Here is a 51,457-nt window from a genome sequence, read left to right as displayed (position 1 = left end):
GTCAGCGCCTGGCTGGCCGGATCGAAGGGATGCGCGTCAATCCCCTGCCCTTGCAGCGCGGCCAGCACCCGGCCACCACTATTGAGCGAGACTTCACGCTCGCCGGAAGTGCCGCCAAAAAGCACGGCGACCTTGCCAAAATCATGAACCGCTTTCATTGTTTTTCCACCAACTTACCGGGCACCGCGCCGATCGAACCGGCCCCCATGGTCAATACGACATCGCCATCGCGGGCGACATCCAGAATGGTTTGCGGCATGGCCGCAATGTCTTCGACGAATACCGGCTCCACCTTGCCCATCACACGCAAGGCGCGTGCCAGCGAACGCCCATCCGCTGCAACGATGGGGGTTTCGCCGGCGGCATACACCTCGGCCAGACACAGGGCGTCGACGGTAGATAAAACCTTGACGAAATCCTCGAAACAATCGCGGGTGCGGGTGTAGCGATGCGGCTGGAAAGCCAGCAACAGACGCCGGCCAGGGAAAGCGCCGCGCGCCGCCGCCAAGGTTGCCGCCATTTCCACCGGATGATGACCATAATCATCGACCACAGTGATCTGCCCGCCTTGCGGCAAAACAAGCTCGCCGTAACGGTGAAAGCGCCGGCCCACCCCCTTGAATTCCGCCAGCGCCTTGCAGATCGCCGCGTCATCCACGCCCACTTCGCTGGCCACGGCAATCGCCGCCAGGGCGTTCAATACATTGTGTTCGCCCGGCACATTGAGCGTGATCGGCATTTCGCTCGTCGTGCCATTGACCCGCACACAGGTGAAATGCATGCGTCCGTGATCGGCGCGCACATCCTTGGCATACACGTTGCAATCCGGCGTCAAACCGTAGGTGATGATCTGGCGCGTCACGCGCGGCATGATCTCGCGCACATGCGCGTTGTCGGCGCACAGCACCGCCACGCCGTAAAAAGGCAGGCGGTTGAGAAAATCGACGAAGGCCTGCTTCAGCCGCTCGAAATCATGGCCATAGGTTTCCATGTGATCGGCGTCGATGTTGGTCACGACCGAAATCACCGGCGACAAAAAGAGGAAGGAGGCATCCGATTCATCGGCCTCGGCCACCAGAAAATCGCCCGCGCCCAATTTAGCATTGGCCCCGGCAGCGTTCAAACGCCCGCCGATGACGAAGGTCGGATCGATTCCCGCCTCGGCCAGCACGCTGGTGACCAGGCTGGTGGTGGTGGTTTTGCCGTGCGTGCCGGCGATGGCGATGCCCTGTTTCAGACGCATCAACTCGGCCAGCATCAAGGCGCGCGGCACGATGGGAATGCGTTTTTCGCGGGCGGCGATGACTTCCGGGTTGTCCTCTTTGACGGCGGTCGAAGTGACCACGGCATCGGCCCCGGCAATGTTTTCGGCGGCGTGGCCGATGGTGACGCGCACGCCCTCCCCTTCCAGGCGGCGCGTGGTGGCGCTCGCCTGCAAATCGGAGCCGCTCACCGTGTAATCGAGGTGGGCCAGCACTTCGGCGATGCCGCTCATGCCGGAACCGCCGACACCGACGAAATGGATGTGTTTGACTTTATGTTTCATCGTGCAAGATCACTGCAAAGTTGCGCCACCTCCCGGGTGGCCTCCGGTTTCGCCAAACTGCGCGCCTGCTCGGCCATGGCCAGCAACTGGCTGCGCGAGTAGTTGCGCAACAAGGCGATGCTTTCCGGGCTAAGTTCGTTTTGCGGCAAAAGAAAGGCACCACCAGCACTGACCAGAAAACGCGCATTGCCCGTCTGATGGTCGTCCACCGCGTGCGGAAAGGGCACCAAAATGCTCGCCACGCCCGCCGCCGCAAGCTCGGCCACAGTCAGCGCACCGGCGCGGCAAATCACCAAATCAGCCCAGGCATAGGCCCCGGCCATGTCGTCGATAAAGGGCACGCAATGCGCGCTGACGCCGGATGCCGCGTATGCCGCTTCCAAGGCTTCAATATGTTTTTCACCGGCCTGATGCACAATCTGCGGCAGCTGTTGCGCCGTCAGCTGCGCCATACCCAACGGCACCCGCTCGTTCAAGGCTTGCGCCCCCAGGCTGCCGCCGATCACCAACAGCCGCAACGGCGTCTCGCCGCGTTCGGCAAAACGTTCTGCGGGTGCGGGCAGCGCGGCAATCTCCGGGCGCACCGGATTACCCAGCCAGAGGCCTTGCGGCAAGACATCGGGAAAGCCTGTCGCAATTCGCGTGGCGATTTTTGCCAACACACGATTCGCCAGACCGGCAACCGAATTTTGCTCGTGCAACACCAACGGAATTCCGCTCAGGCGGGCCATGACGCCGCCCGGAAAGGTGATGTAACCGCCCATGCCGAGCACCACATCCGGGCGCACCTGGCGCAGCGCCCGACGCGCTTCGCGGCAGGCACGCAGCAAATTGACCGGCAACATCAGCTTGCGCAACACGCCCTTGCCACGCAGCGCAGCAAAGCGCACCCAGACCATTTCCAGGCCATGCTGCGGCACCAGGCGCGCCTCCATCCCGTCCGGATTACCCAGCCAGACCACGCGCCAGCCCTGCTGCTGCATTTCCTTGGCCACTGCCAGCGCCGGGAAAATATGCCCGCCAGTGCCACCCGCCATAATGAGTAGGGTTTTGCTCACGACCGCCCCCCCCGCATCAAGCCTTGATTTTGCCTACGGCCGCGCTGCGCGCTTAACACCGGCTGCGCCGGGTTAGCCTGCGGCGAAATCGCCAGTCGATGCGAATCAACGATGCACAACATCACGACCGCCCTCCGCGCATCAACTGGCGATTTTCCCAATCCACCCGTAGCAGGATGCCGAGGGCGATGCAATTCACGACGATGCCGGAGCCGCCGAAGCTCATCAGCGGCAAGGTCAGCCCCTTGGTTGGCAGCAGCCCCACATTGACGCCCATATTGATGAAAGACTGCACGCCGAACCAGATGCCGATGCCCATGCTGACCAGGGCCGGGTACAGGCGCTCCAGGCGCACGGCTTGACGACCGATGGCGAAAGCACGCTGCACGAGGAGCGCAAACAGGCAAATCACCGTCAGCACGCCGACAAAACCCAGCTCTTCGGCAATCACCGCGAGCAGAAAATCGGTATGCGCCTCGGGCAGATAAAAGAGTTTTTCCACGCTTGCCCCCAGCCCGACGCCAAACAACTCCCCGCGCCCAAAGGCAATCAAGGAATGCGAGAGCTGATAGCCGCGCCCGAAAGCATCCGCCCAGGGGTCCATGAAGCCGAACACGCGATCGCGCCGATACGGCGAAACGATGATCATGACGGCAAAAGCCGCCAGCAAACCAACGATGAGCACGGCAAACATGCGCGCCTTCAGCCCGCCGAGAAAGAGAATGCCCATGGCAATCGAAACGATCACCACGAGCGCCCCAAAATCTGGCTCTTTGAGTAAAAGAAAACCCACCAACACCATGGCCCCGAACAGGGGCAAAAACGCCTGCTTCAAGTCGTGCATGACGTTGATTTTGCGATAGGTGAAATCTGCGGCATACAGCGCCACGAAGAGCTTCATCAATTCCGACGGCTGCAAATTGGCAAAGCCCAGGGACAGCCAGCGCCGTGCGCCGTTGACATCGCGCCCGATACCCGGGATCAACACGATGACGAGCAATACCGCACCCAGCAGAAATAATTTCGGCGCATGTTTTTGCCAGGTTTCCATGCGGATCTGGAACGCCAGCGCCGCCCCGATCAGGCCAATGGCGAGAAAAACCCCTTGTCGGAACAGATAGTAGGCCGGCTGATGATTGGTGAAACGCCCAGCCTCGGCAATGGCGATGGAGGCTGAATAAACCATCACCAATCCGCCTAGAAGCAGCACCATGGCCGACCAGACCAAGGCCGGATCGATTTCGGCCAAAGGGCGACGCGGGGCATCGAGTGCGGACATCAACATGCCGGCAACTCCTTGACCGCGGTGATGAACGCTTCTGCCCGATGCGCATAATTGCGGTACATGTCGAGACTGGCACAGGCGGGCGACATCAGCACGGCATCGCCGGCTTGCGCCTGTTCGCTTAACCAGCGCACGGCTTCCGCCATGTCGGCGCAGCGCTTCTGCGGCAGGGCACACTCGGCCAGCGCGGCGGCGATTTTGTCCGCATCACGCCCGATCAGGGCCACGGCCCGACCGTGCCGACCCAAAGCCCCTGCCAGCGGCGTGAAATCCTGCCCTTTGCCATCACCGCCCAGGATGATCGCCACCTTCTTGCCCAAGCCTTCAATCGCCGCCAAGGTCGCGCCAACATTCGTACCCTTGGAGTCGTCGATGTACACCACCCCGGCCCGCTCGGCCACCCACTCCACGCGATGCGCCAGGGGGCGAAAACTACGCAGCCCCGGCAGCATTTGCGCAAGGTCCACCCCCAATGCCTCACCCAAGGCCAACGCCGCCATGGCATTGGCCGCGTTATGCGCCCCGCGCAAGCTCATGGCGGAGAGCGCCAGCAGGCGCTCCTCACCACGCCACAACTGCCCGTCGTGTAAACCATAATCGACGGCGCGCGGCGCTTTACCCAGGCCGAAGGTGATCATCTTGCGCCCGCAGCGCCCATTGGCCATCGACCAGTCATCATCGCGATTCAGCACCCGCACGCCCTTGCCCTGGAAGATGCGCGCCTTCGCCGCGGCGTAATTGGCCAGGCTGCCTTCGTAACGATCGAGATGGTCTTCCGTCACATTGAGCACGGTAGCCGCCGCCGCATTCAAATGGGTGGTCGTTTCCAACTGGTAGCTGGACAACTCCAGCACCCATACTGCCGGATAAACGCCGGCTTCTTCCGCGGCCATCAGGGCATCCAGGGCAGAGGGCGAAATATTGCCGCAGGCCACCGCCGGCACCCCGGCTGTATTGAGCAGATGCGCCGTGAGCGCCGTTGTCGTCGTTTTGCCATTACTCCCAGTAATGGCAAGCAGCTTGCTTTGCGGCGCAAGTAAGCGCACACCGGCAACGAACAATTCAATTTCCGACACCAGTTTTTCTGCCACGGCCGCCAGTTGCGGCATCGCCTTGGGCATACCTGGCGACAGGGCAATGATGTCTGCCCAGGCGCAGCTTGCTGCACGCAAAGGCCCGGTTTCCAAGGTCGCCGTCGGCGCGCTCTGGCGCAAAATGTCTTGATTGGGCGGCGCACTGCGCGTATCGGCGACGCGCAGCTCGGCCCCCTGGCGCTGCAGCCACTTGGCCATGGCCAGCCCGGACTCGCCGAGCCCGATCACCAATACGCGTTTGCCTTTTAATTCCATTTCAGCGCAGCTTCAAGGTAGACAAACCGATCAGCACCAACATGATGGTGATGATCCAGAAACGCACGACGACCTGGGTTTCCTTCCAGCCGCCCTGCTCGAAATGGTGATGCAAGGGTGCCATGCGCAAGATGCGCCGACCCTCGCCAAATTTCTTCTTGGTGTATTTGAACCAGGACACCTGCAACATCACCGACAGGGTTTCCACGACGAAAACGCCGCCCATGATGAAGAGCACGATTTCCTGACGCACGATCACGGCCACCGTACCCAGCGCCGCACCCAGTGCCAGCGCCCCCACGTCGCCCATGAAGACTTCCGCCGGATAGGCGTTGAACCACAAAAAACCCAGCCCGGCCCCGGCCATGGCCCCCAGCAAAATGCACAATTCGCCTGCCCCGGCGACATAGGGAATATGCAGGTATTTCGCATAAACCACGTTGCCCGTGGCGTAGGCAAAAATGGCGAAGGCCGCAGCAATCATCACCGTCGGCATAATGGCCAAGCCGTCCAGCCCATCGGTCAGATTCACCGCATTACTGGTGCCGACGATGACGAAGTAGGTCAGCACGATGAAACCGGCGATGCCCAGCGGATAGGCCACGCTCTTGAAAAAAGGCACGATCAGCTCGGTTTGCGCTGGCGAGCTGGCCGAATAGGCAATGAACAGCGCCGCCCCTGCCCCCAGCACGGACTGCCAGAAAAATTTCCAGCGGCTGGCCAGCCCGTTCGGATCGCGATACACCACTTTTTTCCAATCGTCGTACCAGCCGACAATGCCAAAGCCCAAGGTCACCACCAGCACCGTCCACACATATTTGTTGCTCAGATCCCCCCACAGCAAAGTGGTGATGCCAATGGCGATGAGAATGAGCACACCGCCCATGGTCGGCGTACCAGATTTGACCAGATGGGTCTGCGGGCCGTCCCTGCGCACCGCCTGACCGATTTTCTTGGCGGCCAGCCAGCGGATCACCCGTGGGCCAGCGGCAAAAGAAATGAGCAGCGCCGTCATCGCCGCCAGCACGGTGCGCAAGGTGATGTAATTGAATACATTGAAAAAGCGCACGTCTTGCGCCAGCCATTGCGTGAGCATCAAGAGCATGTGCTCTCCCCTTTTTCTGCGCCCGCCGCGATGCTTTCCACCGACAAGGCATCCGCCACCCGCTCCATGCGCATGAAGCGCGAGCCTTTGACCAGCACGGTCGCATCCGGCGTCAAGATTTTTTTCGCCGCCGTGACCAGTGCATCCACGGAATCAAAATGTGCCGCGCCCTCACCGAAATTGCGCACGGCCTGCGCACTCGCTTCGCCCAGAGCCAAGAGGCAATCGACGCCCTGACTTTTTGCGTAACCCCCGATTTCATCGTGACACTGCCGGCTACCCGCGCCGATTTCGCCCATGTCACCCAGAATCAGGATTTTTTTCCCTATGGTGCTGGCCAACACGTCGATGCCGGCACGCACGGAATCTGGATTGGCGTTATAGGTATCATCCAGAATCTGCGCCCCTTGCCCGCCAGCGCGCCGCTGCAGGCGGCCTTTGACGCCGCGAAAAGCTTGCAAACCGGCGACGATAGGGGCCACGGGCAGCCCCGCTGCCAGACAGGCGGCTGCCGCCGCCAAGGCATTGCCGGCATTATGTTTGCCGGGCACGGCCAAGGTAATCTGCGCTTCTTCACCTGCGGCCCGGATACTGAGCTGAAAATCCAAACCGCGCTGCACCAGCGCGCCGCTCACCTCGGCCGGCCGTTGGAAAGCAAAGCGCATCACCCGCTGCCCGGTTTTTGCCCCTTGCCCTTGCCAGATCTTCGCTTGCGGGTCATCGGCGTTAAACAGCGCCACCCCACCCTTTGTCAGGCCGGCAAAAATTGCGCCTTTTTCACGCGCAACTTCCGCCAAATCACCCATACCCTCCAAATGCGCGCGCTGGGCATTATTGACGAGCGCCACGGTGGGCCGCGCCAGCTGCGTCAGATAGGCAATTTCACCCGGATGATTCATGCCCATTTCGACCACTGCCGCCCGATGCCCGGCATGCAGTTGCAGCAGGGTCAGCGGCAGGCCAATGTCGTTATTGAAGTTGCCGCGCGTCGCCAGAATCGCGCCTGGGTAGGCCGCTTCGAGCACGCTGGCGATCATTTCCTTGGTCGTCGTCTTGCCGTTCGAGCCGGTGACGGCGATCAAAGGCATGCTGAACTGCGCCCGCCAAGCGGCAGCAAGTTTGCCCAGTGCGCGCCGCGTATCTGCCACCAGCACGGCCGGCGCACCGGCAGGAACAGCCGCCGCCTTGCTGACGAGCAAAGCCCCTGCGCCCGCCGCCACCACTTGCGGCAGAAAGTCGTGCGCATCGAAACGCTCCCCACTGAGCGCAATGAACAACTCGCCGGGCGCTACGGCGCGGCTGTCGGTCGCCACGCCGCGCAAGCTCTGCGCGCCGGCGCGAGCACCGCCCAGCACCTGACCTTGGGTCGCCGCAGCAATTTCGGCGAGCGTCCATTGCATCATGAGCCTTTCTCCTGCAGCGCCGCCCTGCGCATCCCCCGTTCTGCCAAGGCCTGTTCGGCCTGGGCGCGGTCGGAGAACGGCAAACGTTCGCCGGCGATTTCCTGATAGGTTTCGTGGCCCTTGCCGGCCAGCAAAATGACATCTTCCGGGGCGGCCTCGGCAACCGCGCGGGCAATGGCCTGCGCCCGGTCCGTTTCGCAAATCAGCTGCGAACGCGCGCTTTCCGGCACGCCGCGCACGATGGCCGCAATAATCTCTTCGGCCACTTCGCCGCGCGGATTGTCGCTGGTCACCCGCAAGGCATCCGCACCAGCGGCGGCGATCGCCCCCATCTGCGGGCGTTTGCCAGGGTCGCGATTGCCGCCGCAACCAAACACCACGCTGAGCTTGCCGCCGCGCGCGCGGCTCAAAGGACGCAGCGCACGCAAGGCGTTTTCCAGCGCATCCGGCGTATGAGCGTAATCGACGACAACCAGTGGCTCGCCCACCCCGCCGACATGTTCCATGCGCCCCGCCGGCGGTGTCAGCGCTGACAAACGCTGGCCGATTTCACGCGCATCCAGCCCCGCATCGAGCAGCACCGCCGCGCAGGCGAGCAGGTTGGAAACGTTGTACTCCCCCGCCAGCGTGGTATCGACACTCACCCGCCCCGTGGGCAGCAGCAGATCGAAGCGCTGACCATAGGGCGTGGCGCTCAGGTTTTCCGCCCGCACCAGGGCCGGATGATCGCGGCGCGGCGCGGCCAGCGAGTAGCCGATCACCCGCATGGCGCTGGTGCGGCGCAAAAGCTGCAAACCAAAAGCATCGTCGAGATTGATCACGGCGGTGCGCAGACGCGGCCAGCCAAACAGTTTTTCCTTGGCCGCCGCATAGGCCGCCATATCGCCGTGATAGTCGAGGTGGTCGCGCGTCAGATTGGTAAACACCGCAACATCGACCCGCGCGCCATTCAAGCGCCCTTCTTCGATGCCGATCGAGCTGGCTTCCAAAGCGCAGGCCGCGGCTTGCAAATCGCGAAATTGTGCCAGATAGCGCATCAATACGCTGGCTTCCGGCGTGGTAAAACCGGTATCGACGAGCGCTCCGGGGAAACCGGCACCCAGGGTGCCGATCACCGCGCAAGGTTTCGGATAGACCCGCGCCAGGCATTGGCTGATCGTAGTTTTGCCGTTGGTTCCGGTAATCGCGATCAAGGACAGAGCTTCGCTGGGATGCTGATACACCGCGTGGGCCAGCGGCCCGGCCAAGGCGCGCAAGTTTTCCACCATCAAATTGGGCACAGTCCAGGCCGGATCCCAGACAAAATCGCCACCGGCCTGCCAGAGCACCGCGCACGCGCCGCGCGCCACGGCATCGGCGATATAGCGCCGGCCGTCGGCCAGAGCCCCGGGGTAGGCGAGAAACACATCGCCCGCCTGCAGCTGCCGGCTGTCATCTGCCACGCCAGTCGGCGTAACGCCCAGCGCGGCGAGTTGTTCGAGTAACTGACGTGGCGTCATCACAAATTCCCCCGCGCCAGCTTGCCCGGCGGCCCACTGTTCGCCACGACCTGCATCACGGGCTCGTCCGGCGGCACCCCCAGAGTGCGCAGCGCACCGCCCATGACCTGCGCGAACACCGGACCGGCGATCTGGCCGCCGTAATATTTGCCGGCGCTGGGCTCGTCGATCATTACCGCAACGACCAAACGCGGATCGGAAATCGGCGCAATACCGACAAAAGAAGCGATATATTTTTTCGCATACACCCCACCCTCGAGCTTATGCGCCGTGCCGGTTTTGCCGCCCACGCGATAGCCGGGAATTGCCGCTTTCGGCGCGGTGCCGCCGGGTTTGACCACCATTTCCAGCATGGCGCGCATTTCCTTGGCGGTCTGCGCCGAATACACCGGCGTGCCGCGCACCACGGGCGTATCGATGCGCAAAAGCGAGGCGGGCGGCAGATCGCCATCACGAGCAAACACCGTATAGGCCCGCGCCAGCTGGATCAGGCTGACCGAAATACCGTGCCCGTAAGACATCGTCGCCTGCTCGATCGGCCGCCAGCTTTTCCAGGGACGCAAGCGCCCTCCCACTTCACCGGGAAAACCCAGACGCGGCGGTTTGCCAAAACCCAGGTTGTCGAACATGTCCCACATCGCCTCGGCCGGCAGACTCAGGGCGATTTTGGTGGTGCCGACGTTGGAAGACTTTTGAATCACCCCGGCTACCGTAAGCAAGCCGTGTGCGTGCGCATCGCTAATCGTCGCCTTGCCCACCGTGATGCGCCCTGGCGCGCAATCGATCACCGTGTCGTAACGGTATTTACCGCGCTCCAGACCGAGCGCCACCGAGAAAGGCTTCAGGGTTGAACCGGGCTCGAAAGTATCCGTTACGGCGCGGTTACGCAGCTGCTCACCCGAGAGGCGGGCGCGATTATTCGGGTTGTAGGTCGGCCAGTTGGCCAGCGCCAGAATTTCACCCGTGCGCGTATCCATGACGACGATGCCACCGCCTTTGGCCTGGCTTTCGCTGACGGCGGTTTTCAAATGGCTGTAGGCGAGGTACTGGATTTTGGAATCGATGGCCAGGGCAATGTCCGCACCGTCGCGCGGCGCGCGGGTGGCCCCCACATCCTCGATGATATTGCCGCGCCGGTCGCGAATCACCGTGCGCGCCCCGGCGCGCCCCAGCAGAGCATCCTGAAAGGCAAGCTCGACACCTTCCTGGCCTTTGTCATCGACATTGGTGAAACCGACGAGATGCGCCGTCATTTCACCCGCCGGGTAATAACGACGATACTCCTCCTCCTGATGCACACCGGGAAACTTCAGCCCCGCCACCTGCTCTGCCGTTTGCGGCGGCACCTGACGTTTGACGAAAACGAAGGTTTTCTCCGCGGCCAAGCGCGCATCGAGCTCGCGCACCTTCATCTCGAGCAAGCCGGCAAGCTGACGCTTTTGTTCGCCGCTCATCTTGCGCGCATCGCCGGGAATCGCCCAAACCGCCTTCATCGGCGTCGATACGGCAAGCACGTCGCCATGGCGGTCGGTCACCTTGCCGCGTGAAGCAGAAATTTCAATATCGCGCAGATAACGCGAATCTCCTTTTTCCTGGAGAAAATCGGTATTGATTACCTGCAAATAAAAGGCACGCAAAATCAGCGCCAGAAACCCTGCCATCAGCAACACGCCGAGCACACGCGAGCGCCAGCCCTGCAAGGCAAGCTGCAAAAGCGGACTTTCCGTGTAGCGGTGGCCACGCTGCGGCCGGCGGCGCACGACCATCAGTGCTCCTCCTTGACCATGGTCGGAGCCGGCATCGTCATGCGCAGACGCTCGCGGGCGATTTTTTCCAGACGTGGATGGGTAGCCCAGGTCGACATTTCGATCTGTAATTGACCGTATTCGATATCCAGCTGCCGCGAACGCTCCTGCTCTGCTTCCAGCGCCTGGAACAGCTTACGCGCATGATGCTGCGCACTGACTACGGCCAGCGCGCACACCATGACGGCAAAGAGCAGGAACAAATTCAGACGAAACATCAGCCAGGCCCTTCGCATTTCTCGGCCACGCGCAGCACCGCACTGCGCGCCCGGGGGTTGGCTGCGATTTCCGCCGCACTCGGACGCTGCGCCTTACCCAACAGACGTAGGCGCGCCGGAGGCAGTTGCGCAGCACGCAGCGGCAGATTTTTAGGCAGGGTATCGGGGCTCGCCTGGGCGCGCATGAAGCGCTTGACGATACGATCTTCCAGGGAATGAAAGCTGATCACCGCCAGCCGCCCGCCGGGTTTGAGCAGGGAAAGGGCTTGCGGCAAGGCTATTTCCAGCTGGCGGAGCTCTTGATTGATATGAATCCGTAAAGCTTGAAAGCTGCGCGTCGCCGCGTCCTGACCTGGCTCACGGGTGTGCACGCACGCGCGTACAAGGTCCGCGAACTGGCCGGTGGTGAGAATGGGCTGTTCCCCCCTAAGAGCCACAACCTTCTTTGCAATCTGGAAAGCAAACCGTTCTTCGCCATAGTTTTTTATCACCTCCGTAATTTCCCGCACTTCTGCCCGCGCCAGCCACTCGGCCGCCGTCTCGCCCTGCGTCGTATCCATGCGCATGTCGAGCGGCGCATCGAAACGAAAACTGAAACCACGCGCGCCCTCATCGAGCTGCGGCGAGGACACACCAATATCAAAAAGAATCCCGTCTACGGCGCTGACACCAGAGGCCGCCAAGCCTTCCGCCAATTCGCCAAAAGCCCGATGCACCAAAGTAAAGCGCGGATCGTTCAGGGCCTGGCCGGCAGCGATCGCCTGCGGATCTCGATCAAAAGCGAACAGGCGCCCCTGGGCATTCAATGCGGCGAGTATGCGTCGGCTATGCCCACCCCGCCCGAAGGTGGCATCGATATAGATACCGTCCGGTTTGATTGCCAAGGCATCGACCGCTTCTGCGAGCAATACGGTGACGTGCTGATCCGCCGCACTCACAGCACCAAATCCGCCAAGCCCGCCGGCAATTCGCCGCTCAAAGCCTCTGCCGCCAATTCGTTTTGCGCCAGCCAGCCGGCCTCGCTCCAAATTTCGAAATGACTGCCCATCCCCACCAGGTAAACCGTTTTTTCCAGCTGCGCGTAGGCACGCAATTCCGGGGCCAACAACAAACGTCCGGCGCTGTCCGGGCCTTCGGTGCGGGCATTGCCGACCATCACCCGCTTGATTGCCGCTGCCCGAGGATCGAGGCTGGACGCCTTCAAAATTTGGTCGCGAATCGGCTGCCAGGCCGGCGCGGGGTAAAGGAGCAGACATTTGTGGGGGTGCGCCGTCAGCACCAGTTCGCCATCTCCGGCGGCGCGCAGGGCGTCACGGTGCCTTGCCGGAATGGCAAGCCGCCCTTTGGCATCCAGATTGAGCGCCGCAGCCCCTTCGAACATCCCCGTTTACCCACTTTTCAACACATTTCCCCACTTTAGAGGAAGATTTTTGGAGCGTCAATAGAAAAACAGGATTTTTTTCTTAAGTAACAACGACTTAGCGTGCATTTTGGAGGCAATTCTTGATGTTGTTTTCCCTTAAAAATCAATGCCTGGAAAAGGCATAGTTAAAGTGAACTATTAGAAGTCCTCCGGGGCAGACAGCGGCATGCCATGCTCTATGCCATGTTCTTATGAACCCCCAATCCCATCGCGCCCCTAGTGCGGGCCCAAATTGATTTTTCATGCTGGTAAACGGCACAGCCCCCGCTCGCGGCGGGGGCTGTGCGGGGAAAAACGAAGCTGGCTTACTTCTGCTGGCTCAATTTCTGCTCCAGCGTTGCCAAGGGCACCGCGCCGGGGACGCGCTCGCCGTCGGCGAAGATGATGGTCGGCGTGCCGGTGATATTGAGGCGACGGCCGAATTCCTGATTTTTACTCACCGCGCTGGTGTCGCAATTATCGCGCCCGCCCGGTTGCTTGCCATCGATGATCCAGTCCAGCCAGGCCTTGTTACGATCGGCGGAACACCAGATCTGGCGCGATTTTTTCAGGGAATCTTCGGACAGGATCGGGTACAGGAACGTATAGATGGTGACGTTTTCCAGCTTCTGCAAATCCTTGGCCAGCCGCTTGCAGTAGCCGCAGTTGGGGTCTTCGAAGGTGGCGATGACGCGCTTGCCGTTGCCGCGCACCTGTTTCACGGCCTGATCGAGCGGCAAATCGGAGAATTTGATGGCATTGAGCTTACGCATGCGCTCATCGGTGATGTTGCGGTTAGTTTTCAGGTCGACCAGATTCAAGGCCTGCGGCGCGCGGATCATGTCGCCGCCAATCAACATGGCGGTGACTTTTTCGTCGGTATAAAAAATATTGCCGTCGGCGTACACCTCATACAGCCCGAGATAGCCCGCCTTGGTCACCGATTCGACTTTAATTCCCAGACGCGCTTCCACCGCTTTCTGAATTTCGGCCTCCTGCGCAAAAGCGCAGAGCGCAACAAACGACAGAAACGCCGCAGACAGGATTTGACGCAACATGTATTTCTCCTAAAGCGCCCCGAGGGCGTAACGCACCAAAACAGTTTTGGCCACCGGCAAACGCTCGGTCAGCCCCAAACCCAAATTTCGCAAGTTTTTCAGCAGCGGCGAAGGCGAAGCAAAAAGACGCCGCAAGGTATCCGTCGTGCTTTGCATCAACACAGTTTCTTCGCGCCGCGCGCGCTGGTAGGCCGACAAGAAGCGCAATTCGCCGATATCCTGCCAAGCCGGCGCGGCCAATAAACGCTCGGCAAGTTCGCGCGCATCCTGAAAACCCAGATTGATGCCGTGCCCGGAAAGCGGGTGAATACCGTGCGCGGCATCGCCTACCAGGGCCAGGCGCGGCGCAACCGTGCGCGGCACACGCATCAGGCGCAGCGGAAAAGCTTGCGCCGGCGTAATGCACTGCAACTCGCCCAAACGATGCCCGCCCGCTGCCGCCACGCGCGCCGCCAAAGCCTGCGGCGACAACTGGAGCAATTCCTCGGCCAGCGCGTCGGGCGCAGACCAGACCATGGAAATGTTTTGCCCGGCCAGCGGCAACCAGGCGAGTACGCCGTCTGCGCGAAACCACTGCCAAGCCGTATTGTGGTGCGGTTCGGCGCAGGCAAAATTAGCCACCACGCCTTTTTCACCATAGGGGCGATTGTGCGCCGGCAAACCGGCTGTTTCGCGCACCCAGGAATCGCGCCCGTCCGCGCCGACCAGTAAACGCGCCGCCAAAATACTGCCGTCGGCCAGGTGCAAACTGGCGGTATCCGCGTCAATCCGCTGCGCCACCGGCTTTTGCCCGAGGAAAAGCTGCACATTGCTCTGCCGCTTCAAGCTTTCCCACAACTCGCAGGCCATTAGGGAGGATTCGAGTATGCAGCCCAGGTCGGGCACGGCGGTTTCGAAGGCAGAAAAATTCAGCGTGCTGCCCTGGTCGCCAAAAATCTGCATGGCGCGAAGCGGAGCAATCCGCTCGGCGGCAAGATGTTTCCAGACGCCGATCGTGCGCAAAAATTCGACGTTGGCTGGACTCAGTGCGTACACCCGCGCATCCCAGCCCGCATTTTCGCCCCCCACGCGGCGTGGCGGCTGATATTCGACCAGGGCGATACGCAGGCGGCTGTCACGTAGCGCCACCGCCAAGCTGGCACCGGCCAGCCCACCGCCGACGATGATCAGATCAAAAACAGCCATGGGGGACCCGCGCGGCGCGCAAACCGCGCATCAACCGGCGGCCTCGCCACCGCCCTTGCCCCCCCCCGGGCGCGGACGTCGATTGTTTTTACTGCGCGGCCGATGTTTTTTCTGCTGCGCACCGGGATCGCCGGCATTGGCAGCGCCAACCGCCGCGGCCTGCCCCGCATGTCCGCCGCTGCGCCCCCCGCTGCCCGGTTTGTTGTTATGGCGCGGCGGCTGGCGGTTGTTATTCCCGCTGGCCACGTAGCCGGCCAGGCGATTACCCGGGGCCAGCTGAATTTCGAGCTCGATGATTTCATCCCATTGCGCATCATGACGATCGCGCTCAGGCACCGACAGCAATTCACGCAAACGGCGGCGCAAGTGCAAGGGCTGAAAATCCTCCTGCACTGGCTGCGCCGCAGGTTCGGCGAGCTCGCTATTCTCCTGCGCCAGAGCAGGCGCGGACGCCGGCTCGGCTTCGGCTTCAGCGGTAGCTGGCGGTGCAAGCTCTTGCGCTACCGATTCGTCTTCTGCGTCTTCCGAGGGCGCGTTGTGTTCTTCGTGGTTCAAATTCGTCATACCAATTAAAAAGCGGAGCCCACCTTGCGGCGAACCCCGCGTTCGATCATGCGCAACTTATTTTTTCTTGGCCGCTTTCTTCGGCGCAACTGCGGCCTTGAAAGCAGAGCCCGCCGTAAATTTCGGCACGACAGTGGCCGGAATTTTGAGGGTTGCGCCCGTTTTCGGATTTTTGCCGGTACGCGCCGCGCGCGGCGAGGATTTGAAGGTGCCAAAACCGACCAGGGTCACCGAATCTCCCTTGGCCACAGCCCCTACTACAGCGTTAACAATGGCCGACAGTGCTTTGTCTGCGGCCGCCTTGGTGATACCAGCTTCTTGTGCAGCAACTTCGACCAGCTCGGATTTATTCATCTACGCCTCCTAGTTACCCATTCAAGTTAAGAAAACTGGCCGTCAACGAACGGCAGTGCGGCAAAAGTAGCACAGCTTGCGCCCCAGGTGTTGGCCGAAAAGGGGATTTACACGCCATTCATTGTGATTTTTTGTAATGGCGTTGATACTCGCACCGCTGCGCTGCGCTTGATGGATTTTTCCAAAAAACAGATTTGATAGCTCTTAGCTATTCGCAACATGAGTTCAATTAATTGGATTAATTCGCATGCGCGACCTATCATCCATCCGTCGTTCATCTCAACCCACAAGGAGAAAACATGTCCCTCATCAATACCCAAGTACAAGCCTTCAAGGCCCAGGCTTTCCACAATGGCAAGTTCATCGAAGTCACCGAGCAGAGCCTGAAAGGCAAGTGGTCGGTGCTGATTTTCATGCCGGCCGCCTTCACCTTCAACTGCCCGACCGAAATTGAAGATGCCGCCAACAACTACGCCGAATTCCAGAAGGCCGGCGCGGAAGTCTATATCGTCACCACCGACACCCACTTCTCGCACAAGGTCTGGCACGAAACCTCGCCCGCCGTCGGCAAGGCCCAGTTCCCGCTGGTCGGCGACCCGACGCACCAACTGACCAATGCCTTCGGCGTGCATATCGCGGAAGAAGGTCTGGCACTGCGCGGCACCTTCATCATCAACCCGGAAGGCACGATCAAGACGCTGGAAATCCATTCCAACGAAATCGCCCGTGACGTCACCGAAACCCTGCGCAAGCTGAAGGCTGCCCAGTACACCGCCTCGCACCCGGGTGAAGTTTGCCCGGCCAAGTGGAAAGAAGGCGAGAAGACCCTGGCCCCGTCGCTGGATCTGGTCGGCAAGATCTAAATCCAGTCTGCAAGCCTTCCCCGGCCCCGTCGGGGGAGGATTTCAGCGCCATGCCACGCCCTTGCGTGGCATCCCAGTGAAATCCTCGGAATCGTATTTTCACCATTGAAACGGGAGAAACACCATGCTCGAAGCTGACATCAAAGCCCAACTGACCGCTTACCTCGAACGCCTGCAACGCCCCATCGAACTGGTTGCCGCCCTGGGTGACGATGCGCGTTCGCAGGAAATGCGCGAATTGCTCGCCGACATCGTCAGCTGCTCGAACCAGGTCAGCCTGCGTGAAGAAAAGAATGCCCGCACCCCCTCCTTCGGCGTCGCCCTGCCCGGCGAAGCCGCCCGCGTGCGCTTTGCCGGCCTGCCGATGGGGCACGAATTCACTTCCTTGGTACTGGCGCTCCTACAAGTCGGCGGCCACCCGCCCAAGGTCGAGCCGGAAATCATCGAGCAGATCAAAAACCTGCCCGGCGGTTTGCACTTTGAAACCTTCATTTCCCTCTCCTGCCACAACTGCCCGGACGTGGTGCAGGCGCTCAACCTGATGGCCGTGCTCAACCCCGGCATCAGCAGCACCATGATCGACGGCGGTTTCTTCAAGGAAGAAGTCGAGCGCCGGCAGATCATGGCCGTGCCCATCGTCTATCTGAACGGTGAGGAATTTGCTTCCGGCCGCACCAGCCTGGAAGAAATTCTCGCCAAGGTCGACACCGGCGCAGCGGATCGCGCCGCAGCAGCCATCAGCGAAAAGCCTGCGTTTGACGTGCTGGTGGTCGGCGGCGGCCCGGCGGGTGCGGCGGCGGCAGTTTATGCGGCGCGCAAGGGCATCCGCACCGGCATCGTCGCCGAACGCTTCGGCGGTCAGGTGATGGACACCCTGGCGATCGAGAACTTCATCTCGGTGAAAGCCACCGAAGGCCCGAAACTCGCCCGCGCCCTGGAAGAGCACGTCAAAGAATACGGCGTCGACATCATGAACCTGCAACGCGCCAGCCGCCTGATTCCCGGCGCGGAAGCCGGCGGGCTGATCGAAGTGCAGCTGGAGAGCGGCGGCGTGCTGCAAGCCAAATCGCTCATCCTGGCCACCGGCGCGCGCTGGCGCGAAATGAACGTGCCGGGCGAGAAGGAATACAAGGCCAAGGGCGTTTGCTTCTGCCCGCACTGCGACGGCCCGCTGTTCAAGGGCAAGCGCGTGGCGGTAATCGGCGGCGGCAACTCCGGCATCGAAGCTGCCATCGACCTCGCCGGCATCGTCGCCCACGTCACCGTGCTCGAATTTGCCGACACTTTGCGTGCCGACGCCGTCTTGCAGGAAAAACTCGCCAGCCTGCCCAACGTCACCGTGATCAAGTCAGCGCAGACCACCGAAGTGCTGGGCGACGGCCAGAAAGTCACCGGCCTCACCTACAAAGACCGCAACACCGAGGAAATCAAACCGGTCGAGCTGGAAGGCATCTTCGTGCAGATCGGCCTCCTGCCGGCCACCGAATGGCTGAAAGGCACGCTAGACCTGAACCGCTTCGGCGAAATTGAAATCGACGCCAAAGGCCAGACCAACGTCCCCGGTGTCTTCGCCGCCGGCGACTGCACCACGGTGCCGTACAAGCAGATCATCATCGCCATGGGCGCCGGCGCAACGGCTTCGCTATCGGCCTTCGACCACCTGATCCGCAGCTAACCCCCCCGCTGCGGCCCCAGGCCAGCGGCCACCCGGCTCGGGTGGCCGTTTTTCGTTGACGGGCGACTAAAGCCGACATCCGTCCCGGCGATGTGGTTTTTGCGCCTTGAGTTTCTCGCGGCTCAATCCCAGCGCTGCTGGTAAGAAAACGTCGGCAATTTCCAGCCGAAACGGATCGCCAGCATGCGGAAAACGAAGCCGCCGACGAAGCAGATCGCCGTGTTGATTCCTGCATCCACGCCCAATTCGCGCAGGATCAGGTAGAGGGCGCAGACGGTGAGCGAGACGCTGGCGTAGAGTTCGCGGCGAAAAACGATGGGCACCTGGTTGCACAGCACGTCGCGCAGGACGCCGCCGCTGATGCCGGTGAGCATGCCGGCCATGATCACCACCACCACCGGGTAATCGAGTTGCAGGGCGATACTGCTGCCGATCAACGAAAAAGCGATCAAACCCAGCGCATCGAGCATGAGAAAAATGCGCTTCATGTGGTGCATATAGGGTGCGACGAGCATGGTCAACAGGCCCGAACCGAGAACGAGATAAACGTAGGCCGGATGCTGCGTCCAGCCAATCGGGTAATTGCCGAGCACGACATCGCGGATGGTGCCGCCGCCCAAGGCGGTAACGAAGGCGATCACCGCCACACCAAAGGCGTCCATGTTGCGCCGCCCGGCGGCCAGCGCGCCGGACATGGCTTCCGCCGTAATGGCCACGAGGTAGATGAAAAGCATGAAATCGACCTGCTGCGTCCAATCGGTCTGAAAAAAGTCATACAGTGCGCTCATTACCTACCTCGCTGAAAATCATTGCACCACCAGCCGCCACAACGACGTCACCTCGGCGGCGCGCGCCGCGTGCAAAGGGTCGCCTGCATCCTGCGCTTTGGCGTGTCCGGGGCGGGTATCGAGCCGCCCAATGATGCGCAAACCCGCCGCATCGATCCACTGTTCCAATTCATGGCGCGAACGCAAAAGAAGATGCTCGGCCAGATCGGAAAGAATCAGCCAGCCTTCGCCGCCGGGCAGCAGGTGGGCGGCCAGTCCCTGCAAAAAGCCGCGCAACATGCGCGAATCCGGATCATAAACCGCCATTTCGACGGGCGAAGTCGGCTGCGCCGGCAACCAGGGCGGATTGCAGACCACCACGGCAGCCCGCCCTGGAGGAAAGAGGTCGGCCTTGACCACGCTCACCTGACCGGCCAGGCCGAGGCGTTCCATATTGTCCGCTGCACACTCCAGCGCCCGTGCCGCCAGATCGGTCGCCACCACCTGCAGCCCGCGCCGCGCCAGCACGGCTGCCAGCACGCCGGAACCGGTGCCGATGTCAAAGGCCAGCGCTGCCCCGGAAGGCAAAAGTGCGGTGGCAACCAGATCGATGTATTCCCCGCGCAATGGGGAGAACACGCCATAGCGGGGATGAATACGCCCACCGGCGGCAGGCACCGGCACGCCTTTTTTCTGCCATTCGCTGGCACTGACCAGCGCCAGCACTTCACGCAAGGCGACCACGCTGTTATTTCCGTCCGGCTTGCCCCAGGCGGCCCGGCAGGCGGCGCGTACATCTTGCGCGCGCGCCAGTTGCAGCTTGTAATCCGGCCCCAGAGGCACCAGCAGGCGCGCCAGCAAGGCCGCCCGCTCGCCCTGCACCGCCCGGTGCCGGGCAAAGGTGGCAGCCGGCGAAGCCGCCGGCTGGAAGCGAAAAAGTTGGTCCGCACGCGGTGTCAGCGCCTGCAACAGGCGGCGGGCGGCAATCCAGTCGCCACGCCAGAGCAGATGCCGACCGCTGCGCAAAGCGTCCAGAATGGCCGCAAGCGACCAACTTTCATCGGCCATTTCCAAAACCTGCGGCAGCGCCAGGCCGGCTTCGCTGCGCCAGCGCGCCCGCCGCAAACGGCCTTGGTCACTCCACTCCAGATAGGGCGGCAGATCGTTCATGCAGAATCACAGCCAGACGTGTCGCCGCCGCACAGCGCTGCGGCGAGCAGATGATGGACGCACCCGGCGCACAAGCGGGCCGGGTAACTGGGCAAAACCAGGCAAAACAAAACCAAAGGAAAGCCGGCCGATAAGCCGGGTTCTGTTCCCCTCTTGCGAGGTTCGGCAATCATTCCTCTAGGCCTGCCGTCACCGACAGGCTCAAGCAACCTACCCGGAAGCAGCGCGGGCCACGCCTAATGCTTCCCTATTTGGTCTTGCTCCGGATGGGGTTTAGCGTGCCACCGAACGTTACCGCCGGCGCGGTGGGCTCTTACCCCACCCTTTCACCCTTACCGTTTGGGCGAACCCAAACGGCGGTCTACTCTCTGTTCCACTTTCCGTTGCCTTGATCGCGCAACTTGCGTCGTGCGACCTATAGCACCCAGCCGTTAGCTGGCATCCTGCCCTCTGGAGCCCGGACTTTCCTCCCGATACCGCGGTTGCCCACGGGTATCCAGCGATTGCCTGGCCGACTTTCCGGCGCGAATTATAGCCATAGCCGGAGCCCGCACCTCAAGGTTTTCTCTGTACGGTCGTAGAGCATTGAAAATCAGGAGTCATAAATATGTTCAGCAAAATCACTGCTCTTGCACTCAAACCGCACACCGCGCTCGCCACACAACAACACCCGAGCAAGCTCCGAGCGGAGGCGGAAGAGCCGCCCAAAAACAGCTTGCAGGCATTGCGCAAAAAACAACTGGAGAATATGCAAAACAGTTTAAGTGCGCTGCAAGAGATGAAAAAACAGCTTTCCCCGAAAAAACAAGCCGCCGCCCGCGCCGGGTATTTGAAGCAACGCCTGGAAATGCTGCGCGACATGCTGGCCAAGCTCCCCCCCGGCAACCACAAAGCGCTTGCCCAAGAGTTGAAGCAAATTGCCAAGGAACTGGCGGCACTTGGCAAAGAACTCGGTGGTCAGGGCGCAAGCAGCACGCCCGCGCTGACTTTTCACACCGACGCAGCGAACGGCGATACCGCAGCAGGCGCGCAAAACACGACCGAGGACAAGGCCGAGAACAAGGCTGAGGGCAAGGCCGATACTGGCGCACTCACCGCCGCCAGTGCGCCAGCCGAGGGTGCAGAAACCGCCAGCGGCAGCGCCGAGGCCGAGCGGCTGGCCGGCGAAGCCACTGCCAGTGCAGCGACCGACGAAAAAACAGAAGGCGAGCAAAACAGCGCACTCGCTGACGCCCGCAACGATCCCTCCGGCAACAAGATCAACAGCCCCGCCGCAAACAGCGACGCCCAGGACGAAAAAGCCCTGCGCACCCTGCTCAAAGACGCCAACAAACTGCTCAAGCACGTCGCCGATCTACTCAAAGCAAAAACGCTCCAGCACGACAAAGAAAGCAAAAAAATCTACGAGGACATCGAGCACGCCCTACGCAAGCTCGACGACAGTCTGCGCAGCGGCGACAATCCGCTCTACTCGGCACTCGGCGAGTTGAGCACGGCCGATGAAAATACGGGCGGCACCGAGGCCAGCAGCAGCGGCAGCAACATCAGCGTGAGCGCCTGAGCGCAGGGAGATCAGCCCACCGGCAAAGCCCCGCGATCGACCACGCGGCGCAGGACGAAGCTGGTGTGCACGCCGGTGACGCCGGGGATGCGGGTGATTTTGTTGAGCAAGAGCCGCTGGTAATCGTCCATATCACGCACCACCACTTTCAGCTGGTAGTCCGATTGCTGGCCGGTGATGAGCAGGCATTCCAGCACTTCGGGAATGTCGGCAATGGCCGATTCCAGGCTGGCAAACCGCTCTGGCGTGTGTTGACCCATGGAAATGCCGATCAAAGCCATCAGGCTCAAACCCAGCTTTTTGGCATCGAGCACCGCCCGGTACGCGGTGATGAAACCAGCCTCTTCCAAGGCGCGCACCCGGCGCAAACAAGGCGAGGGCGATAAGCCGATACGTTCGGCCAAATCCTGGTTACTGATACACCCGTCGGCCTGCAAAACGGTAAGAATTTCCCGGTCGTAGCGATCAAGATCCATTTTATTCTCCGTTTTGCTTTATTTACGCAATTTAATTGCCAATTAAAAGCCAACAATGCCACAAAACGCAAGCACCTGCCACGTCTTTTTCCTTAAGATTGCGCCATCGTAAATTTTTCTGGAACAAGATCATGTCACGAGCCCAAACCGCCGATAGCGGCCACAAATACAGCGCTTTTCCGCAGGTTCAATTGACCGAGCGCCAATGGCCGGGCAAAACCATCACCCAGGCACCGATCTGGATGACCACCGACTTGCGCGACGGCAACCAGGCTTTGTTCGAGCCAATGAATTTGCAAAAGAAGATGGAAATGTTCGAAACCTTGTGCCGCATCGGCTTCAAGGAGATCGAAATTGCCTTCCCCTCGGCCTCCGACACCGAATTCAATTTCGTGCGCGGCTTGATCGAAGGCGGCCACATCCCCGAGGACGTGACCATCGAAGTGCTCACCCAGGCGCGCGAGCACTTGATCCGGCGCACCTTTGAATCCTTGAAGGGCGCGCGCCGGGCGATCATCCACATCTACAACGCCACCTGTCCGTCGTTTCGCGATTTCGTCTTTGGCATGAGCAAGACCGAAGTGATCAAAATGGCGGTCGATGCGGTGCATCTCATCCGCCAGTTGGCCGCTGAAATGCCGGAAACCGAGATCGTGCTCGAATACAGCCCGGAGTTGTTCACCGCCACCGAGCTCGAATTCGCCAAGGAAGTGTGCGATGCCGTCACTGCCGCCTGGGGCGCGACACCGGCGCGCAAGGTGATCCTCAACCTCCCGGCCACGGTGGAAGTCGCCACGCCCAATGTGTACGCCGACCAGATCGAATGGATGCACCGCCACCTCGAACGGCGCGACAGTGTCTTGATCAGCGTGCATCCGCACAACGACCGCGGCACCGCCATTGCCGCCGCCGAACTCGGCTTGATGGCCGGCGCTGACCGCGTCGAAGGCTGCCTCTTTGGTAACGGCGAGCGCACCGGCAACGTCGATCTCGTCACCCTCGCCTTGAATCTGCACACCCAGGGCATCGATCCCAAGCTTGATTTCTCCGACATCAACGCCATTGCCCGCACCTACGAACACTGTACCCAGCTCCCGATCCACCCGCGCCACCCATACGTCGGGGATCTCGTTTTCACGGCCTTCTCCGGCTCCCATCAGGACGCCATCAAGAAGGGGTTTGCCGCGCAAAAGGCGGATGAGCCATGGTCAGTGCCCTATCTCCCGATCGACCCCGCTGACGTGGGCCGCAGCTACGATTCCATCATTCGGGTGAACAGTCAGTCGGGCAAGGGCGGCATCGCCTACATCATGGAACACGAGTACGGCGTGGTCATGCCGCGCCGCCTGCAAGTGGAGTTTTCCGGCGTCGTTCAACGCCATGCCGACAGCCGGGGCGGCGAAATCAGCGGCGAGGGCATCTGGCAGTTGTTCGCGCAAACCTATCTCGAAGCCGGCGAGCGCATCCGCTACCGCAGCCACCATTTATTTGAAGACAACGGCCAGCAAGGCATCCAACTCACCGTCGATATCGCCGGCCAAAGCCAGGTGCTCACCGGTGCTGGCAACGGCCCGATCAACGCCGCCATGCACGCTTTGGGCAGCGCCGGCATCCAGGCGCAGGTGCGCAGCTATGAAGAGCGCTCCATGGTGCCGGCCGGCGACGACGGCAATGCCAGCGCCGTCGCCTTCATCGAAATGGCCGCCGACGGACGCAACGAAGGCTACGGCGTCGGCATCGACAGCAACATCGTCACCGCCTCGATCAAGGCGCTGGTCAGCGGCATCAATCGCGTCGGCACGCCGGCAAACTAACGCCGTTTTGCGCGAGCCTCAGCAAAAACCCCGGCTTTTTCCGGGGTTTTTTGCCGTTCTACTGCCTTGTTCCGCCGTGGGTTTCGCCTACTCCGAAGTCGCCCCCTGGACGAATACGAACTTGCCTTTCTGCAGACGGAAGATGCCCTCGAATTCGCCCATACCGCCCTCCGGTTCGCCGTCGAGGCGAGCCCAGGATTCGCAGGTTTGCGATTCGGTGGCGTACATTTTTTTGCCCATTTTGACGATGTAAGCCCCGGAGGGGACCCGGTAAACCTCAACCTGGGTGTTCTCTGCGCCCGCTCCCAGGCTGTGCCGGCGGGTACATACCGGCATGCGCGACACCACGACGTAGTAATTGACTTTTTTATCCCAAGGTACCGGCTGTTCGCGCACCACGGACAAAGTGTGTTCGCGGCTGCCGTCGATCGACCAGGCAGCCTGGTCATCAACGCAGGCGCTCAAAAGAGGCAGAACGAGCACGGCGGGCAGGAATCGGCGCAGCAGCATGGCAATCTCCTCGGTGCCTTCAAGAAGGCCGGTTAGTGGGAACAAAAATCACAAAAGCTTCCAGCGCAAGGTTTCACCGGCGCGCAGCGGCACGATGTCGTCACCGGGTAAATAGGGGTAGCTGGCCGGCACCTGCCAGTCGATTTTACTCAGGGTGAGCGTGCCGGTGTTGCGCGGCAAACCATACCAATCGGCACCGTAAAAACTGGCAAAACCTTCCAGCTTGTCCAGCGCACCGGCGTCTTCAAAGGCCTGAGCGTAAAGCTCGAGCGCGCCATAGGCGGTGTAGCAACCCGCGCAGCCGCAGGCGGATTCCTTGGTGCTGCGCGCGTGCGGAGCAGAATCGGTGCCGAGGAAGAATTTTGGATTGCCCGACACCGCCGCCCCCAGAAGCGCCTGCCGATGGGTTTCGCGCTTCAAAACCGGCAGGCAATACCAGTGCGGGCGCAGCCCCCCCTGAAAAATGGCGTTACGGTTATAGAGCAGATGATGCGCGGTAATGGTCGCCGCCACCTGGGCCGGCGCGCTGCGCACAAACTGCGCGGCATCGCGCGTGGTGATGTGCTCCATCACCACCTTCAGCCCCGGGAAGCGCCGCGTCAGCGGCAGCAACACGGTATCGATGAAGACTTTTTCCCGGTCGAACAGGTCGACCGCCGGATCGGTCACCTCGCCATGCACGAGCAGGGGCAGCCCGTGCGCTTCCATGGCCGCCAAGGCGTCATAGGCCTTTTCGATTTGCGTCAAACCGGCATCGGAATTGGTCGTCGCCCCCGCCGGATAAAGCTTGACCGCGTGCACGCAATCGCTGGCGGCGGCCCGGGCAATTTCTTCCGGCGTCGTATCGTCGGTGAGATAAAGCGTCATCAAGGGCGTGAAATCCGCACCCGCCGGCAGTGCCGCCACTATACGCTGACGGTAAGCCTCGGCCTGAGCCACGGTGGTCACCGGCGGCTTCAGATTGGGCATGACGATGGCGCGAGCAAATTGGCGGGCGGTGTGCGGCAAAACGGCGGCCAGCGCAGCCGCGTCACGCAGGTGTAAATGCCAGTCATCCGGGCGGGTCAAAGTCAGTTGCATGGGGCGCTCCAAAGCACAGTATTCAAGATTCAGCTTCGATTCTAGCGTGAAAACCTGCCGCCCCAAGCGCCGGGGCAGCTTCTGCCCAGGCGGCTGTCGCCAGGCATCCACCTGGTCACCAGCAATTCCGCTGACAAGGCAAGAAAAGGCGGCAGAGAGGCTCGACACCCAGGATTTTCTTGGCTATAGTTTTGCCCTATGTTTCATTATGCGAATTTATATTTTGTATTGTGAAATTTTTCTGCCTGTAGTGCTGCATTGCGGCACGCAAGTTATTCGTAAAGCGTTAAAGTGGTCGAGCCTGTCCGGCGCGACATAATCAAAACCAACGTAGGAGACAAATCATGGCCGATCAGCCACACAACCTGCCGCTCGACACGGATGCGCAGGAAACCCGGGAATGGATGGAGGCGCTCGATGGCGTCATCAGCAACGAAGGCGCTGCGCGGGCGCATTTCCTGATCGAAAAATTGATCGCTCAGGCGCGCGAAGAAGGCATCGACATTCCCTATTCCGCCAACACCGAATACATCAACACCATCCCGGTCGATCAGCAGCCGGCCTACCCGGGCAATGCCGACATCGAGATCAAGATTCACAACTACGTGCGCTGGAACGCCATGGCCATGGTGGTGCGCGCCAACAAACACACCAACGTCGGCGGCCACATCGCCTCCTTCGCTTCCGCCGCCGTGCTCTACGACGTTGGCCTCACCCATTTCTGGCACGCGCCCTGCGAGAAACACGACGGCGACCTGATTTTCTTCCAGGGCCATTCCGTACCGGGCATTTACGCCCGCGCTTTTTTGTTGGGGCGCTTGAGCGAAGCGCAGATGGACAACTTCCGCCAGGAAACCGGCGGCCAAGGCATTTCCTCCTACCCGCACCCCTGGCTGATGCCGGATTTCTGGCAGTTCCCCACGGTGTCGATGGGCCTGGGGCCGATTCAGGCGATTTATCAGGCGCGCTTCATGAAATACCTGGCCTCGCGCCATTTGATCGACGCTGAAAAAGCCAAGCAGCGCAAGGTTTGGGCCTTCCTCGGCGACGGCGAAACCGATGAAGTCGAATCGCTCGGCGCGATCGGCATGGCCGGGCGGGAAAAACTCGACAACCTGGTTTTCGTCATCAACTGCAACCTGCAACGCCTGGACGGCCCGGTGCGCGGCAACGGCAAGATCATCCAGGAACTGGAATCGGAATTTCGCGGGGCGGGCTGGAACGTCATCAAGCTGATCTGGGGCACCCACTGGGACGCGCTGTTTGCCCGCGACAAAAAAGGCATCCTGAAAAAACGCATGATGGAATGCGTGGACGGCGAGTACCAGACCTTCAAGGCCAAAGACGGCGCTTACGTGCGTGAGCATTTCTTCAACACGCCCGAACTCAAGGAGTTGGTCGCCGATTGGACGGACACCCAGATCTGGCGTCTGAACCGTGGCGGCCACGATATTTTCAAGATTTTCTCCGCCTACAAATCCGCCATCGAGCACCAGGGCGCGCCCACCCTCATCCTCGCCAAAACCATCAAGGGCTACGGCATGGGCGGCGCGGGCGAGGCGATGAACATCTCGCACCAGCAAAAGAAAATGGACCGCGAGCAGATCAAACGCTTCCGCGACCGCTTCCTGCTGCCGGTGACCGATGAACAAATCGACGAACTGCCCTACCTGAAGTTCGCCGAAGACTCGCCGGAACACAAATACATGCAGGAACACCGCGCCGCGCTCGGTGGTTACCTGCCGCAGCGCCGCCGTTACGCCGAACCGCTGCCGGTGCCGGCGCTGGATAATTTTGCCGCGCTCCTGAAAGCCTCCGGCGAAGGGCGCGAGCTGTCCACCACCATGGCCATCGTGCGCATCATGAACATGCTGCTCAAAGACAAGCAGATTGGTCGCCACATCGTCCCCATCGTGCCGGACGAATCGCGCACCTTCGGCATGGAAGGCATGTTCCGCGCCGTCGGCATCTGGAACCAGCAAGGCCAGAACTACGTGCCGGAAGACCATGACCAGCTCATGTTCTACAAGGAAACCAAGGACGGCCAGGTGCTCCAGGAAGGCATCAACGAAGCCGGCGCAATGGCCGACTGGATCGCCGCCGCCACCGCCTACTCGGTGCACAACGTGCAGATGATCCCCTTCTACATCTGCTACTCCATGTTCGGCCTGCAGCGCACGCTCGACCTCGTCTGGGCCGCCGGCGACCAGCGCTGCCGGGGCTTCCTGATCGGCGGCACGGCCGGGCGCACCACCCTCAATGGCGAAGGCTTGCAGCACGAAGACGGCCACAGCCTGATCCTCGCCAATCTGGTGCCCAACTGCATTTCCTACGACCCGACTTTCCAGTACGAAGTCGCCGTCATCACCCAAGACGGCATGCGCCGCATGTTCGCCGAGCAGGAAGACGTGTTCTATTACCTGACGGTGATGAACGAAAACTACGAACACCCGGACATGCCGGCGGGTGCCGAAGCCGATATCCTCAAGGGGATGTATTGCTTCAAGGAAGGCGGCGCGGGCGAGCTGCGCGTGCAGTTGCTGGGCTCCGGCACCATCTTCCGCGAGGTCATCGCCGCCGCCGATCTGCTCAAGAGCGATTGGGGCATCGAAGCCGACATCTGGGGCTGCCCGAGCTTCAATGAACTGGCCCGCGACGGCCAGGACGTTGCCCGCTGGAATCTGCTGCATCCGCTGGAAGCGCCGAAACTGTCGCACGTCGAGCAAAAACTTGCCGGCACGAACGGCCCGGTGATCGCCGCCACCGACTACATCAAGCTCTTTGCCGAGCAGATCCGCCCCTTCGTCAAGGGCCGCTACGTCACACTCGGCACCGACGGCTTTGGCCGCTCCGACACCCGCGAGGCGCTGCGCCACCATTTCGAAGTGGACCGCCACTGGGTGACGCTGGCCGCGCTGAAGGCGCTGGCGGATGACGGCCGGATCGAACGCGAGAAAGTCGCCGCCGCGCTGGTCAAATACAACCTGGATCCGGCCAAGCCGAATCCGCTGTCGGTTTAAGGGGGGCACGCCATGAGCCAACTGATTGAAGTCAAGGTGCCGGACATCGGCGATTTTTCCGAGGTGCCGGTAATCGAGCTCTACGTCAAGGTGGGCGACACGATCCAGATCGATGAGGCCATCGCCACGCTGGAATCCGACAAGGCCACGATGGACGTACCCTCGACCGTCGCCGGCACGGTAAAAGAAGTGCTGGTACAACTGGGTTCCAAGGTCAGCGAGGGCGCGGTGCTGATCAAAGTGGACAGCAGCGCGGCGAGCGCCGTGGCAGCCCCCGCCCCGGCAGCGGCAGCGCCCACCCCTGCTCCTTCCCCAGCCCCCGCCACGGCAGGTGCCGTGGTCGAAGTCAAGGTGCCGGACATTGGCGACTTTTCCGAAGTCCCGGTGATCGAGCTCTACGTCAAGGTGGGCGACAGGATCCAGGTCGATGACGCCATCGCCACGCTAGAATCCGACAAAGCCACGATGGACGTGCCTTCGACCGTCGCCGGCACGGTGAAGGAAGTGCTGGTACAACTGGGTTCCAAGGTCAGCGAGGGCGCGGTGCTGATCAAAGTGGACGGCGGCGCGAACGCTGCGGTCAGCGCGAGCCTTCCAGCCCCGGCGGCCAGCCCGCCCCCTGCGCCTGCCACGCCTGCCGCCGCGCCTGCCACGTCACCCGCCACTGCTGCACCAACCCCTGCCGCAGCGGCCACGGCCTTGCCGCCGCCCCTGCCCGTCGGCAGCAAAGTCCACGCCTCGCCCTCGGTGCGCGCCTATGCCCGCGAGCTGGGCGTCGATCTGTCCAAGGTGACGGCCAGCGGGCCGAAAGGCCGCATCCTCAGGGAAGACCTGACCCGATACGTCAAGGAGGTAATGTCCGGCGCGACCGCTGCACCGGTCACCGCTGGCGGCGGCATCAGCGGCGGCGGTACGCTCGATCTGCTGCCCTGGCCGAAGGTCGATTTCAGCAAGTTCGGCGAAGTCGAGATCAAGCCGCTGTCGCGCATCAAGAAAATTTCCGGCCAGAACCTGTCGCGCAACTGGGTGATGATCCCCGCCGTGACTTACCACGAAGATGCCGACATCACCGACCTGGAAGCCTTCCGCGTGCTGCTCAACAAGGAAAACGAGAAGGGTAGTGGCGCGAAGTTGACCATGCTCGCCTTCCTGGTCAAGGCCTGCGTCAAGGCGATGCAGAAATTCCCCGAGTTCAACGCCTCGCTTGATGGCGACAATCTGGTGCTGAAGAAATACTTCAACATCGGCTTCGCCGCCGACACGCCAAATGGCCTGGTCGTGCCGGTGATCAAAAACGCCGACCAAAAATCGGTGTTCGAGATCGCCCAGGAATCCGGTGAACTCGCCAAACAAGCGCGCGACGGCAAGCTGAAGCCGGCCGACATGAGCGGTGCCTGCTTCACCATTTCCTCGCTCGGCGGCATCGGCGGCACCTATTTCGCGCCGATTGTGAACGCGCCGGAAGTCGCCATTCTTGGCGTCAACAAGTCCGCCATGAAGCCGGTCTGGGACGGCAAGGCTTTCGTGCCGCGCCTGACCCTGCCGCTGTCGCTGACCGCCGATCACCGCGTCATCGACGGTGCGCTAGCGACCCGCTTCAATGTCTATATCGCGCAACTGCTGGCGGATTTTCGCCGTGTCGCGCTGTAAGGGGGAATACGCATGAGCCAACTGCATGAAGTGAAGGTTCCCGACATCGGCGATTTTTCCGAGGTGCCGGTCATCGAGCTCTACGTCAAAGCCGGCGACACGATCGCCGTCGACGAGGCCATCTGCACGCTGGAATCGGACAAGGCGACGATGGACGTACCCAGCCCTGTCGCCGGCACGGTCAAGGAAGTACTAGTGCAACTGGGTAGCAAGGTGGGCGAGGGGGCGCTGTTGATCAAGGTGGAAAGCACGAGCGCTGCGACGCAAGAAAACACGGACAGCGCGCCAGCCGCCAGCCCCGCACCAGCTCCTACCGCTCCTGCCAGCGCACCGACGGCCGCCCGCCATGCCGGTGCCGCCGATCTGGAAGTCGACATGCTCGTTCTCGGCGCCGGCCCCGGCGGTTATTCCGCCGCCTTCCGCGCCGCCGATCTGGGCCTGAAAACGGCCATCGTCGAGCGCTACGCGACCTTGGGCGGCGTTTGCCTGAACGTCGGCTGCATTCCGTCAAAAGCCCTGCTGCACGTTGCCGAAATCATCGAAGAGGCGCAGCACGCGACCGATCTGGGCGTCAGCTTCGCGCCGCCGCAGGTCGATATCGACCAACTGCGCGCCCACAAGGACAAGGTGGTCGGCAAGCTGACCGGCGGTCTGGCTGGCATGGCGAAAGGGCGCAAGGTCGACATCGTGCGCGGCTACGGCCACTTCCTCGATCCGCAGCACGTCGAGGTCGAAGTCACCGACGGCAGCGGGCAAGAAAAGACCGGCGCGAAGAAGGTGATCCGCTTCAAGCAATGCATCATCGCCGCCGGTTCGGCCGCCGTGCATCTGCCTTTCATTCCACGCGATCCGCGTATCGTCGATTCAACCGGCGCGCTGGAACTGCGCTTTATTCCAAAGAAAATGCTGGTCATCGGCGGCGGCATCATCGGCCTGGAAATGGCCACCGTGTACTCCACCCTGGGCGCCAAGGTGGACGTCGTCGAAATGGCCGACGCCCTGATGCAAGGGCCGGACCGCGATGCCGTCAAGGTTTGGGAAAAGCAAAATGCGCAACGTTTCGAGCGCATCATGCTGAAAACCAAAACGGTGGCCGTCGATGCCAAAGACGACGGCCTGTGGGTCAAATTCGCGGGCGAAGGCGCGCCGAACGCCGATGCCGTGCGCTACGACATGATCCTGCAAGCCGCCGGGCGGGCTCCGAACGGCAAAAAAATTGGTGCAGAAAAGGCCGGCATCATCGTCGATGAACGCGGTTTCATCCCGGTCGATGCGCAGATGCGCAGCAACGTGCCGCACATCTTCGCCATCGGCGACATCGTCGGTAATCCCATGCTTGCCCACAAGGCGGTGCATGAGGCGCACGTCGCGGCGGAGGTTGCCGCAGGACACAAAGCCGCCTTCGATGCCCAGGTCATCCCCGGTGTGGCCTACACCCACCCGGAAGTGGCCTGGGTCGGTTACACCGAAGCACAAGCGAAGCAGGAAGGGCGCAAGGTCGAAGTCGCCAAGTTCCCCTGGGCGGCCTCCGGGCGAGCGATTGCCAACGGGGCCGATTACGGCTTCAGCAAGCTGATCTTCGATGCTGAAACAGAGCGCGTCATCGGCGGGGCCATCGTCGGCCCGTCGGCCGGCGACATGATCGGCGAAGTGGCGCTGGCGATCGAAATGGGCTGCGATGCGCTCGATATCGGCAAGACCATCCACCCGCACCCGACGCTCGGCGAAAGCATCGGCATGGCCGCCGAAATGGCGCACGGCTCCTGTACGGACGTGCCGCCAGCGCGTAAAAAATAGCGCTACGCAGCAAACACGCACCCCCCCCAGGCGACGGTCCCCGCACCGTCGCCTGTTTTATTGGCGCAACAGCCCCCCCCCGTTGCGCATCAAGTTTTGCCACAGGGTGACGTAATTCACAGCATCTCCGAAACAATTTCTTCAGGAGTTGCGCCATGCTCATTCAAAAAACCTCCCAATTTGACCTGGCGGCGGCTTACCAGAAAACGATCAGCCACGAGCGCAGCGAATCACTGCGCGCCTGGAAAAACGGTAACAGTGTTGAAATCTCCAGCCGCCAGAACGAAAGCGTCAGCCTGTCCGCCGCCGCGCGCTGGTCCATGCAGGCGGGGGCCAGCGACGCGGGCATGGCACTGTTGCGCCCTCCCTTGGCCGCCCCCGGCGCGCCCGCCTCGTCCCAGCAGGCCGCAGCGGGTTTGCTGCAAGGTGCCACCCGCCTCGCCGCCCCCACCCCGCCTCCCACGGCACCTGTCAACACACAAAGCAGCCCAACGGAAAACGTCGAAAATGTCGCTGAAGAAACCGAAGACTCCCCAAAAATTGCCTTGATCCGGCGTTTGATCGAAATGATCAGCGGTCAGAAAGTCGAGGTTTTCTCTGCCCGCGATCTGGAAAAAACACCCGCCGGCGAAGTGCTTTCCGGCGACAAAAGCCTGCAAGAGGCCAGTCAGGAAGCCGCCCAAAACGCCAACTGGGGCGCGGTGTATGAGGCGCGCGAGCGTTACGAAGAACACGAGAGCAGCGCATTTCGTGCGAGCGGCACGGTACGCACGGCCGACGGCCGGGACATCGCTTTTTCCCTGGAACTCAACATGAGCAGCCATTTCGTGCAGGAAAGCAGCTTCGTTGCCCGCTTCGGCCAGGCCACCAAAGACCCGCTGGTGATCAATTTTTCGGGTGGTGCCGCGCAGCTCACCGACCAGTTTTTCAAATTCGACCTCAAGGGCGACGGCCAGGAGGTCAACATTGCCGCCCTCGCCTCCGGCAGCGCCTATCTGTATTTCGACCGTAATCAAGACGGCATCGTCAACAACGGCAAAGAACTCTTCGGCCCGAGCACGGACAACGGCTTTACCGAACTCGCCGCGCTCGATGCCGACGCCAACGGCTGGATCGACGAAGCCGACCCCGCCTTCGCCCAACTCGGCGTCTGGCGCATGGCGGCCAACGGCGAAAGCCAGTACCGCAGTCTGAAAGACGCCGGCATCGGCGCGCTCGCGCTGGCCCACCTCGCCACCCCGGCCAATCTGCGCAGCAACACGATGCATCTTCTCGGCAATGTGCGCAGCAGCGGCGTAGCACTCACCGAAGACGGCCGGCCCCTGGCCCTACAGCAAATCGACCTGGTCGTGCGCTGATTCGCCAGCCCCCGCGCGCGGCCCGGTGCCGCCAGCGCTCATCATCGAGCATCTGGCCTACGACCCGGTCGAGGACAAATTCGACCTCGACATCTTCACCGCCGGCCAGAGCAAGCAGGATTTCAGCACGGCCGGCGACAAGCTCACGCGGCACATCTACGACTATGTGATTACGGATTCCGGCACCGAGCGTCAATTCGTCGAAACACTCGATAAACAGCGAGAAGTCGCGGCAGCCCCCGGCCCGCTCGGGCAAAACCTGGGGCTGCCTGCTGGCTGGGGGCTGCGCTCAGGCGGCGGCTTTTGTTGGCAAAGCGGCGACCAGCGGTGTCGAAACGACGGCGGTTTTTACTGCGCCTTTGCTGATCAGGCCCAAAGGTTTCCCCAGGGACAGGAGCGGGCGGCCGAAGAAATTATTGAGAAACACTGCGCCGGCTGCGTAAAAGCCCAGCAAAGAAATGGCCAGCTCGCTCCAGGCGGCCAGCATGCCGAAAAATACGGGGTTCACGCCCAGGATCGACAAGGCCAGAGAGGGCAGCAGAATGTTGATCAGCACCAGAATCACCGCAAACACCTTGTTCGCCTCGAACGCGGCCACCATGATGAAGAGCGAAAAAATAAAATAGCCGATGCAGGCAAAGGCCAGCTGTTTCGGGTCATAAGCGCCCCCCACCTCACCCAGCCAGCCGAGGCTGATCGCCCAGTGCATGGCGACCGCCACCCAGAACAGCCCGTAAGCCCCGAGCACAATGGCCCCAAAGTAGTTGTTTTTCTTGAAATCGATCATCGACGCCCAGATTTGCGCGACCGAGCCGAGAAACAGCGCCCAGGGAATCAGATAGGCGACGCCGCTCGTCCAGCCCATCTTGGCGGAGGCGGCAACAAAGGTCACCATGGACAAACCGAACACCCCCAAGGCAGTGGGGTCGGACATGGCCATGCGAGTTTCGATCACTTGCGCTTGCATACGTTCTCCTTTGCGAGGTGTTTGTTGGTTTGTCATGCTGCGCTGCATCAAACGCACGTTTGAACAGGCCTGGCCATTCTCCGTTACCCTTTCTGACACAATATGACCTGGATCAACAAAGGCATATTTATTTTATAAATCATTGTGTTACGTTTTATAAAACCTATTTTTCATAGTTAAACAATGCGAAATCGCCAATAGCGCGTAAGCCTCCAGCCGGCCCGCCCATTCGCGCTAAAATGCCGGCATGCACGCACCGCCTTCCCAACCCTGTCACGATTTGCTGCAGTCCGGCCTCGATCTGCTCGACCAAGGAATCAGCGTGTTCGACGGGGAGTTGCGCCTGGTGGCCTGGAATCGCCCCTTCCTTGAGCTACTCGACTTTCCCGCTGACTTTGCCGTGATCGGTCGGCCGTTCGCCGATTTCATCCGTTACAACGCCGAACGCGGTGAGTACGGCCCCGGAGATTGCGCAAAACAAATCGACGAGCGCATCGCTGCCGCGCGCAGTTTCAGCGCCCACGTCAGCGAGCGTCGCCGCCCCAATGGCAGCCTGCTCCTCTTGCGCGGCGAGCCCTTGCCCAACGGCGGTTTCGTCACGCTCTACAGCGACATCACCGAACAGCGCTATCTGGAAGATTTGAGCGAGCATCAAAACCAGCAGCTCGACGAGCGCGTGCGCCGGCGCACGGCCCAGCTGGAAAACGCCAATGCCCAGCTGCGCCGTGCCAATGCCGAAAACAGCGACATCGCCGCCGCCTTGAGCCGCAGCGAAAGCCGCCTGCGCCTGATCAACGACACCATGCCCATGCTCATCGCTTATCTGGATCAAGGGCAGATTTATCGGTACGTCAACAAGGGCTACGCCCAGTGGTTCGCCCACCCGGCCAGCGAAATCATCGGGCGCAGCGTGGCCGAAGTGGTGGGCGGCGACATTCATCGCCAAGTCAATGACGCCCTGCATCGTGCCTTGGCCGGTGAGCGTGTCAGCTACGAATACCGCATGACGCGCGGCGAACAGCACTGGCATGCGCACAGCACCTTGGTGCCGGAATTGGGGGCGGACGGAAAGGTGCTCGGCGTATTCGTTTTTTCGCACGACATCACCGAGCAAAAACGTATGCAGGCGGCGCTTTTACAGGCGCAGAAAATGGAAGCCATCGGCAGCCTCACCGGTGGCCTGGCACATGATTTCAACAACTTGCTCACCGTCATCATCGGCAATCTCGCGGCGCTCGAAGAACAGCAGGCCGCCAATGCCGCCATCAGCGATTTCGTCACCCCCGCCCTGCAATCGGCACGGCGCGGCGTGCAGCTCATTCGCCGCCTGCTGACCTATTCCCGGCAACAGCCGCTGGAACCGGCGGCGGTCGATATCAATCATCTCCTGCTCGACCTCGCCCGCCTGATCCGCCGTTCGCTGCCGGACAACATCAACCTGAGCACTCCCTCTGACAGCCACGATTTATTCGCCCTCGCCGACCCCGCGCTACTTGAAAGCGCTCTACTGAATTTCGCCTTGAACGCCCGCGACGCCATGCCGGGCGGCGGGCATTTGCAGATTTCCGCAGAAAACGTCGAACTACCGGCGGAGGCTCCGGAAACCGCCGAATTCGACGTGCCGCCCGGCCACTACATCAGCATCGCCGTGGCCGACGACGGCTGCGGCATGTCGCCGCAAGTGCTCGCACACGCCTGCGAGCCTTTTTTCACCACCAAGCGCCTGGGCCTGGGCAGCGGTCTAGGGCTGGCCATGGCGCAAGGTTTCGTACGTCAGTCGGGCGGCGGCATGCGCATTCGCAGCGAGCCGGAACGCGGCACGCAGGTCGAAATCGTGCTGCCGCAAACCAGCGCTCCGAGCCGCGCCGGCCTAGCACACAGCGGCAGCGCGCCCCATGCCGATGGTGCGCTCGTCTTGCTGGTGGAAGACGATAGCGCGGTGCGCCGCGTCGTGCGCCAGCAACTGATCGAACTTGGCCACCCGGTGATCGAAGCCGAAAACGCCGAACAAGCGCTCGCCATGGTCGAGCAAATCAGCGATATCGCCATCGTCGTCAGCGACGTGCTGATGCCCGGCAACCTCAATGGGCGGCAGTTGAGCGAGCGCATCCGGCATAATCGCCCCCACATGCGCATCGTGCTGGTCAGCGGTTATGCCGACGACACGCCCCGCGCCGGCGATCCGCCGGTGCTTGCCAAACCATTTTCCCGCCAGGATTTAGCACGCGCGTTAGCGCACAGCGCACAAACAGCCCATGAAGGACAACCCCATGAATGACAAGGACAACGGCAAGCTCATCGCCATCGTCGAAGATGATCCGGATATCGCCCGCATCATCGAACAGGTACTGGGTGACTTTGGTTTTCGCACCCTATGGTGCCGCAGCGGCAACGATTTATTGCGCCGCCTGCGCCAGAGCGCCCCGGTACTGTGCATCATCGACCTCGGCCTGCCCGACATGGACGGCATCGAGGCCATGCAAAAGGTACGCGCACAAACCGCCTGCGGCATCCTCATTCTGACCGGCCGCGCGCATGTCAGCGATCGGGTCATGGGCCTGGAACTCGGTGCCGACGATTACATGCTCAAACCTTTCGAGCCGCGCGAACTGGTCGCCCGCGTGCGCAGCATCCTGCGCCGGCGCGAAAATCTGCCGGGCGAGGCCGCTCGATCGATTGCGCGCTTTTCCGGCTGGCAGTTCAACCAAGCCAACAACACCTTGCGCACCCCGGGCGGCGAGGAAACCGTCCTGAGCACGGCGGAAGCAGAATTACTGCAGATTTTCGTCAAAAACCCCAACCGCATTCTCAATCGCGAAAAACTCATGGGCGGGCGCGACGACAACGCCAGTGACCGCGCCATCGACGTGCGCATCTCCCGCCTGCGGCGCAAACTCGAACCCGAAGCCGATAGCCCTTCCTTCATCAAAACCGTCTATGGCGCGGGCTATCTGTTCCTCGCCGAAGTCAGCTGGGAAGGGGATTGAGCGCGCCGAGCAGGTGATAAGCCAGCGGCCTTGCGGCCGGGGGCTTCACGCCTTGCACCGCCCCGAAGGGCGGGGTTTCCAAGCAAAGCCGGATACCCGTGAAACGCGTCGTTTCACTCATCCTTTCACTCGTCCTTTCACTCATCTTCTTCGCGCAGATGGAAATGGCTCGTCAGCTGTTGCTGCACGGCAGGCGGCACGACGGCGTAGCGGGAAAACTCGACGACATAACCGCCCGCGCCGCCGGTAAGCGATTTCAGGCGTGAGGAATAGTCCTGGAGTTCGGCCAGGGGGGCTTCGCCGCACACCGCCACCCGCCCCGGGCCGCGTGTATCCGTACCGGTCAGATGCGCGCGCCGTGCGCCGAGATCGCTCGACAAATCGCCCACAGCACTTTCCGGGCCGACGGTTTCTATCGTCACCAGAGGCTCCAGAATTTGTGGGCGGGCGTTTTTCACTGCTTCGATGGTGGCCTTACGCGCCGCAATGACAAAAGCGATTTCCTTGCCATCGACCGCGTGTGTTTTTCCGTCGAATACCGTGACCTTGATATCTTCAACCGGAAAACCTGCCACCACACCGCCCGCCAAGGCCTGCCGCACGCCTTTTTCCACCGCCGGAATGAACACCCCTGGAATCACGCCGCCTTTGATGGCATCGACAAACACAAAACCTGCTCCGCGCGGCAAAGGCTCCACGCGCACATGCACTTCGCCAAACTGCCCTGCGCCGCCCGATTGTTTCTTGTGACGATGCATGGCCTCGGCCTGCCCGGCAATGGTTTCTCGGTAAGCAATGGTCGGCGGGCGCGTCGTCACCTCCAGCTTGTATTGCTGCAGCATGCGTTCGAGTTTATTGGCCAGATGCCCATCGCCCAGACCACGCAGCACCGTTTCGTGGCTGTCTGGATGACGCTCGACGACAAAGGTCGGGTCCTCCAGGGCGAGTTTGACGAGCACATCAAAAAGACGTTGTTCATCGCCTTTTTTCTTCGGTGCCACCGCCAGCCCCACCATCGGACGCGGAAAACGCAAAGGAGCCAAATGAATATGGTCTTCATCGTGCGAATCGTGCAAAACGCTATCGAAAACGATCTCCTCGACCTTGGCGAGCGCCCCGATTTCGCCGGCAACAAGACGCTCCACCTCGCGCATCTCCTTGCCTTGCAGACGATACAAATGGGTTGCCTTAAACGGACGTTTGGCATCCCCCACAAAGAGTTGTGCGTCTTTCTTCAGCGTCCCTTGGTGCACACGAAAAGCACTCACCTTGCCCAGATAAGGGTCGACCTGCACCTTGAAAACATGGGCCAGAACATGGCGCTGCGGATCGGGCTGGGCGGCAAACGCTTCCACCGTCTGATCGGGAGCGCCGCGCAAAAAGGGCGGCGGATTGCCTTCACCCGGAGCCGGGGCCAGGTGCGCCAAAACATGCAGCAACTCCGGGATGCCCGCCCCGGTCTTGGCCGAAACGAAGAGCACAGGAATCAAATGCCCGGCGCGCATGGCCGCCTCAAAGGGGGCGTGCAAATCTTCCAGGGCGGGGTCGGCACCGTCTTCCAGATAGCGCGCAAGGAGGTTTTCGTCTTCTTCGATCAACTGATCGATCAAGGCACGATGCGCTGCCGCCACCGAAGCAAAATCCGTCTCGCCGTCGACCTGCTCCAGCACGTCGATCACCTGGGCCGCGCCCTGCGCCGGCAAATCGAGAAACAAACAGGCCGGGCCGAAACGCTCGCGGATGTTGGCCACCAGCGCCGGCAGATCGAGGTTGTCGGCGTCGATTTTATTGATCACCAGCATCCGGCACAAACGGCGCTCACCGGCGTAACGAAACATGCGCTCCGTCATGGCTTCGATGCCGTTTTGCGCATCGATCACGATCACCGCAGCATCCACCGCCGCCAGCGCGGCCACGGCTTGCGCCGCGTAATCGGGCGTTCCCGGCGTATCGATGCATTGCAAAAGCGCGCCCTCGTAAGGCAGGGAAAAAACCGCCGAATGAATCGAATGTCCCGCCGCTTTTTCCTGTGCCTCGTAGTCGCACAGGGTGCTGCCGCGCTCGATACTGCCTTTTTCCTGCAATGCGCCGCCGACAAAAAGGAGGGTTTCCGCCAGACTGGTTTTACCCGCCCCCGCATGCCCCAAAAGGGCCAGGGAGCGCAGTTGTTGCGGCTGATAAACGGTGTCTGCCTGCGATGCCATGTCGTTCTCCAAAAAGCCTCGGCAAAAGCGCCAAAGAATGATTCAGCGCATTTTCGCAGTTTCCGCCATCTCTGCTACCAGGCGTTCCGCAAAATACGGCCCCAGGGCGAGAATGACCACGGCGGCGAGCGCCAACAACACCAGAGCGGCGATCAGTTGCCAACGCGCCCGGCGAAATTCCTCACCGCTACGCCAGGCATACCAGAGCGGCCCGGCCACCGGCAGCAGCACAACCGGCAAGGCAATCCGCCAATGCTGCGCCAAGGCGGCCGGCAAGGTGTTGATATAACCGACCAACAGCAAGGTGCCGCCGCCGGCCAACAGCAGGGAAGTGACGAGTGCGAAAGCGAGAAAACTGTTATCCATCGGTCTTCATTTCGTTGGTTTTGGGTTGTTTTTGCGGCTTCTGCCAACCTTCCAAGGTCAGCTGTTTGGCGCGTGACACGGTGAGGGCATCCGGCGGCGCATTTTTCGTCAGCGTCGTTCCCGCCCCCAAGGTGGCACCGCGCCCAACGGTCACCGGAGCCACCAGTTGCGTGTCGGAACCAATGAACACATCGTCTTCGATGATGGTTTTATGCTTATTCACGCCGTCGTAATTGCAGGTGATGGTGCCCGCGCCGACATTGACCCGCGCGCCGATTTCCGCATCCCCGATATAGGCCAGATGATTGGCTTTCGATTGCCGGCCGAGGCGGCTTTTCTTGATTTCGACAAAGTTGCCGACATGCACCTCCGCCGCCAGATCCGCCCCCGGACGCAAGCGCGCATAGGGGCCGATGACCGCTTTTTCGCCGACCACCGCCTCCTCACAATGGCAAAAGGCCGCCAAACGCGCGCCGGCGGCGATCGTCACATTCTTCAGAACACAATAAGGGCCAACCTCCACCCCATCGCCCAATGTCACCTCGCCCTCAAACACACAACCGACATCGATGCTCACATCCTTGCCATGACGCAGCGTGCCGCGCACATCCAGGCGCGCCGGGTCACTCAGCCGCACGCCGGCCACCAGCAACTGTTCGGCGATGTTGCGCTGCTGACAACGTTCCAGCTCGGCCAGCTGCACCTTGCTATTGACGCCCAGCACTTCCCACTCCGCCGCGGGCTGCGCGGTGCGTACCGGCACCCCTGCCGCCACCGCCAGCGCAACGATATCGGTCAGGTAGTACTCGCCCTGGGCGTTATCGTTTTTCAGCCGCCCCAACCAGTCGGCCAGGCGCGCCGTGGGCATGGCCATGATGCCGGTGTTGATTTCGCAAATCGCTTTTTCTGCGGCGCTGGCATCTTTTTGTTCGACAATCTTGACCACCTCGCCCGCGGCATTGCGCACGATGCGCCCGTAGCCCGTCGGGTCAGCCAGATCCAGCGTCAGAATCGCCAGGCCATCGCGCCCGGCAGCGAGCAATTTTTGCAGCGTTGCCAAACGCGTGAGCGGCACATCACCGTACAACACCAGGGTTTGCTCCGCCGCACCCAACAAGGGCAAAGCCTGCGCCACGGCATGCCCGGTCCCCAGTTGCTGCGCCTGCTCGGCCCAGGACACATCCGGGGCCGCCAGAGCGGCCTGCACCTGCGCACCGCCATGGCCATACACCACGATCAATTTTTCCGGCCGCAAGGCACGCGCTGTATCCAGAACATGGCCCACCAAGGGCTTTCCGGCAATCGGATGCAACACCTTGGGCAAATCGGACACCATGCGTTTGCCTTGTCCAGCAGCAAGAATGACGATATTCATACGGCAACTTCAACGGTAAAAAAGATGCTCAGTATAACCGCAGGCCACCCCCCATCCGATGGCTGGCTTGCCGGAAAACAAACCAAAGTCATCGCAGCCGAATCACGGTCCGTCAAGCTGGCGAAAAAATGTACGGCTGCCGCCTGGAATCCCAAACACCTCGCCAAATTAGCGCCGCAACGAGGCATCGAGGGTTTGGCGAACGGGTGCCCCGGGGAGAATCGATGGAAAACTGGTAGCATGAAACCCATTCCCGGAAATGGAAAACTAGGAGCCAGCAGGAAATCCTCGTGGGTTTCCCGCTTGCCCACCCCACGACACTTACGACACTGGAGAAACGCATGTCCCGCCCGTTCAAAGTCCTCGGCATTCAACAAATCGCCATTGGTGGCCCATCCAAAGAAAAGCTCAAGACCCTGTGGGTAGAAAAACTGGGCCTGGAAGTCACCGGCACGTTTCAGTCCGAGCGCGAAAACGTGGATGAGGACATCTGCGCCATGGGCAAGGGGCCGTTCAAGGTGGAGGTCGACCTGATGCAGCCGATCGATCCGGAGAAAAAACCTGCCGTGCACGCCACCCCGCTCAATCACGTCGGCCTGTGGATCGACGATCTGCCCAAGGCAGTGGAGTGGCTCTCGGCCAACGGCGTGCGCTTTGCGCCGGGCGGCATCCGCAAGGGCGCAGCCGGTTTTGACATCTGCTTTTTGCACCCCAAGGGCAACGAGGAGTTTCCCGTCGGCGGCGAAGGTGTGCTGATCGAACTGGTGCAAGCCCCGCCGGAAGTGGTCGCGGCCTTTGCCAAACTGGCCGGCTAACACCGGCCCCAGGGGAAAGCCATGGTTTCCGGCGACGACGATCTCCACAACGATCTGGCCGCGACACGCAGCGCCCTGAACCCCATGCTCGATGCCATGGCATCCATCCTGCCTTGGGTCAGCCAAACCCAGAGCGCACGCTTTCCCCCGGAACTCAATAAACGCTGGCAGTCCGCCTGGTCAGAGTTTGCCGACACCTGGCAAGAACACGGCAGCACCGATCCTACCCGCTTTCGCCGCAGCGCCATGCTGATCATGAGCCTGGCGCTCGAAACTGCCGATGCTGACTGCCTGGCACTCGCCGAAAGTCTGGCCAGCGCCGCAGACCGTCTCGAACACCAGGCCGCCAATAACCGCCTGCACGCCAGCCTGCAAGCCCTGTGCGAAGTCATGACCGATGCCAGCGACAAGCACTTGCCGCAAGGCCTGGAGCATCCGCGTTTGAACGAGCGTTTGCGCCATTTCCGGGAACGCCTGGAAACTGCCTTGCGCCCCTCGGGAAAGCCCGGCGAACGCTCCGACGTGCTCGATCGCCTGTTCGTCGAAGATGCCGAGGAACGCCTCGCCCACATGCGTGAGGCGCTCGATGTTTTGCCCATCGACATCTACGGCATCGCCGAGGAATGCGAAGGGCTTATTGCGCACGCCGAACAAATCGAAATGTGGGGTATTTACCACCTGGGGCGTGGTGTGCACAACCTCAGCCTGCAACTCTACGACGCCAGCGAGGCCGACCAGGACCGCGCCGCCCACGCCATCCGCGCCCAGCTCGATTTGATCGAACAGGCGTTGCGCAGCATCGAGTGCTAAGGCCGCACATCTGCGCTTTACAGGTAGATTGCCGACGGGCGGCGTAGTATTACAATCAGAAACCACATAACACAAAAGGAATGACACCGTGCCGACGACACTGAGCAGCAAAGGACAAGTGACCATTCCCAAGCAGATTCGCGAAGCGCTTGGCCTAGCAACCGGTTGCGCCGTAGATTTCGCAGTCAATCGGGAAGGCGATGTCATCATTAAAAAAGCGAGCCCAAATCCGGGCTCAATACCCGACCGCTTTGAAGCCGCCCGCGGCAAGGCCGACGTCAAATGGCGCACCGACGATCTGATGACATTGCTGCGCGGTGAAAACTGATGCTACTGGTCGACACCAACGTCCTGGTGGATGTCCTGGAAAACGATCTCACTTGGGTGGACTGGTCGATTGCCCAATTACGCGCTCAATCAAAAATCCAAGGTCTGGCGATCAACCCCATCATTTATTCCGAACTGTCGCTAACCTTTACGAGCGCCGAAACGCTGGACGAAACCATCGCCGACCTTGGTCTGAATTTTCTTGAATTGCCGCGCCCGGCCTTGTTTCTGGCCGGCAAGGCTTTCATCCGCTACCGTCGCCAGGGCGGGACGAAAAACAATGTGTTGGCCGACTTCTTCATCGGTGCACATGCTGCCGTTGCAAGACTCCCCATCCTGACCCGGGACACACGGCGCTATAGCGCGTACTTTCCGGGTGTTGCGCTCATTGCGCCAAAAACCTCGGCGTGAAAAGGGAGGCCACGGCCTCCCTTTTTGTTTTGCCAGCGGCGTTCAGCGCGCGGCGAGTGCTGCGATGCGCGCTTCCAGCGGCGGATGGGTGGCAAAGAGGCTGCCGATACCACCGGCAATGCCGGAAGCCGCCATGTTTTTCGGCAGCGGCTCGGTGTGCAGGCTACCCAGGCGGCGCAAGGCGTTTTGCATCGGCACGGGCGAGCGCATCAGGCTGGCGGCTCCGGCATCGGCGCGGAATTCGCGCTGGCGCGAGAACCAGGCGACGATGATGCTGGCGAGGATGCCGAACACCACTTCGCAAATCATGCTGGTCACCATATAGCCGATGCCCGGGCCGCTGCTTTCGCTGTCGTTGCGGCGCAGGAAAGAGTCGACCAGATAACCGACGACACGCGAAATAAAGATCACAAAGGTATTCACCACGCCCTGGATGAGGGTGAGCGTCACCATGTCGCCATTGGCGATATGCGCTACTTCATGGGCCAGCACGGCTTCTGCCTCTTCCCGCGTCATGCTCTGCAAAAGCCCGGTCGACACGGCCACCAGCGAATTTTTCTTGCTCGCGCCGGTGGCGAAAGCATTGGGCTCGCCCTCATAAATGGCCACTTCCGGCATGGGTAAACCAGCGCGATCCGCCAGTTTGGCCACACTGTCAATCAACCAGACCTCGGTCGAGGAAGAGGGCTGGGTAATGACGCGCGCCCCGGTGCTCCATTTCGCCATGGTTTTCGACATCAAAAGCGAAATGAAGGAACCACCAAAGCCGATCACGGCAGAAAACGCGAGCAGGGCACCCATGTTCAAGCCGTTCGCGGTAAGGAATTTATTGACGCCAAGCAGACTGGTCACCACGCTGAGCACGAGCATGACGGCCAGGTTGGTCACCAGGAAAAGTACGATGCGTTTCATGACGAAACTCCTAGGGGAGAAAAAACGCAGCGATAGTACCGTAATTGGAATCCAGAAAAAAACGGAGCAGAATGGAAGAATCATTCGCTTTTTTCGAAACAAACAACCCCCGAGGCCGCACACCATGCTCAATTACAAGCACCTGCATTATTTTTGGGTCGTTGCCAAAGAAGGCAGCATCACGCGCGCGGCAGAGCGGCTGGGCGTGGCGGTGCAAACCATCAGCGGCCAGCTCAGCCTGCTCGAGCGCCAGCTGGGCAAAGCCTTGTTCATTGCCCAAGGACGGCGGCTGGTGCTGAGCGAAACCGGGCGCATGGCCCTGCGCTACACCGATCAGATTTTCCAGCTCGGCGAACAGCTGGAAGAAGCCATTGCGCAAGACGACAGCGGCCAGATTTTACGTTTGCGCGTCGGCATTTCCGACAGCATCCCGAAACTGCTCGCCTATCGCCTGCTCAGTCAGGCCACGGCCATCCCCGGCGATCTGCGCCTGATTTGTCTGGAAGGCAGTTTTGACAATCTGCTTGCCGACCTGGCCCTGCATCGCCTCGATCTCGTCCTGACCGACCGCGCCGCGCCGGCGACCGGCAATCTCAAAGTATTCAGCACGCACCTGGGGGAATTTGCCACCGGTTTGTTCGCCACACCCCGCCTTTTGCAGGGACAAACCGATTTTCCGCGCAGCCTGAACGATGCCCCTCTGCTCCTGCCGACACGACACAACGCGCTACGCGTGCGCATCGATCGCTGGCTCGATGAACAAGGCTTGAGCCCGCGCATCGTCGGCGAATTTCAAGATAGCGCCCTGCTCACCACCTTCGGACGCGGCAGCTTGGGCATCTTTCCCGCACCGCTCATCCTGCGCGAGCAACTGGCCAACGAGTACGATGCACAAATGCTCGGAGAAATGCAGGGCGTGGCCGAGCAGATTCACGCCATTTCGACCGAGCGCAAAATTCGCCACCCGGCCATCGAAGCCCTGTGCCAGATCGACGCCACGTCACCAAGCCTTACCTAAGGCCGACGGCGAGCGGGGCTATAATTGCCCGCTTTGCCGCTGCTTTCTTCCTCGATGATGCCCCTGCACAAATTCATTACCCTGGCCCTTTGCCTTGTCTTGCCGACCGCCCTTCATGCTGCCCCGGCGGCCCCCGCCGCGCCCCATGCGCCCACCAACATTGCCCCCGCCACCCCTCTTGCCCCAGTCCCCCCCGACTTGGCGGCGAGCGCCTGGTTGTTGATCGAGGTCGCTTCCGGGCAGACGCTGGCGGCAGAAAAAGCCGAGCAAAAACTCGAACCTGCCTCGCTGACCAAGTTGATGACGGCCTACCTCAGTTTCAGCGCGCTGCGCGACAAGAAACTGGCGCTGACGCAAGCCCTGCCGGTATCCGAAAAAGCCTGGCGCACCGGCGGCTCGAAAATGTTTGTCAAGGTCAATACGCAGGTGGCGGTCGATGACCTGCTCAAAGGCATGATCGTGCAATCCGGCAACGATGCTTGCGTCGTGCTGGCGGAAGCCATTGCCGGCAGCGAAGAAAACTTTGCGCAAATGATGAACCGCGAAGCCCAGCGCCTGGGTATGCAGCACACGCAGTTTCGTAACTCGACCGGCCTGCCCGATGCTCAGCACTACACCACGGCGCGCGACTTGGCCAAGCTGGCCAGCGCGCTCATTCACGATTTCCCAGAGGAATACAAACGCTACTACTCGCTGAAAGAATTTCGTTACGCCAATATCACTCAACCCAACCGCAACCGCTTGCTATGGACCGACCCCACGGTCGATGGCGTGAAAACCGGCCACACCGAGGCGGCCGGTTACTGCCTGATTTCCTCCGCCCTGCGCGACCGTCGCCGCCTGCTCTCAGTCGTGCTCGGCACCGCCTCCGACAAAGCCCGCGCCGCCGAATCGGCCAAGCTTCTGAACTGGGGTTATGTCGCCTACGAGCCGGTGCACCTCTATCCGCAAGGCCAGGCCGTGGCCACACCGCGCCTCTGGAAAGGGGCTAAAAATCAAGTTCCCGTCGGCTTCGACGAAGAATTCATCGTCGCCGTACCGAAAGGTTTGGGGGGGCAACTCAAAGCCGAGTATCTCCCCGCCGAGCGCCTGCTCGCCCCCATTCAGAAAGGCCAGGTCATCGGCCGCCTCAAACTGACCCTCGCCGGGCAGGCGTATGGTGAATATCCCGTCCGCGCCCAAGCCGACGTGCCGCTCGCCGGGGCGTTTGGCCGGGCCATCGACAGCATCAAACTCTGGTTCCAGTAATCTCCTCTTTGCAAAGTTCGCCGCCCATGTCTGACGCTCCCCCGCCCGAGACTTCATCCGAGACCTCCTCCGAGATCTCCTCCGATACCCTGCTCGAATTCCCCTGCGATTTCCCCATCAAGATCATGGGCCGCGCCGTCGATGAGCTGGCGCAAACCGTGCTCACCATCGTCTGCCAGCACGCCCCGGATTTCGACGGGGCCAGCATGGAAATGCGCAGCAGCTCGGGGGGCAACTACCTCAGCCTGACCTGCACCGTGCGCGCCACCTCAAAAGCCCAGCTCGATGCGCTTTATCTGGCATTGACTGCCCATCCTTTGATCAAGGTGGTGCTCTGAGGTGCATGAGCTGCCAGCCCCTACCCCCGACGCTGCAACAAGCGCCGGGAAGCAAGCCCTGCCACTTTTCTGCAAATGGCTGGGGCGCGCAGAGTACGCGCCCACTTTTGCCGCGATGCAAGAATTTACTGCCGCACGCAAGGAAACGACAGCGGACGAACTGTGGCTGGTCGAACACCCGCCCGTGTTTACGCAAGGCCAGGCCGGCAAAGCGGAACACCTGCTGCGCGACATTGGCATTCCCGTCGTGCCGATCGACCGTGGCGGCCAGATCACTTACCACGGCCCGGGTCAGATCGTGATTTACCTCCTGCTCGATCTCAACCGCCGGGGCTTGAAGGTGCGCGAACTGGTGCGCCATATCGAGCAGGCCATCATCGATTTTCTCGCTGAGCACGGTGTCAATGCCGAACGCCACGCCAATGCCCCCGGCGTTTATGTCGGTGCCGCCAAAATCGCCGCGCTCGGTCTGCGCATCCGCCGCGGCTGCAGCTATCACGGGCTTGCTCTGAACGTGGATATGGATCTCGGCCCTTTTTCCGCCATCAACCCCTGCGGCTACGCCGGCATGGCGGTGACGCAAACCCGCGACCTCGGGCTCGCCCTGACTCTGAGCGAGGCCGGCGAAGGTTTGTGTCGACATCTCCTATTACAACTGCACGCGCATGAGGCACCCCATGGCTGACATCAAAGGCATCAAGCAAAAGGGCGAACTGAAAACCGCCCGCATTCCGATCAAGATCGTGCCGGTCGATGCGCCGCTCAAAAAACCGGACTGGATCCGCGTCACTGCGGGCAACAGCGCCGGGCGTTTTGGCGAAATCAAAGCCATGCTGCGCGAGAAAAAGCTGCACACCGTCTGCGAAGAAGCCGCCTGCCCCAACATCGGCGAGTGCTTCGGGCGCGGTACCGCCACCTTCATGATTCTCGGCGACATCTGCACCCGCCGCTGCCCCTTCTGCGATGTCGGCCACGGCCAACCGCTGCCACCCGACCCGAACGAGCCGGCGCAACTGGCCGATTCCGTGGCGGCGCTGCGCTTGAACTACGTCGTCATCACCAGCGTAGACCGTGATGACCTGCGCGACGGCGGCGCACAACACTTCGTCGACGTGGTGCGCGCCGTGCGTGAGCGCTCACCTTCCACACGAATCGAAACCCTGGTTCCGGATTTTCGCGGCCGTATGGACGTGGCGCTGGAGGTGCTCGGTCAGGCGCTGCCCGATGTCCTCAACCACAATATGGAAACCGTGTCGCGCCTCTACAAGCAGGCCCGCCCCGGCGCGGACTACGCGCATTCGCTGGAATTTCTCAAACGCTTCAAGGCGCGCTATCCGCAAACCACCACCAAATCCGGCCTGATGGTCGGCCTGGGCGAAAACGACGATGAAATTCTCGAGGTCATGCGCGATTTACGCGCCCACGACGTCGAAATGCTCACCATCGGCCAGTACCTCGCCCCTTCCGGCCACCATCTGCCGGTCAGCCGCTACGTTTCGCCCGACACCTTCAAAATGTACGAACGCGAAGCCCAAAGCCTCGGCTTCACCGGCGCCGCCTGCGCCCCGATGGTGCGTTCGAGCTATTGGGCGGATCAGCAGGCGCACGCCGCGGGCGTCGCCGATTAAAATCACACCATGCTCACCCTTACCCTCAACGGCAGCCACCGCCAGTTCCCCGCGCCGCTCAGCATCGCCCAACTGGTCGACCAGCTCGGTTACACCGGCAAGCGCATCGCTATCGAAAAGAACGGCGAAATCGTTCCCAAGAGCCAGCACGCGGACACGCAACTGGCCGACGGCGACACGCTGGAAATCGTCGTCGCCGTCGGCGGCGGCTGATCTTTCTTCCCTCCTTTCCCTTCTCTCTCCGAAAACATGCACACCCTCACCCTCGCCGGCAAAACCTACCGTTCCCGCTTGCTGGTCGGCACCGGCAAATATGCCGATTTCGCCCAGACCCGCGCTGCCATCGATGCCTCCGGGGCCGAGATCGTCACCGTCGCCATCCGCCGCACCAACATCGGCCAGGACGCCAGCCAGCCCAATCTGCTGGACGCGGTGCCGCCGTCGCAATTCACCATCCTGCCCAACACCGCCGGCTGTTACACGGCAGAAGATGCGGTGCGCACGCTGCGCCTGGCCCGCGAACTGCTCGATGGGCATCCGCTGTGCAAGCTGGAAGTGCTGGGCGACCCGAACAACCTTTTCCCCAACATGCCGGAAACGCTGAAAGCTGCGCAAACCCTGGTCAAGGAAGGCTTCGCGGTGATGGTCTACTGCGCCGACGACCCCATTCAGTGCAAGATGCTGGAAGACATTGGCTGCATCGCGGTGATGCCGCTGGCCTCGCTGATCGGCTCCGGCATGGGCATCGTCAATCCGTGGAATCTGCGTCTGATCATCGACAACGCCCGCGTGCCGATCATCGTCGATGCCGGCGTCGGCACCGCCTCGGACGCCACCATCGCCATGGAACTCGGCTGCGACGGCGTCTTGATGAACACCGCCATCGCCCACGCCAAAGACCCGGTGCTCATGGCTTCAGCGATGAAAAAAGGCATCGAGGCCGGACGCGAAGCCTTTCTCGCCGGGCGCATGGCGCGCAAATACTATTCGGCCGATCCCTCGTCGCCGACCAGCGGGCTGATCGGCTCATGAGCAAGGACTTGCTGATCCACCCCGCCGCCGAGGGCGAAGAAGGCGAATACATGGCGGGCCGCCACGGCCATATCAAAAGCTATGTGCGCCGCGCCGGGCGCATGTCGGAAGCGCAGCAGCGTTATCTGGATGAAATGCTGCCGAAAATCGGCGTACCCTACCAGAACACGCCGCTCGATCTGAACGCCGTATTTGGCCGCGCCGCCCCGAAAATCCTCGAAATCGGCTGCGGCATGGGGGAAACCACCGCCAAAATCGCCGCCGCCCACCCGGAAAACGATTATTTCGGGCTGGAAGTTCACGTTCCCGGCGTCGGCGCGCTGTGCAAGCTGATCGCCGAAAACGCCCTCGGCAACCTGCGCATCGGCCAGCACGATGCCGTCGAAGTGGTGCGCGACATGCTGCCGGAAAACACACTGGCTGGCATCCACATCTTTTTCCCCGATCCCTGGCACAAGACGCGGCACAAAAAACGCCGCCTGGTTCAGCCGCCTTTCATCGCCCTACTCGCCTCGCGCCTGCAAAGTGGCGGCTACATCCACTGCGCCACCGACTGGGAAAACTACGCGCTGCAAATGCTCGACGTGTTAAGCGGCGAATCCAGCTTGGAAAACAGTGTCGCCAACCCGCCCCCCGAGGCGCTGCAACAGGCGCTGGAAGCCGACAGCACCGCCCATCTCGCCGGCTTTGCGCCGCGTCCCGCTTACCGCCCGCTCACCAAATTTGAAAACCGGGGACTGCGCCTCGGGCATGGCGTGTGGGATCTCGTTTTCAGAAAGCTGTAAATCATGTGGTTCAAAAACCTGCAAATCTACCGCCTGCCTGCGCCCTGGAACATCGACCTCGCCGCCCTCGACGAACAGCTGGCGCGCGGCGCGTTCTCGCCCTGCCCCAGCCACCAGCCCCTGTCACGCGGCTGGACGCCACCGCGCCCGGACGCCGGTCTGGTCTATGCCAGCCACGGCCAATGGCTGCTCGCCCTGACCACCGAACAGCGCCTGCTGCCCAGCTCGGTCATCAACGAAACCGCGCAAGAACGCGCCGAACAAATCGCCGGTGAACAAGGCTACCCACCCGGTCGCAAGCAGATGAAAGAATTACGCGAGCGCATCACGGAAGAACTGATGCCGCGCGCCTTCACCAAGAAAAACCGCACTTTCGTCTGGATCGACCCGGTCAATGGCTGGTTCGTAGTCGACGCCGGCAGCCAAACCAAGGCTGAGGAAGTCATCGAACATCTGCGCTTTTGCCTCGACGAATTCCCGCTCAAGCCCCTGCACACGCAAGGCTCGCCGCAATCGGCGATGGCCGACTGGCTGGCCGGCGGCAGCGCCCCCGCCGGTTTCAGCATCGACCGCGACTGCGAACTGAAATCGGTGGCCGAAGAAAAAGCCGCCGTGCGCTACGTGCGCCACCCGCTCGACGGCGACGGCATGGACGAACAAAT

At 61.5% G+C, this 51,457-nt stretch carries 49 protein-coding genes, 1 other RNA gene and 1 pseudogene; 24 read left to right on the top strand and 27 right to left on the bottom strand.

All coding sequences use genetic code 11. The features are described 5' to 3' along the window. From ACM62Q_RS06425 to ACM62Q_RS06350, 16 genes and pseudogenes are all read right to left on the bottom strand, one after another. Nucleotides 1-158: pseudogene (locus tag ACM62Q_RS06425) on the bottom strand (hypothetical protein); the annotation flags it as partial. Then, the gene (gene murC / locus ACM62Q_RS06420; RefSeq protein WP_415034721.1) at nucleotides 155-1,546 is read right to left on the bottom strand and encodes a UDP-N-acetylmuramate--L-alanine ligase; all 1,392 of its coding nucleotides are present in this window, start codon (nucleotides 1,544-1,546) and stop codon (nucleotides 155-157) included. The gene murC and the pseudogene ACM62Q_RS06425, both read right to left, overlap by 4 nt. Further along, nucleotides 1,543-2,604, bottom strand: coding sequence for an undecaprenyldiphospho-muramoylpentapeptide beta-N-acetylglucosaminyltransferase (gene murG / locus ACM62Q_RS06415; RefSeq protein ID WP_415034719.1), 1,062 nt, complete (start codon nucleotides 2,602-2,604; stop codon nucleotides 1,543-1,545). Before murG ends, murC begins: the two co-directional genes overlap by 4 nt. 121 nt (nucleotides 2,605-2,725) lie before the next feature. Continuing rightward, nucleotides 2,726-3,889: a putative lipid II flippase FtsW gene (gene ftsW / locus ACM62Q_RS06410; protein WP_415034717.1), complete on the bottom strand. Its 1,164-nt coding sequence runs from the start codon at nucleotides 3,887-3,889 to the stop codon at nucleotides 2,726-2,728. Further along, on the bottom strand, nucleotides 3,883-5,238 hold the full coding sequence (gene murD, locus ACM62Q_RS06405; protein WP_415034715.1) for a UDP-N-acetylmuramoyl-L-alanine--D-glutamate ligase: 1,356 nt from the start codon (nucleotides 5,236-5,238) through the stop codon (nucleotides 3,883-3,885). Before murD ends, ftsW begins: the two co-directional genes overlap by 7 nt. Before the next feature lies 1 nt (nucleotide 5,239). After that, the gene (gene mraY, locus ACM62Q_RS06400) at nucleotides 5,240-6,343 is read right to left on the bottom strand and encodes a phospho-N-acetylmuramoyl-pentapeptide-transferase (protein ID WP_415034714.1); all 1,104 of its coding nucleotides are present in this window, start codon (nucleotides 6,341-6,343) and stop codon (nucleotides 5,240-5,242) included. Next, nucleotides 6,334-7,743, bottom strand: a complete 1,410-nt coding sequence (locus tag ACM62Q_RS06395) for a UDP-N-acetylmuramoyl-tripeptide--D-alanyl-D-alanine ligase (protein WP_415034729.1) — start codon at nucleotides 7,741-7,743, stop codon at nucleotides 6,334-6,336. Before ACM62Q_RS06395 ends, mraY begins: the two co-directional genes overlap by 10 nt. Then, nucleotides 7,743-9,245, bottom strand: a complete 1,503-nt coding sequence (locus tag ACM62Q_RS06390) for a UDP-N-acetylmuramoyl-L-alanyl-D-glutamate--2,6-diaminopimelate ligase (RefSeq protein WP_415034712.1) — start codon at nucleotides 9,243-9,245, stop codon at nucleotides 7,743-7,745. Before ACM62Q_RS06390 ends, ACM62Q_RS06395 begins: the two co-directional genes overlap by 1 nt. Next, on the bottom strand, nucleotides 9,245-11,011 hold the full coding sequence (locus ACM62Q_RS06385) for a peptidoglycan D,D-transpeptidase FtsI family protein (protein ID WP_415034710.1): 1,767 nt from the start codon (nucleotides 11,009-11,011) through the stop codon (nucleotides 9,245-9,247). The genes ACM62Q_RS06390 and ACM62Q_RS06385 overlap by 1 nt, the downstream gene beginning before the upstream one ends. Continuing rightward, nucleotides 11,011-11,268 carry a cell division protein FtsL gene (ftsL, locus tag ACM62Q_RS06380; protein ID WP_415034707.1) on the bottom strand — a complete coding sequence of 86 codons (258 nt, stop codon included), beginning with the start codon at nucleotides 11,266-11,268 and terminating at the stop codon, nucleotides 11,011-11,013. The genes ACM62Q_RS06385 and ftsL overlap by 1 nt, the downstream gene beginning before the upstream one ends. Continuing rightward, nucleotides 11,268-12,206 (bottom strand): 16S rRNA (cytosine(1402)-N(4))-methyltransferase RsmH, encoded by a 939-nt coding sequence (gene rsmH, locus ACM62Q_RS06375; protein ID WP_415034705.1) that lies wholly within the window; start codon nucleotides 12,204-12,206, stop codon nucleotides 11,268-11,270. The genes ftsL and rsmH overlap by 1 nt, the downstream gene beginning before the upstream one ends. After that, nucleotides 12,203-12,649 (bottom strand): division/cell wall cluster transcriptional repressor MraZ, encoded by a 447-nt coding sequence (gene mraZ, locus ACM62Q_RS06370; RefSeq protein ID WP_415034703.1) that lies wholly within the window; start codon nucleotides 12,647-12,649, stop codon nucleotides 12,203-12,205. The genes rsmH and mraZ overlap by 4 nt, the downstream gene beginning before the upstream one ends. Nucleotides 12,650-12,996: 347 nt before the next feature. Next, nucleotides 12,997-13,728: a DsbC family protein gene (locus tag ACM62Q_RS06365; protein ID WP_415034701.1), complete on the bottom strand. Its 732-nt coding sequence runs from the start codon at nucleotides 13,726-13,728 to the stop codon at nucleotides 12,997-12,999. A gap of 9 nt (nucleotides 13,729-13,737) precedes the next feature. After that, nucleotides 13,738-14,913, bottom strand: a complete 1,176-nt coding sequence (locus ACM62Q_RS06360) for a UbiH/UbiF family hydroxylase (RefSeq protein WP_415034699.1) — start codon at nucleotides 14,911-14,913, stop codon at nucleotides 13,738-13,740. A 30-nt stretch (nucleotides 14,914-14,943) separates the two neighbouring features. Next, nucleotides 14,944-15,477, bottom strand: coding sequence for a hypothetical protein (locus ACM62Q_RS06355; protein ID WP_415034697.1), 534 nt, complete (start codon nucleotides 15,475-15,477; stop codon nucleotides 14,944-14,946). 57 nt (nucleotides 15,478-15,534) lie between these two features. Next, on the bottom strand, nucleotides 15,535-15,831 hold the full coding sequence (locus ACM62Q_RS06350) for an HU family DNA-binding protein (protein ID WP_415034695.1): 297 nt from the start codon (nucleotides 15,829-15,831) through the stop codon (nucleotides 15,535-15,537). 299 nt (nucleotides 15,832-16,130) lie between these two features. Here ACM62Q_RS06350 and ahpC point away from each other — a divergent pair, with 299 nt between their 5' ends. Both ahpC and ahpF read left to right on the top strand, forming a co-directional pair. Continuing rightward, entirely contained in the window at nucleotides 16,131-16,694 is a 564-nt protein-coding gene (ahpC, locus tag ACM62Q_RS06345) for an alkyl hydroperoxide reductase subunit C (RefSeq protein WP_415034693.1), read from the top strand. 124 nt (nucleotides 16,695-16,818) lie between these two features. Next, nucleotides 16,819-18,369, top strand: coding sequence for an alkyl hydroperoxide reductase subunit F (gene ahpF, locus ACM62Q_RS06340; RefSeq protein WP_415034691.1), 1,551 nt, complete (start codon nucleotides 16,819-16,821; stop codon nucleotides 18,367-18,369). A gap of 122 nt (nucleotides 18,370-18,491) precedes the next feature. On the opposite strand, the gene ACM62Q_RS06335 is transcribed toward ahpF, so the two are convergent. The 3 genes from ACM62Q_RS06335 to rnpB all read right to left on the bottom strand — a co-directional run bounded on the left by ACM62Q_RS06335 (nucleotide 18,492) and on the right by rnpB (nucleotide 20,825). Continuing rightward, nucleotides 18,492-19,103 (bottom strand): trimeric intracellular cation channel family protein, encoded by a 612-nt coding sequence (locus ACM62Q_RS06335; protein ID WP_415034727.1) that lies wholly within the window; start codon nucleotides 19,101-19,103, stop codon nucleotides 18,492-18,494. A 72-nt stretch (nucleotides 19,104-19,175) separates the two neighbouring features. Next, nucleotides 19,176-20,306: a methyltransferase gene (locus ACM62Q_RS06330; RefSeq protein WP_415034689.1), complete on the bottom strand. Its 1,131-nt coding sequence runs from the start codon at nucleotides 20,304-20,306 to the stop codon at nucleotides 19,176-19,178. Nucleotides 20,307-20,421: 115 nt separating this feature from the next. Beyond that, nucleotides 20,422-20,825, bottom strand: an RNA gene (gene rnpB / locus ACM62Q_RS06325) — RNase P RNA component class A. A gap of 88 nt (nucleotides 20,826-20,913) precedes the next feature. Here rnpB and ACM62Q_RS06320 point away from each other — a divergent pair. Further along, complete coding sequence (locus tag ACM62Q_RS06320; protein WP_415034687.1) at nucleotides 20,914-21,867, top strand: hypothetical protein; 954 nt, start codon at nucleotides 20,914-20,916, stop codon at nucleotides 21,865-21,867. A gap of 11 nt (nucleotides 21,868-21,878) precedes the next feature. Here the strand turns inward: ACM62Q_RS06320 and ACM62Q_RS06315 are convergent, their stop codons facing one another. Beyond that, nucleotides 21,879-22,343: an Lrp/AsnC family transcriptional regulator gene (locus ACM62Q_RS06315; RefSeq protein WP_415034685.1), complete on the bottom strand. Its 465-nt coding sequence runs from the start codon at nucleotides 22,341-22,343 to the stop codon at nucleotides 21,879-21,881. A gap of 131 nt (nucleotides 22,344-22,474) precedes the next feature. On the opposite strand from ACM62Q_RS06315, the gene leuA reads away from it, so the two are divergent. After that, nucleotides 22,475-24,157: a 2-isopropylmalate synthase gene (leuA, locus tag ACM62Q_RS06310; protein ID WP_415034683.1), complete on the top strand. Its 1,683-nt coding sequence runs from the start codon at nucleotides 22,475-22,477 to the stop codon at nucleotides 24,155-24,157. A gap of 87 nt (nucleotides 24,158-24,244) precedes the next feature. Here leuA and ACM62Q_RS06305 read toward each other — a convergent pair whose 3' ends face one another. After that, entirely contained in the window at nucleotides 24,245-24,667 is a 423-nt protein-coding gene (locus tag ACM62Q_RS06305; RefSeq protein ID WP_415034681.1) for a hypothetical protein, read from the bottom strand. Nucleotides 24,668-24,715: 48 nt separating this feature from the next. Next, nucleotides 24,716-25,747, bottom strand: a complete 1,032-nt coding sequence (gene pyrC / locus ACM62Q_RS06300) for a dihydroorotase (RefSeq protein ID WP_415034679.1) — start codon at nucleotides 25,745-25,747, stop codon at nucleotides 24,716-24,718. A gap of 46 nt (nucleotides 25,748-25,793) precedes the next feature. On the opposite strand from pyrC, the gene ACM62Q_RS06295 reads away from it, so the two are divergent. The 5 genes from ACM62Q_RS06295 to ACM62Q_RS06275 all read left to right on the top strand — a co-directional run bounded on the left by ACM62Q_RS06295 (nucleotide 25,794) and on the right by ACM62Q_RS06275 (nucleotide 33,572). Continuing rightward, nucleotides 25,794-26,066: a hypothetical protein gene (locus ACM62Q_RS06295; protein ID WP_415034677.1), complete on the top strand. Its 273-nt coding sequence runs from the start codon at nucleotides 25,794-25,796 to the stop codon at nucleotides 26,064-26,066. Nucleotides 26,067-26,091: 25 nt separating this feature from the next. Continuing rightward, on the top strand, nucleotides 26,092-28,767 hold the full coding sequence (aceE, locus tag ACM62Q_RS06290) for a pyruvate dehydrogenase (acetyl-transferring), homodimeric type (RefSeq protein WP_415034675.1): 2,676 nt from the start codon (nucleotides 26,092-26,094) through the stop codon (nucleotides 28,765-28,767). A gap of 12 nt (nucleotides 28,768-28,779) precedes the next feature. Next, on the top strand, nucleotides 28,780-30,417 hold the full coding sequence (gene aceF / locus ACM62Q_RS06285) for a dihydrolipoyllysine-residue acetyltransferase (protein WP_415034673.1): 1,638 nt from the start codon (nucleotides 28,780-28,782) through the stop codon (nucleotides 30,415-30,417). 12 nt (nucleotides 30,418-30,429) lie between these two features. Beyond that, nucleotides 30,430-32,214 carry a dihydrolipoyl dehydrogenase gene (gene lpdA, locus ACM62Q_RS06280; protein WP_415034671.1) on the top strand — a complete coding sequence of 595 codons (1,785 nt, stop codon included), beginning with the start codon at nucleotides 30,430-30,432 and terminating at the stop codon, nucleotides 32,212-32,214. 155 nt (nucleotides 32,215-32,369) lie between these two features. Then, nucleotides 32,370-33,572, top strand: coding sequence for a hypothetical protein (locus ACM62Q_RS06275; protein ID WP_415034669.1), 1,203 nt, complete (start codon nucleotides 32,370-32,372; stop codon nucleotides 33,570-33,572). A 289-nt stretch (nucleotides 33,573-33,861) separates the two neighbouring features. Here the strand turns inward: ACM62Q_RS06275 and ACM62Q_RS06270 are convergent, their stop codons facing one another. After that, complete coding sequence (locus tag ACM62Q_RS06270; protein ID WP_415034667.1) at nucleotides 33,862-34,539, bottom strand: acetate uptake transporter; 678 nt, start codon at nucleotides 34,537-34,539, stop codon at nucleotides 33,862-33,864. Between the two features lie 247 nt (nucleotides 34,540-34,786). Here ACM62Q_RS06270 and ACM62Q_RS06265 point away from each other — a divergent pair, with 247 nt between their 5' ends. Continuing rightward, nucleotides 34,787-36,817 (top strand): PAS-domain containing protein, encoded by a 2,031-nt coding sequence (locus ACM62Q_RS06265; RefSeq protein WP_415034665.1) that lies wholly within the window; start codon nucleotides 34,787-34,789, stop codon nucleotides 36,815-36,817. Then, nucleotides 36,810-37,526 (top strand): response regulator transcription factor, encoded by a 717-nt coding sequence (locus ACM62Q_RS06260; protein WP_415034663.1) that lies wholly within the window; start codon nucleotides 36,810-36,812, stop codon nucleotides 37,524-37,526. Before ACM62Q_RS06265 ends, ACM62Q_RS06260 begins: the two co-directional genes overlap by 8 nt. A gap of 137 nt (nucleotides 37,527-37,663) precedes the next feature. On the opposite strand, the gene fusA is transcribed toward ACM62Q_RS06260, so the two are convergent. The 3 genes from fusA to glmU are packed head-to-tail and all read right to left on the bottom strand — an operon-like array spanning nucleotide 37,664 to nucleotide 41,471. Next, on the bottom strand, nucleotides 37,664-39,730 hold the full coding sequence (fusA, locus tag ACM62Q_RS06255; RefSeq protein ID WP_415034661.1) for an elongation factor G: 2,067 nt from the start codon (nucleotides 39,728-39,730) through the stop codon (nucleotides 37,664-37,666). 42 nt (nucleotides 39,731-39,772) lie between these two features. Continuing rightward, complete coding sequence (locus ACM62Q_RS06250) at nucleotides 39,773-40,096, bottom strand: hypothetical protein (protein ID WP_415034659.1); 324 nt, start codon at nucleotides 40,094-40,096, stop codon at nucleotides 39,773-39,775. After that, on the bottom strand, nucleotides 40,089-41,471 hold the full coding sequence (gene glmU / locus ACM62Q_RS06245; protein ID WP_415034657.1) for a bifunctional UDP-N-acetylglucosamine diphosphorylase/glucosamine-1-phosphate N-acetyltransferase GlmU: 1,383 nt from the start codon (nucleotides 41,469-41,471) through the stop codon (nucleotides 40,089-40,091). The genes ACM62Q_RS06250 and glmU overlap by 8 nt, the downstream gene beginning before the upstream one ends. 341 nt (nucleotides 41,472-41,812) lie before the next feature. Here glmU and ACM62Q_RS06240 point away from each other — a divergent pair, with 341 nt between their 5' ends. From ACM62Q_RS06240 to ACM62Q_RS06225, 4 genes are all read left to right on the top strand, one after another. Beyond that, nucleotides 41,813-42,286 carry a VOC family protein gene (locus tag ACM62Q_RS06240; RefSeq protein WP_415034655.1) on the top strand — a complete coding sequence of 158 codons (474 nt, stop codon included), beginning with the start codon at nucleotides 41,813-41,815 and terminating at the stop codon, nucleotides 42,284-42,286. A gap of 21 nt (nucleotides 42,287-42,307) precedes the next feature. Beyond that, nucleotides 42,308-43,096 carry a hypothetical protein gene (locus ACM62Q_RS06235; RefSeq protein ID WP_415034653.1) on the top strand — a complete coding sequence of 263 codons (789 nt, stop codon included), beginning with the start codon at nucleotides 42,308-42,310 and terminating at the stop codon, nucleotides 43,094-43,096. An 88-nt stretch (nucleotides 43,097-43,184) separates the two neighbouring features. Continuing rightward, nucleotides 43,185-43,424 (top strand): AbrB/MazE/SpoVT family DNA-binding domain-containing protein, encoded by a 240-nt coding sequence (locus ACM62Q_RS06230; RefSeq protein WP_415034651.1) that lies wholly within the window; start codon nucleotides 43,185-43,187, stop codon nucleotides 43,422-43,424. Continuing rightward, entirely contained in the window at nucleotides 43,424-43,834 is a 411-nt protein-coding gene (locus ACM62Q_RS06225; RefSeq protein WP_415034649.1) for a type II toxin-antitoxin system VapC family toxin, read from the top strand. The genes ACM62Q_RS06230 and ACM62Q_RS06225 overlap by 1 nt, the downstream gene beginning before the upstream one ends. A 42-nt stretch (nucleotides 43,835-43,876) precedes the next feature. Here the strand turns inward: ACM62Q_RS06225 and htpX are convergent, their stop codons facing one another. Next, nucleotides 43,877-44,746 carry a protease HtpX gene (gene htpX / locus ACM62Q_RS06220; RefSeq protein ID WP_415034647.1) on the bottom strand — a complete coding sequence of 290 codons (870 nt, stop codon included), beginning with the start codon at nucleotides 44,744-44,746 and terminating at the stop codon, nucleotides 43,877-43,879. Nucleotides 44,747-44,870: 124 nt separating this feature from the next. On the opposite strand from htpX, the gene nhaR reads away from it, so the two are divergent. The 9 genes from nhaR to ACM62Q_RS06175 form a co-directional block, all read left to right on the top strand. Further along, a complete protein-coding gene (gene nhaR / locus ACM62Q_RS06215) occupies nucleotides 44,871-45,764 on the top strand; it encodes a transcriptional activator NhaR (protein ID WP_415034645.1) in 894 nt (297 codons plus the stop codon). Nucleotides 45,765-45,788: 24 nt separating this feature from the next. Then, nucleotides 45,789-47,012 carry a D-alanyl-D-alanine carboxypeptidase family protein gene (locus tag ACM62Q_RS06210; RefSeq protein ID WP_415034643.1) on the top strand — a complete coding sequence of 408 codons (1,224 nt, stop codon included), beginning with the start codon at nucleotides 45,789-45,791 and terminating at the stop codon, nucleotides 47,010-47,012. 26 nt (nucleotides 47,013-47,038) lie between these two features. After that, nucleotides 47,039-47,350 carry a YbeD family protein gene (locus tag ACM62Q_RS06205; protein WP_415034641.1) on the top strand — a complete coding sequence of 104 codons (312 nt, stop codon included), beginning with the start codon at nucleotides 47,039-47,041 and terminating at the stop codon, nucleotides 47,348-47,350. 58 nt (nucleotides 47,351-47,408) lie between these two features. Then, on the top strand, nucleotides 47,409-48,035 hold the full coding sequence (lipB, locus tag ACM62Q_RS06200; RefSeq protein ID WP_415034725.1) for a lipoyl(octanoyl) transferase LipB: 627 nt from the start codon (nucleotides 47,409-47,411) through the stop codon (nucleotides 48,033-48,035). Beyond that, nucleotides 48,028-48,978 (top strand): lipoyl synthase, encoded by a 951-nt coding sequence (lipA, locus tag ACM62Q_RS06195; RefSeq protein ID WP_415034639.1) that lies wholly within the window; start codon nucleotides 48,028-48,030, stop codon nucleotides 48,976-48,978. Before lipB ends, lipA begins: the two co-directional genes overlap by 8 nt. 9 nt (nucleotides 48,979-48,987) lie before the next feature. Then, the gene (gene thiS / locus ACM62Q_RS06190) at nucleotides 48,988-49,191 is read left to right on the top strand and encodes a sulfur carrier protein ThiS (RefSeq protein WP_415034637.1); all 204 of its coding nucleotides are present in this window, start codon (nucleotides 48,988-48,990) and stop codon (nucleotides 49,189-49,191) included. A gap of 36 nt (nucleotides 49,192-49,227) precedes the next feature. Further along, entirely contained in the window at nucleotides 49,228-50,010 is a 783-nt protein-coding gene (locus ACM62Q_RS06185; protein WP_415034635.1) for a thiazole synthase, read from the top strand. A 50-nt stretch (nucleotides 50,011-50,060) separates the two neighbouring features. Beyond that, nucleotides 50,061-50,795 carry a tRNA (guanosine(46)-N7)-methyltransferase TrmB gene (gene trmB, locus ACM62Q_RS06180; protein WP_415034723.1) on the top strand — a complete coding sequence of 245 codons (735 nt, stop codon included), beginning with the start codon at nucleotides 50,061-50,063 and terminating at the stop codon, nucleotides 50,793-50,795. 3 nt (nucleotides 50,796-50,798) lie between these two features. Next, on the top strand, nucleotides 50,799-51,457 hold a 659-nt coding region (locus ACM62Q_RS06175), incomplete at its 3' end, for a recombination-associated protein RdgC (protein WP_415034633.1).

The organism is Azonexus sp. (assembly GCF_047638095.1).
Taxonomy (GTDB): domain Bacteria; phylum Pseudomonadota; class Gammaproteobacteria; order Burkholderiales; family Rhodocyclaceae; genus Azonexus.
The sequence above is the reverse complement of the archived record's forward strand: the minus strand, read 5'-3'. Positions and strand labels throughout refer to the sequence as shown.

Bases quoted from the DNA above. Each gene is read 5' to 3' on its own strand.
- pyrC (WP_415034679.1), bottom strand. From the start codon at position 25,747: ATGCAACTGACTTTGACCCGCCCGGATGACTGGCATTTACACCTGCGT.
- ahpF (WP_415034691.1), top strand. From the start codon at position 16,819: ATGCTCGAAGCTGACATCAAAGCCCAACTGACCGCTTACCTCGAACGC.
- aceF (WP_415034673.1), top strand. From the start codon at position 28,780: ATGAGCCAACTGATTGAAGTCAAGGTGCCGGACATCGGCGATTTTTCC.
- murC (WP_415034721.1), bottom strand. From the start codon at position 1,546: ATGAAACATAAAGTCAAACACATCCATTTCGTCGGTGTCGGCGGTTCC.
- ACM62Q_RS06205 (WP_415034641.1), top strand. From the start codon at position 47,039: ATGTCTGACGCTCCCCCGCCCGAGACTTCATCCGAGACCTCCTCCGAG.
- mraY (WP_415034714.1), bottom strand. From the start codon at position 6,343: ATGCTCTTGATGCTCACGCAATGGCTGGCGCAAGACGTGCGCTTTTTC.
- ACM62Q_RS06360 (WP_415034699.1), bottom strand. From the start codon at position 14,913: ATGGCTGTTTTTGATCTGATCATCGTCGGCGGTGGGCTGGCCGGTGCC.
- ACM62Q_RS06275 (WP_415034669.1), top strand. From the start codon at position 32,370: ATGCTCATTCAAAAAACCTCCCAATTTGACCTGGCGGCGGCTTACCAG.
- ACM62Q_RS06385 (WP_415034710.1), bottom strand. From the start codon at position 11,011: ATGGTCGTGCGCCGCCGGCCGCAGCGTGGCCACCGCTACACGGAAAGT.
- ACM62Q_RS06260 (WP_415034663.1), top strand. From the start codon at position 36,810: ATGAATGACAAGGACAACGGCAAGCTCATCGCCATCGTCGAAGATGAT.
- ACM62Q_RS06350 (WP_415034695.1), bottom strand. From the start codon at position 15,831: ATGAATAAATCCGAGCTGGTCGAAGTTGCTGCACAAGAAGCTGGTATC.
- ACM62Q_RS06235 (WP_415034653.1), top strand. From the start codon at position 42,308: ATGGTTTCCGGCGACGACGATCTCCACAACGATCTGGCCGCGACACGC.
- ftsW (WP_415034717.1), bottom strand. From the start codon at position 3,889: ATGTTGATGTCCGCACTCGATGCCCCGCGTCGCCCTTTGGCCGAAATC.
- lipA (WP_415034639.1), top strand. From the start codon at position 48,028: ATGGCTGACATCAAAGGCATCAAGCAAAAGGGCGAACTGAAAACCGCC.
- fusA (WP_415034661.1), bottom strand. From the start codon at position 39,730: ATGGCATCGCAGGCAGACACCGTTTATCAGCCGCAACAACTGCGCTCC.
- ACM62Q_RS06330 (WP_415034689.1), bottom strand. From the start codon at position 20,306: ATGAACGATCTGCCGCCCTATCTGGAGTGGAGTGACCAAGGCCGTTTG.
- ACM62Q_RS06185 (WP_415034635.1), top strand. From the start codon at position 49,228: ATGCACACCCTCACCCTCGCCGGCAAAACCTACCGTTCCCGCTTGCTG.
- ACM62Q_RS06395 (WP_415034729.1), bottom strand. From the start codon at position 7,743: ATGCAATGGACGCTCGCCGAAATTGCTGCGGCGACCCAAGGTCAGGTG.
- nhaR (WP_415034645.1), top strand. From the start codon at position 44,871: ATGCTCAATTACAAGCACCTGCATTATTTTTGGGTCGTTGCCAAAGAA.
- mraZ (WP_415034703.1), bottom strand. From the start codon at position 12,649: ATGTTCGAAGGGGCTGCGGCGCTCAATCTGGATGCCAAAGGGCGGCTT.
- ACM62Q_RS06355 (WP_415034697.1), bottom strand. From the start codon at position 15,477: ATGACGAATTTGAACCACGAAGAACACAACGCGCCCTCGGAAGACGCA.
- ACM62Q_RS06390 (WP_415034712.1), bottom strand. From the start codon at position 9,245: ATGACGCCACGTCAGTTACTCGAACAACTCGCCGCGCTGGGCGTTACG.
- ACM62Q_RS06270 (WP_415034667.1), bottom strand. From the start codon at position 34,539: ATGCAAGCGCAAGTGATCGAAACTCGCATGGCCATGTCCGACCCCACT.
- leuA (WP_415034683.1), top strand. From the start codon at position 22,475: ATGTCACGAGCCCAAACCGCCGATAGCGGCCACAAATACAGCGCTTTT.
- ACM62Q_RS06305 (WP_415034681.1), bottom strand. From the start codon at position 24,667: ATGCTGCTGCGCCGATTCCTGCCCGCCGTGCTCGTTCTGCCTCTTTTG.
- ACM62Q_RS06240 (WP_415034655.1), top strand. From the start codon at position 41,813: ATGTCCCGCCCGTTCAAAGTCCTCGGCATTCAACAAATCGCCATTGGT.
- ftsL (WP_415034707.1), bottom strand. From the start codon at position 11,268: ATGTTTCGTCTGAATTTGTTCCTGCTCTTTGCCGTCATGGTGTGCGCG.
- trmB (WP_415034723.1), top strand. From the start codon at position 50,061: ATGGCGGGCCGCCACGGCCATATCAAAAGCTATGTGCGCCGCGCCGGG.
- ACM62Q_RS06320 (WP_415034687.1), top strand. From the start codon at position 20,914: ATGTTCAGCAAAATCACTGCTCTTGCACTCAAACCGCACACCGCGCTC.
- glmU (WP_415034657.1), bottom strand. From the start codon at position 41,471: ATGAATATCGTCATTCTTGCTGCTGGACAAGGCAAACGCATGGTGTCC.
- murD (WP_415034715.1), bottom strand. From the start codon at position 5,238: ATGGAATTAAAAGGCAAACGCGTATTGGTGATCGGGCTCGGCGAGTCC.
- htpX (WP_415034647.1), bottom strand. From the start codon at position 44,746: ATGAAACGCATCGTACTTTTCCTGGTGACCAACCTGGCCGTCATGCTC.
- ACM62Q_RS06265 (WP_415034665.1), top strand. From the start codon at position 34,787: ATGCACGCACCGCCTTCCCAACCCTGTCACGATTTGCTGCAGTCCGGC.
- thiS (WP_415034637.1), top strand. From the start codon at position 48,988: ATGCTCACCCTTACCCTCAACGGCAGCCACCGCCAGTTCCCCGCGCCG.
- aceE (WP_415034675.1), top strand. From the start codon at position 26,092: ATGGCCGATCAGCCACACAACCTGCCGCTCGACACGGATGCGCAGGAA.
- ACM62Q_RS06335 (WP_415034727.1), bottom strand. From the start codon at position 19,103: ATGCTTTTCATCTACCTCGTGGCCATTACGGCGGAAGCCATGTCCGGC.
- ACM62Q_RS06315 (WP_415034685.1), bottom strand. From the start codon at position 22,343: ATGGATCTTGATCGCTACGACCGGGAAATTCTTACCGTTTTGCAGGCC.
- lpdA (WP_415034671.1), top strand. From the start codon at position 30,430: ATGAGCCAACTGCATGAAGTGAAGGTTCCCGACATCGGCGATTTTTCC.
- ACM62Q_RS06365 (WP_415034701.1), bottom strand. From the start codon at position 13,728: ATGTTGCGTCAAATCCTGTCTGCGGCGTTTCTGTCGTTTGTTGCGCTC.
- ACM62Q_RS06225 (WP_415034649.1), top strand. From the start codon at position 43,424: ATGCTACTGGTCGACACCAACGTCCTGGTGGATGTCCTGGAAAACGAT.
- ahpC (WP_415034693.1), top strand. From the start codon at position 16,131: ATGTCCCTCATCAATACCCAAGTACAAGCCTTCAAGGCCCAGGCTTTC.
- ACM62Q_RS06250 (WP_415034659.1), bottom strand. From the start codon at position 40,096: ATGGATAACAGTTTTCTCGCTTTCGCACTCGTCACTTCCCTGCTGTTG.